At 74.5% G+C, this 56,295-nt stretch carries 55 protein-coding genes (1 of these 55 only partly in view); 34 read left to right on the top strand and 21 right to left on the bottom strand.

Annotation, left to right across the window (positions count from 1 at the left end):
* The 9 genes in view from AB0B76_RS32355 to AB0B76_RS32315 are tightly spaced (at most 40 nt apart) and all read right to left on the bottom strand, a layout consistent with a single transcriptional unit that may run on beyond the window.
* Positions 1-1,002, bottom strand: partial view of a glycosyltransferase gene (locus tag AB0B76_RS32355; protein WP_360382533.1) — the 5' portion only. Its footprint begins 36 nt before the window's first position; only the first 1,002 of its 1,038 coding nucleotides appear in the window; it begins with the start codon at positions 1,000-1,002; its stop codon lies beyond the left edge, outside the window.
* Positions 1,003-1,042: 40 nt separating this feature from the next.
* Positions 1,043-2,185, bottom strand: coding sequence for an iron-containing alcohol dehydrogenase (locus AB0B76_RS32350; protein WP_360382532.1), 1,143 nt, complete (start codon positions 2,183-2,185; stop codon positions 1,043-1,045).
* A complete protein-coding gene (locus AB0B76_RS32345) occupies positions 2,169-3,401 on the bottom strand; it encodes an AMP-binding protein (RefSeq protein ID WP_360382530.1) in 1,233 nt (410 codons plus the stop codon). The genes AB0B76_RS32350 and AB0B76_RS32345 overlap by 17 nt, the downstream gene beginning before the upstream one ends.
* Positions 3,398-6,388 (bottom strand): condensation domain-containing protein, encoded by a 2,991-nt coding sequence (locus AB0B76_RS32340; RefSeq protein ID WP_360382529.1) that lies wholly within the window; start codon positions 6,386-6,388, stop codon positions 3,398-3,400. Before AB0B76_RS32340 ends, AB0B76_RS32345 begins: the two co-directional genes overlap by 4 nt.
* A complete protein-coding gene (locus AB0B76_RS32335) occupies positions 6,385-6,603 on the bottom strand; it encodes an acyl carrier protein (protein ID WP_360382528.1) in 219 nt (72 codons plus the stop codon). Before AB0B76_RS32335 ends, AB0B76_RS32340 begins: the two co-directional genes overlap by 4 nt.
* Complete coding sequence (locus tag AB0B76_RS32330) at positions 6,600-7,106, bottom strand: phosphopantetheine-binding protein (RefSeq protein WP_360382527.1); 507 nt, start codon at positions 7,104-7,106, stop codon at positions 6,600-6,602. Before AB0B76_RS32330 ends, AB0B76_RS32335 begins: the two co-directional genes overlap by 4 nt.
* Positions 7,103-8,761: an AMP-binding protein gene (locus AB0B76_RS32325; RefSeq protein WP_360382525.1), complete on the bottom strand. Its 1,659-nt coding sequence runs from the start codon at positions 8,759-8,761 to the stop codon at positions 7,103-7,105. The genes AB0B76_RS32330 and AB0B76_RS32325 overlap by 4 nt, the downstream gene beginning before the upstream one ends.
* The gene (locus AB0B76_RS32320; protein WP_360382523.1) at positions 8,758-11,727 is read right to left on the bottom strand and encodes an amino acid adenylation domain-containing protein; all 2,970 of its coding nucleotides are present in this window, start codon (positions 11,725-11,727) and stop codon (positions 8,758-8,760) included. Before AB0B76_RS32320 ends, AB0B76_RS32325 begins: the two co-directional genes overlap by 4 nt.
* Positions 11,724-12,425, bottom strand: coding sequence for a hypothetical protein (locus AB0B76_RS32315; protein ID WP_360382521.1), 702 nt, complete (start codon positions 12,423-12,425; stop codon positions 11,724-11,726). Before AB0B76_RS32315 ends, AB0B76_RS32320 begins: the two co-directional genes overlap by 4 nt.
* Positions 12,426-12,550: 125 nt before the next feature.
* Between AB0B76_RS32315 and AB0B76_RS32310 the strand changes: the two genes are divergently transcribed.
* From AB0B76_RS32310 to AB0B76_RS32300, 3 genes are all read left to right on the top strand, one after another.
* Entirely contained in the window at positions 12,551-13,909 is a 1,359-nt protein-coding gene (locus AB0B76_RS32310) for a condensation domain-containing protein (protein WP_360382520.1), read from the top strand.
* 165 nt (positions 13,910-14,074) lie between these two features.
* On the top strand, positions 14,075-14,659 hold the full coding sequence (locus tag AB0B76_RS32305; protein WP_360382518.1) for a hypothetical protein: 585 nt from the start codon (positions 14,075-14,077) through the stop codon (positions 14,657-14,659).
* 169 nt (positions 14,660-14,828) lie between these two features.
* Positions 14,829-16,346, top strand: coding sequence for an ankyrin repeat domain-containing protein (locus AB0B76_RS32300; RefSeq protein ID WP_360382517.1), 1,518 nt, complete (start codon positions 14,829-14,831; stop codon positions 16,344-16,346).
* Here the strand turns inward: AB0B76_RS32300 and AB0B76_RS32295 are convergent.
* Together AB0B76_RS32295 and AB0B76_RS32290 are read right to left on the bottom strand one after the other, a co-directional pair.
* The gene (locus AB0B76_RS32295) at positions 16,298-18,361 is read right to left on the bottom strand and encodes an Hsp70 family protein (protein ID WP_360382515.1); all 2,064 of its coding nucleotides are present in this window, start codon (positions 18,359-18,361) and stop codon (positions 16,298-16,300) included. The genes AB0B76_RS32300 and AB0B76_RS32295 overlap by 49 nt on opposite strands.
* Before the next feature lie 74 nt (positions 18,362-18,435).
* On the bottom strand, positions 18,436-18,747 hold the full coding sequence (locus AB0B76_RS32290; protein ID WP_360382513.1) for a hypothetical protein: 312 nt from the start codon (positions 18,745-18,747) through the stop codon (positions 18,436-18,438).
* A 27-nt stretch (positions 18,748-18,774) separates the two neighbouring features.
* On the opposite strand from AB0B76_RS32290, the gene AB0B76_RS32285 reads away from it, so the two are divergent.
* On the top strand, positions 18,775-19,287 hold the full coding sequence (locus AB0B76_RS32285; protein WP_360382512.1) for a hypothetical protein: 513 nt from the start codon (positions 18,775-18,777) through the stop codon (positions 19,285-19,287).
* Here AB0B76_RS32285 and AB0B76_RS32280 read toward each other — a convergent pair.
* Entirely contained in the window at positions 19,266-19,643 is a 378-nt protein-coding gene (locus tag AB0B76_RS32280; RefSeq protein WP_360382510.1) for a helix-turn-helix domain-containing protein, read from the bottom strand. The genes AB0B76_RS32285 and AB0B76_RS32280 overlap by 22 nt on opposite strands.
* Before the next feature lie 73 nt (positions 19,644-19,716).
* Here AB0B76_RS32280 and AB0B76_RS32275 point away from each other — a divergent pair, with 73 nt between their 5' ends.
* The 6 genes from AB0B76_RS32275 (at position 19,717) to AB0B76_RS32250 (ending at position 23,319) form a co-directional block, all read left to right on the top strand.
* Positions 19,717-20,082 (top strand): DoxX family protein, encoded by a 366-nt coding sequence (locus AB0B76_RS32275; protein ID WP_360382509.1) that lies wholly within the window; start codon positions 19,717-19,719, stop codon positions 20,080-20,082.
* A 6-nt stretch (positions 20,083-20,088) separates the two neighbouring features.
* On the top strand, positions 20,089-20,715 hold the full coding sequence (locus tag AB0B76_RS32270; RefSeq protein ID WP_360382507.1) for an HAD family hydrolase: 627 nt from the start codon (positions 20,089-20,091) through the stop codon (positions 20,713-20,715).
* Complete coding sequence (locus AB0B76_RS32265; protein WP_360382505.1) at positions 20,712-20,966, top strand: hypothetical protein; 255 nt, start codon at positions 20,712-20,714, stop codon at positions 20,964-20,966. The genes AB0B76_RS32270 and AB0B76_RS32265 overlap by 4 nt, the downstream gene beginning before the upstream one ends.
* A gap of 32 nt (positions 20,967-20,998) precedes the next feature.
* Positions 20,999-21,586 (top strand): PadR family transcriptional regulator, encoded by a 588-nt coding sequence (locus tag AB0B76_RS32260; RefSeq protein WP_360382504.1) that lies wholly within the window; start codon positions 20,999-21,001, stop codon positions 21,584-21,586.
* Positions 21,583-21,945, top strand: coding sequence for a hypothetical protein (locus AB0B76_RS32255; RefSeq protein WP_360382502.1), 363 nt, complete (start codon positions 21,583-21,585; stop codon positions 21,943-21,945). The genes AB0B76_RS32260 and AB0B76_RS32255 overlap by 4 nt, the downstream gene beginning before the upstream one ends.
* A gap of 453 nt (positions 21,946-22,398) precedes the next feature.
* On the top strand, positions 22,399-23,319 hold the full coding sequence (locus tag AB0B76_RS32250) for a TerC family protein (protein WP_360382501.1): 921 nt from the start codon (positions 22,399-22,401) through the stop codon (positions 23,317-23,319).
* Here AB0B76_RS32250 and AB0B76_RS32245 read toward each other — a convergent pair whose 3' ends face one another.
* Positions 23,320-24,174, bottom strand: coding sequence for an LLM class flavin-dependent oxidoreductase (locus tag AB0B76_RS32245; protein ID WP_360382499.1), 855 nt, complete (start codon positions 24,172-24,174; stop codon positions 23,320-23,322). It lies immediately after the preceding gene.
* 94 nt (positions 24,175-24,268) lie between these two features.
* On the opposite strand from AB0B76_RS32245, the gene AB0B76_RS32240 reads away from it, so the two are divergent.
* Complete coding sequence (locus AB0B76_RS32240; protein ID WP_360382685.1) at positions 24,269-25,312, top strand: crosslink repair DNA glycosylase YcaQ family protein; 1,044 nt, start codon at positions 24,269-24,271, stop codon at positions 25,310-25,312.
* A 156-nt stretch (positions 25,313-25,468) separates the two neighbouring features.
* Here the strand turns inward: AB0B76_RS32240 and AB0B76_RS32235 are convergent, their stop codons facing one another.
* The gene (locus AB0B76_RS32235; protein WP_360382498.1) at positions 25,469-25,987 is read right to left on the bottom strand and encodes a hypothetical protein; all 519 of its coding nucleotides are present in this window, start codon (positions 25,985-25,987) and stop codon (positions 25,469-25,471) included.
* Positions 25,988-26,183: 196 nt separating this feature from the next.
* Here AB0B76_RS32235 and AB0B76_RS32230 point away from each other — a divergent pair, with 196 nt between their 5' ends.
* From AB0B76_RS32230 to AB0B76_RS32200, 7 genes are all read left to right on the top strand, one after another.
* The gene (locus AB0B76_RS32230) at positions 26,184-27,389 is read left to right on the top strand and encodes a histidine kinase (RefSeq protein ID WP_360382496.1); all 1,206 of its coding nucleotides are present in this window, start codon (positions 26,184-26,186) and stop codon (positions 27,387-27,389) included.
* Positions 27,374-28,027 carry a response regulator transcription factor gene (locus tag AB0B76_RS32225; protein ID WP_360382495.1) on the top strand — a complete coding sequence of 218 codons (654 nt, stop codon included), beginning with the start codon at positions 27,374-27,376 and terminating at the stop codon, positions 28,025-28,027. Before AB0B76_RS32230 ends, AB0B76_RS32225 begins: the two co-directional genes overlap by 16 nt.
* Before the next feature lie 38 nt (positions 28,028-28,065).
* A complete protein-coding gene (locus tag AB0B76_RS32220; RefSeq protein WP_360382683.1) occupies positions 28,066-29,031 on the top strand; it encodes an aldo/keto reductase in 966 nt (321 codons plus the stop codon).
* Between the two features lie 10 nt (positions 29,032-29,041).
* The gene (locus AB0B76_RS32215) at positions 29,042-29,611 is read left to right on the top strand and encodes a TetR/AcrR family transcriptional regulator (protein WP_360382494.1); all 570 of its coding nucleotides are present in this window, start codon (positions 29,042-29,044) and stop codon (positions 29,609-29,611) included.
* Between the two features lie 403 nt (positions 29,612-30,014).
* Positions 30,015-30,596 carry a hypothetical protein gene (locus tag AB0B76_RS32210; RefSeq protein ID WP_360382492.1) on the top strand — a complete coding sequence of 194 codons (582 nt, stop codon included), beginning with the start codon at positions 30,015-30,017 and terminating at the stop codon, positions 30,594-30,596.
* Complete coding sequence (locus AB0B76_RS32205) at positions 30,593-31,684, top strand: type III PLP-dependent enzyme (RefSeq protein ID WP_360382491.1); 1,092 nt, start codon at positions 30,593-30,595, stop codon at positions 31,682-31,684. The genes AB0B76_RS32210 and AB0B76_RS32205 overlap by 4 nt, the downstream gene beginning before the upstream one ends.
* Positions 31,681-34,026, top strand: coding sequence for a bifunctional diguanylate cyclase/phosphodiesterase (locus AB0B76_RS32200; protein WP_360382490.1), 2,346 nt, complete (start codon positions 31,681-31,683; stop codon positions 34,024-34,026). The genes AB0B76_RS32205 and AB0B76_RS32200 overlap by 4 nt, the downstream gene beginning before the upstream one ends.
* Positions 34,027-34,033: 7 nt before the next feature.
* Here the strand turns inward: AB0B76_RS32200 and AB0B76_RS32195 are convergent, their stop codons facing one another.
* The gene (locus AB0B76_RS32195; protein ID WP_360382488.1) at positions 34,034-34,633 is read right to left on the bottom strand and encodes an MBL fold metallo-hydrolase; all 600 of its coding nucleotides are present in this window, start codon (positions 34,631-34,633) and stop codon (positions 34,034-34,036) included.
* A 62-nt stretch (positions 34,634-34,695) separates the two neighbouring features.
* Here AB0B76_RS32195 and AB0B76_RS32190 point away from each other — a divergent pair, with 62 nt between their 5' ends.
* On the top strand, positions 34,696-35,337 hold the full coding sequence (locus tag AB0B76_RS32190; RefSeq protein WP_360382487.1) for a TetR family transcriptional regulator: 642 nt from the start codon (positions 34,696-34,698) through the stop codon (positions 35,335-35,337).
* Here AB0B76_RS32190 and AB0B76_RS32185 read toward each other — a convergent pair.
* The gene (locus AB0B76_RS32185) at positions 35,329-35,691 is read right to left on the bottom strand and encodes a hypothetical protein (RefSeq protein WP_360382486.1); all 363 of its coding nucleotides are present in this window, start codon (positions 35,689-35,691) and stop codon (positions 35,329-35,331) included. The two genes, AB0B76_RS32190 and AB0B76_RS32185, sit on opposite strands and share 9 nt — an antisense overlap.
* Between AB0B76_RS32185 and AB0B76_RS32180 the strand changes: the two genes are divergently transcribed.
* Entirely contained in the window at positions 35,675-36,145 is a 471-nt protein-coding gene (locus AB0B76_RS32180) for a nucleotide disphospho-sugar-binding domain-containing protein (protein ID WP_360382485.1), read from the top strand. The two genes, AB0B76_RS32185 and AB0B76_RS32180, sit on opposite strands and share 17 nt — an antisense overlap.
* 3 nt (positions 36,146-36,148) lie before the next feature.
* On the opposite strand, the gene AB0B76_RS32175 is transcribed toward AB0B76_RS32180, so the two are convergent.
* Positions 36,149-37,042: a GNAT family N-acetyltransferase gene (locus AB0B76_RS32175; protein WP_360382483.1), complete on the bottom strand. Its 894-nt coding sequence runs from the start codon at positions 37,040-37,042 to the stop codon at positions 36,149-36,151.
* Positions 37,043-37,066: 24 nt separating this feature from the next.
* On the opposite strand from AB0B76_RS32175, the gene AB0B76_RS32170 reads away from it, so the two are divergent.
* On the top strand, positions 37,067-37,945 hold the full coding sequence (locus AB0B76_RS32170; protein WP_360382481.1) for a fructosamine kinase family protein: 879 nt from the start codon (positions 37,067-37,069) through the stop codon (positions 37,943-37,945).
* Between the two features lie 46 nt (positions 37,946-37,991).
* On the top strand, positions 37,992-38,795 hold the full coding sequence (locus AB0B76_RS32165) for a transglutaminase family protein (RefSeq protein WP_360382480.1): 804 nt from the start codon (positions 37,992-37,994) through the stop codon (positions 38,793-38,795).
* On the opposite strand, the gene AB0B76_RS32160 is transcribed toward AB0B76_RS32165, so the two are convergent.
* Positions 38,782-39,513: a TetR/AcrR family transcriptional regulator gene (locus tag AB0B76_RS32160; RefSeq protein ID WP_360382479.1), complete on the bottom strand. Its 732-nt coding sequence runs from the start codon at positions 39,511-39,513 to the stop codon at positions 38,782-38,784. The two genes, AB0B76_RS32165 and AB0B76_RS32160, sit on opposite strands and share 14 nt — an antisense overlap.
* Before the next feature lie 46 nt (positions 39,514-39,559).
* Here AB0B76_RS32160 and AB0B76_RS32155 point away from each other — a divergent pair, with 46 nt between their 5' ends.
* Positions 39,560-40,960 (top strand): FAD-dependent oxidoreductase, encoded by a 1,401-nt coding sequence (locus AB0B76_RS32155; protein ID WP_360382477.1) that lies wholly within the window; start codon positions 39,560-39,562, stop codon positions 40,958-40,960.
* On the opposite strand, the gene AB0B76_RS32150 is transcribed toward AB0B76_RS32155, so the two are convergent.
* Positions 40,957-41,406: a zinc ribbon domain-containing protein gene (locus tag AB0B76_RS32150; RefSeq protein WP_360382682.1), complete on the bottom strand. Its 450-nt coding sequence runs from the start codon at positions 41,404-41,406 to the stop codon at positions 40,957-40,959. The two genes, AB0B76_RS32155 and AB0B76_RS32150, sit on opposite strands and share 4 nt — an antisense overlap.
* 190 nt (positions 41,407-41,596) lie before the next feature.
* Here AB0B76_RS32150 and AB0B76_RS32145 point away from each other — a divergent pair, with 190 nt between their 5' ends.
* From AB0B76_RS32145 to AB0B76_RS32095, 11 genes are all read left to right on the top strand, one after another.
* Positions 41,597-42,442 carry a transposase family protein gene (locus AB0B76_RS32145; protein WP_360382476.1) on the top strand — a complete coding sequence of 282 codons (846 nt, stop codon included), beginning with the start codon at positions 41,597-41,599 and terminating at the stop codon, positions 42,440-42,442.
* 257 nt (positions 42,443-42,699) lie between these two features.
* Positions 42,700-43,227: an RNA polymerase sigma factor gene (locus tag AB0B76_RS32140; protein ID WP_360382681.1), complete on the top strand. Its 528-nt coding sequence runs from the start codon at positions 42,700-42,702 to the stop codon at positions 43,225-43,227.
* On the top strand, positions 43,224-44,072 hold the full coding sequence (locus AB0B76_RS32135) for a hypothetical protein (RefSeq protein WP_360382475.1): 849 nt from the start codon (positions 43,224-43,226) through the stop codon (positions 44,070-44,072). Before AB0B76_RS32140 ends, AB0B76_RS32135 begins: the two co-directional genes overlap by 4 nt.
* Positions 44,069-44,959: an ATP-binding cassette domain-containing protein gene (locus AB0B76_RS32130; RefSeq protein WP_360382473.1), complete on the top strand. Its 891-nt coding sequence runs from the start codon at positions 44,069-44,071 to the stop codon at positions 44,957-44,959. Before AB0B76_RS32135 ends, AB0B76_RS32130 begins: the two co-directional genes overlap by 4 nt.
* On the top strand, positions 44,952-46,553 hold the full coding sequence (locus AB0B76_RS32125; protein ID WP_360382471.1) for a hypothetical protein: 1,602 nt from the start codon (positions 44,952-44,954) through the stop codon (positions 46,551-46,553). Before AB0B76_RS32130 ends, AB0B76_RS32125 begins: the two co-directional genes overlap by 8 nt.
* On the top strand, positions 46,538-47,212 hold the full coding sequence (locus tag AB0B76_RS32120) for a hypothetical protein (RefSeq protein WP_360382470.1): 675 nt from the start codon (positions 46,538-46,540) through the stop codon (positions 47,210-47,212). The genes AB0B76_RS32125 and AB0B76_RS32120 overlap by 16 nt, the downstream gene beginning before the upstream one ends.
* 105 nt (positions 47,213-47,317) lie before the next feature.
* On the top strand, positions 47,318-48,085 hold the full coding sequence (locus tag AB0B76_RS32115) for an IclR family transcriptional regulator (RefSeq protein WP_360382468.1): 768 nt from the start codon (positions 47,318-47,320) through the stop codon (positions 48,083-48,085).
* Between the two features lie 110 nt (positions 48,086-48,195).
* The gene (locus AB0B76_RS32110; RefSeq protein WP_360382467.1) at positions 48,196-49,644 is read left to right on the top strand and encodes an extracellular solute-binding protein; all 1,449 of its coding nucleotides are present in this window, start codon (positions 48,196-48,198) and stop codon (positions 49,642-49,644) included.
* Between the two features lie 125 nt (positions 49,645-49,769).
* Positions 49,770-51,641: an ABC transporter permease subunit gene (locus tag AB0B76_RS32105; protein WP_360382466.1), complete on the top strand. Its 1,872-nt coding sequence runs from the start codon at positions 49,770-49,772 to the stop codon at positions 51,639-51,641.
* 139 nt (positions 51,642-51,780) lie between these two features.
* The gene (locus AB0B76_RS32100) at positions 51,781-53,163 is read left to right on the top strand and encodes a ricin-type beta-trefoil lectin domain protein (protein ID WP_360382464.1); all 1,383 of its coding nucleotides are present in this window, start codon (positions 51,781-51,783) and stop codon (positions 53,161-53,163) included.
* Positions 53,164-53,197: 34 nt separating this feature from the next.
* A complete protein-coding gene (locus tag AB0B76_RS32095) occupies positions 53,198-53,881 on the top strand; it encodes a hypothetical protein (protein WP_360382463.1) in 684 nt (227 codons plus the stop codon).
* Here the strand turns inward: AB0B76_RS32095 and AB0B76_RS32090 are convergent.
* Together AB0B76_RS32090 and AB0B76_RS32085 are read right to left on the bottom strand one after the other, a co-directional pair.
* Positions 53,878-55,128 carry a hypothetical protein gene (locus AB0B76_RS32090; RefSeq protein WP_360382461.1) on the bottom strand — a complete coding sequence of 417 codons (1,251 nt, stop codon included), beginning with the start codon at positions 55,126-55,128 and terminating at the stop codon, positions 53,878-53,880. The two genes, AB0B76_RS32095 and AB0B76_RS32090, sit on opposite strands and share 4 nt — an antisense overlap.
* Before the next feature lie 98 nt (positions 55,129-55,226).
* A partial coding sequence (locus AB0B76_RS32085; RefSeq protein ID WP_360382459.1) for a cellulose binding domain-containing protein occupies positions 55,227-56,295 on the bottom strand: 1,069 nt, incomplete at its 5' end.

Here is a 56,295-nt window from a genome sequence, read left to right as displayed (position 1 = left end):
GACGAACGCCGGGTCGTCGGTCCAGCCGAAGCCGGTGAACAGGCGGTCGGGCCGGCCCAGCTGCCACGCGGCGATGAACTCGCCCAGGTCGAAGCACCAGTCGAGGCCGGCGCAGGCGATCGACTCGGCCAGGGCCCGCACGGTCGGGGCGTCGTCGCCGAGGCGCTCCCGGGTGTCGACGGCGAGCAGGACGGCCGCGACGGCCGGGAGGAGCAGCGGCCCGGCGACGGCGGTCGCGGACAGCGTGCTGACCCGGTTCAGCTTCGGCCGGCCCCGGCGCGCGTGGACGTCGAGGAGCCACTGGCCGGACTGCCCGTACGTGATCAGGCGACGGCACACCGTCCCGAGCGACTCGATGCTGCTCTTGTCGTGCACGACGACGGCCTCGGGGTCGCAGACGATGGCGTGCCCGGCCTCGGTGAGGCGCAGGCCGAGGTCGACGTCCTCGCCGCCGACGACGGTCAGCGGCCGCTCGGCGAAGCCGCCGACGGCCTCGAAGGCCTCGCGCCGCACGGCCAGGTTGCAGGTGGTGGCCCAGCCGACCTGGCGCGCCTGCGCGGGCCACTCGAAGGCGGAGTTGAGCAGCTTGGAGCGGGACATGATGCGGAACATCGCGTTGTCGACGCCCTGCACGAAGGTCGGGCCGGCGACCGCCCCGACGCTTTCGCCGGCGTTGCGCAGGGTCTGCACGTGCCGCTGGAGCAGGTGCTCGGTGGCCAGGCAGTCGGAGTCGATGAACAGGATCAGGTCGTAGGCGGCGGCGCGCACGCCGTCGTTGCGCTTGGCCCCGACGTGCTTCGGTCCGCGCAGGTACCGGGCCTGCAGACTCGCGCAGGTGTCCTGGTGGGCCTCGGCGTCGGCGGGCCCGGAGTCGTCGACGACGATGACCTCGACCGGCTCCGTGCAGGCGTCGACGGCCGGGCGGAGGCTCTCCAGCAGCCGCCGCATCTCCGCCACCCGGCCCTTGACCGGGATCACGACCGACAGGCCTTTGTCGCTCATCGGGACTCCCGTGCGGTCCGGTGACGAAAGAGTCGAGCGCTCATACCGCCTCCAGGGCGTTCATGGCTACGGTCTCGAAGGCGTCCATGACGGCCTCGATGGGGACGGGGACGAGCGGCGGGCCGCCGGCGGGGCCGGGCACGGTGCGGCCGACCGAGTCGAGCAGCACCATGAGGACCTCGCCGGGAGCGCACGGGCCGTAGCCGCGCTTGTTGTCGGCCGCGAGCGCCGCGCGGATCGCGTCGCGGCCGAGGCCGTCGAGGCGGGTGGCCGCGTCGGGCAGGTCGAGCCGGGACACGAGCCGGTGGTGGGCGGCGACGTCGTCGGCGGCGAGGCCGTGGCGGCGGCGGGCGACCTCGGCGGCGACGAGCATGCCCCAGGCGACCGCCTCGCCGTGGCGGATCGCGCCGCCGCTGACGAACTCGACGGCGTGGCCGGCGGTGTGGCCGTACTCGAAGATGAGCGCCCCGCCCCGCTCGCGCGGGTCGGCGGCCACGTACGGCGCCTTGGCCTCGACGCCGATCTCCAGCAGCGCCCGCAGGGCCAGGCGCGGCTCCTCGAGCGCCCGCACCAGCTTCGGCTCCAGGCCGGGCGCGGCCACGAGCACGTTCTTGACCATCTCGGCGAGGCCGGTGAGCATGTCGTGGCGGGGCACGGTGGACAGCCAGGCCAGGTCGCAGGCGATGAGCGCGGGTACGAAGTAGGTGCCGGCGAGGTTCTTGCCGGCGCTGAGGTTCACGCCCTGCTTGAGCGAGACGGTCGCGTCGAACGCCGCGACCGGGGTGGTCGGCAGGTGTACCAGGCGGGTACCGCGGAACAGCAGCGCCGCGGCCAGCCCGGCGAGGTTGCCGACGGTGCCGCCGCCCATCGCGACGACCGCGGACCGGCGGGTCAGTCCCCGGGCCACCGCCGTCTCCAGCAGGTGCTGCACGGTCGGCAGGGTCTTGTGCCGCTCGGCCGCCTCGACCGCCACCGGCTCCACCCGCACCCGGCGGGCGAGCTCGGCGGCGACCGCGTCGGCGTGCCCGCGCACCCCGTCGTCGAGGACGAGCAGGATCGCGTCGACGTCGCCGAGCCGGTCGAGGACCGCGGCGGCGAGGGCGGGCGTGCAGTCCGTGCCGTAGAGGTACGGCACCATGGCGTCGCCGAAGGCGAGCCCCAGCTCCTCATACGGGGAGCGCATCGTAGTTCACCTTCCCGTTGGCCCGGCGCGGCAGCCGGTCGATCGCGGTCACGCGCACCGCGGTGCGGTGGATGCCGAGCTCGCGGCCGACGAGCGCGGCCACCTCGTGCGCCCGGGCGGCGGGCAGGCCCTCGCACCAGACGAGGACCCGGTCGTCGCCGGCGAGGGCCGCGGCGGGCGCGAGGGCCCCGGCGGCGTGCTCGACGGCGTCGAGGTCGACGCGCACGCCGTACGCCTTGCCGATACGGTTCAGCCGCCCGGACAGCCACAGGTGCCCGTCGGCGTCGAGGCGGCCGCGGTCGCCGGTGCGCAGCACGCCGCCGCAGTCGTCGCCGCGGGCCAGGTCCCCGGCGGTGTCGGCGTAGCCCATCATCACCGTCGCCGAGCGGCACACCACCTCCCCGTCGGCGGCGATGGCCAGGCGCATCCCGTCGACGGGCGGCCCGACGCAGCCGGCCTTGGCCGGCAGGTGCCCCGGCGGCAGGACGCAGATGCGGGAGCCGGCCTCCGTCTGGCCGTACATCGAGTAGAACGCCCCGCCGGCCCCGGCCATCGCGCCGGCGAAGCGGGTGACGAGCGCGTCGCGCAGCCGCCCGCCGGACACCGCGAGGCTGCGCACCCGCGGGCTGCGCGCCGGGTCCCACGGCAGCCGGACGAGCAGCTCGAACGTGTGCGGGACCCCGGTGATCGCGGTGACCCGGTGCCGCTCGACGCTGCCCCAGAAGCCGGCGTCGAGCACGCCGCGGGGCTCGAGCACGACGGTGGCGCCCGCGAGCAGGTGGCTGTGCAGCACGCTGAGGCCGAGCGTGTGGAACAGCGGCAGGCTGGTGACCGCGGTGTCGTCGGCGCCGATGTGCAGCGCCTTGACGATCGCGGTGGCGGCCGCGGCGACCGCGGCGCCGGAGTGCCGCACGAGCCGGGGGCGGCCGGTCGAGCCCGACGTGGCGAGCATGAGCGCGAGGTCGGGGTGCAGGTCCACGGCCGGCCCGAAGCGCTGCGTCAGCCCGGCGGCCGCGGCCGGGTCGCACACGAGCGCGGCCCGGCCGGCGGCCCGGGCGCCGAGGTAGCGCAGGACGGACGGGGCATCGGCGCGCATCGGGCACACCACCACGCCGGTCGGAGGCAGCGGCTCGGCGGCGATCGCGGTGATGAGCCGGTCGCCGGCGTACTCGTCGCCGGTGACCGCGTCGATGATCCGGGCCCCGGGGCCGATCATCGCGCGTCCCCGGCGAGGAGCCGCCGGACCTCGTCGTCGTCGAGCGCCGCGATCTCGGCCAGGAGCAGCTCCTCGACCGCGGCCGCGAGGGCGGCGACGGTCGTGTGGCGGAAGATCGTCCGCAGCGGTACCTCGACCCCGGCGCTCGCCCGCAGCCGCGCGGCGACCCGCGTGGCGAGCAGCGAGTGCCCGCCGAGGTCGAAGAAGTCGTCGTCGGCCCGGACCTGGGGCACCCCGAGGACCTCCGCCCAGACCTCGGCGACGAGCCGCTCCCCGTCGCCCTCGGGCGCGCGGCCCTCCCCCGCGGCCACGGCCACGGGCGGGAGCGCGGCCCGGTCGACCTTGCCGTTGCGGGTCATCGGCAGCCGGTCGAGGGTCGCGTAGGCGCGCGGGTGCAGGTACGGCGGCAGGAGCTCGCCCAGGTGGGCCCGCAGCGCGCCGGGGCCGGGGACCGACGCGCCGGGCGCGGGCACCAGGTGGGCGACGAGCCGCCCGTCGCCGCCGGCGGAGACGACCGCGTGCCCGATCGCCGGGTGGGTCAGCAGGGCGGCCTCGACCTCGCCGGGCTCGATGCGGTACCCGCGGACCTTGAGCTGCTCGTCGGCCCGGCCGAGGAACTCGTAGGCGCCGTCGGGGCGGCGGCGGGCCCGGTCGCCGGTGCGGTAGTGCCGGACGCCGCCGAGGTCGGCGAACCGCTCGGCGGTGAGCTCCGGGCGGCCGAGGTAGCCGTCGGCGACGCCGGGGCCGCCGATGACCAGCTCGCCGGCGACGCCGTCGGGCACCGGGGCGCCGCCCAGGCCGGTGATGTGCACGCAGGTGTCGCCGATGGGGTGGCCGATCGGCGGGCGGCCGGCGGTGTCGGCCGGGGTGAGCCGGGCCGTGGTGGCGATGATGGTGGCCTCGGTCGGGCCGTACGTGTTCACGACCTCGACCCGCTCGCCGAGGTGGGCGAACCAGCGTTCGAGGGCGTCGGGGCGGACCTGCTCGCCGCCGAGGATGAGCAGCCGCAGCCCGGGCGGCCAGGCGACGGCGGCCGGGTCGGCGCACAGCTCGTGCCAGTAGGAGGTGGGCAGGTCCAGCACCGTGACCGACTGCCCTTGCGGGGTGGCGAGGAAGTCCGGGAGCTCGGCGCGGGCGCCGGTGGGGACGACGAGGGTGGCGCCGGCGGCGAGGCACGGGTACACCTCCTCGGCGAACGTGTCGAAGGACGGCGACGCGAACTGCAGGACCCGGTCAGCCGGGGTGAGCGCGTAGCGCTCGCGCATCCAGGCGACCCGGGCGGCGAGGGCCCCCGGGGGGACGGTGACGGCCTTCGGGCGGCCGGTGGAGCCGGAGGTGTAGATGGCGTAGGCCATCGGCTCGGCCGTCGTGCGGCCACCGGTCGCGCGAACGCCGTCCGGCGTGACGACGACCCCCGCCCCGCTGTCGGCGAGCTGCTCCTCGACGCGCCGCGGCGGGGCGTCGGGGTCGAGCGGCAGGTAGCCGGCTCCGGCCCGCCACGCGCCCAGCATGGTGGCGACCAGGTCGATGCCCGGCGGGAGCTGGACGGCGACCAGGCCGCCGTGCTCCCCCAGCTCCGGTGTGCGGGCGCCGAGCTCCACATAGGACACCTGGGCGTCGCCGTGGACGATCGCCGGGGCGCCGGAGCCGAAGTCGATGAGGTCGAGCGTCCGCCGGTCCACTGTGGATCGGGCGCAGGCCCAGGGGCCCTGCTCGGCCTCGGTCATCGCGGCGTAGATCTCCGACAGGCGCGCGTCCGGGTTCTGCGCGGCCCGCCGCAGCAGCTCGCCGTAGCGGCGCACCAGGGCGGCCACGCTCGCCGGGTCGAAGAGGTCGCGGCGGGACTGCGCGACGACCTTCAGCTCGCCGCCGCCGGCGAAGCACTCGAAGGTGAGGTCGAACTTCACCGCGCGGTGGCCCGGGTCGACGTACTCGGCCGTGATGCCGGGCAGCGCGAGCCCGTGGTCCTCGGCCCCGCCGTGCACGACGAACATGGTGTCGAAGAGCGGGGTGCGGGCCGGGTCGCGCCGCACGTCCAGGCGCGCGATGAGGTCCTCGAACGGCACGTCGCGGTGCTGGTACGCCTCCAGCGCCGTCGTCTTCACCCGGCCCAGCAGCTCCCGGAAGGTCGGGTCGCCGGCCAGGTCGCCGCGCAGCACGACGGTGTCGAGGAAGTACCCGATGAGCGGCTCGGCGTCGGTCCGGTCGCGGCCGCTGACCGGGGTGCCGACGCTGATGTCGTCCTGGCCGGTGGCGAGGCCGAGCAGGGCGAGGTACGCGGCGAACAGGGTCATGAACGGTGTCGTGCGGCCGGCCCGGCCCAGGGTGCGCAGGTCGGCGGCGCGGCCGGGGCCGAGCTCGAAGCCGTCGAACGCGCCCGCGGTGCCGCGCCGGGGCGGGCGGGGCCGGTCGGTCGGCAGGTCCAGCACCGGGGCGCCCGCGAGCTGCTCCGCCCAGTAGGCGAGGGTCTCGGTGCCGTCCGGGCGCGGGGCGCGGGCGAGGTCGGCGTACTGGGTCGCGAGGCCGGGCAGGCCGGCTCCGGTGTACGCCTTCGCCAGCTCGTCGCGCAGGACGCCGATCGACCAGGCGTCGGCCAGGATGTGGTGCAGGACGAGGACCAGGATGTGCTCGTCCTCGGCCAGGCGCAGGATCGCGGCGCGCATCGGCGGGGCGGCGGTGAGGTCGAACGGGGTGTTCGCGAGCGCGGCGACCGCCGGGCCGGCCGCGGCGGCGGTCGTGGTGCGGATGGGGACGTCCGGCCGCCAGCCGTCGAGGACCTCCTGGACCGGGCCGGCGCCGTCGAGCGGGAACCGGGTGCGCAGGGCGCCGTGGCGGGCCACGACGTCGCCGAGCGCGACGGCCAGGGCGGGGGCGTCGAGGGGGCCGCGGAGCCGGTAGGCGAGCGGGATGTGCCAGTCGAGCGCGTCGGGGTCGACCTGGGCCAGGAACCACAGGCGCTGCTGGGCCGGGGTGACCGGGGCCCTCACGCGCGCGCCGCCACGGCCGCCGCGAGCTCGGCGACGGTGCCCGCGTTGAAGTATTCGGCCAGGGGCAGGTCGACACCCAGCCGCTCCCGGACCCGGGCCGCGGTGCGGGCGATGAGCAGCGAGTCGAACCCCAGGTCGTACAGGTCGTCGTCGGGGCGCGCGGGGCGCTCGAGGACCTCGCCGACGATGGCGTACACGGCCTCGGTCGTGGTCATGAGGACGCGCGGGCGCGGTCGACGAGCGCGGCGACCGCGGCGAGGGACGGCGCCGACAGCAGGTCGCCGAGGGTCAGGTCGGTCTCGAGCCGTTCGTTGGTGAGGTCCAGCAGCAGCGCCGCGGTCATCGAGTCGCCGCCCAGGTCGAGGAAGTTGTCGTCGGCGGCGACCCGGGTCCGGCCCAGGGTCTCGGCCCAGATCTCGGCGAGGTCCTCCTCGGTCGGGGTGGACGGCCGGCGGAACGTGTGGCTGCCCGGGCCCTCGGTGTCCAGCGCGGCGGCGTCGGCGGGCAGGGCGTCGACGACGACGAGCACGTCGGGCAGCTCGGCCGGGTCGACGGCGTCCCACAGCTGGTCGCGCAGGTCGACCGGGGCGGTGGCGAGGCCGGGCACGACGGCGAGGATGCGGCGCCCGTCCGGCCCGCGCAGCGGCGCGACAGCGGTCACGCCGGGGTGCTCGCGCAGCACCTTCGCCGCGGTGTCCAGATCCACAGGTGCGCTCATCGGGCTTCCCTTTCCAGGATGTACCGGGCCAGCTCGGCGACGGTCGGCGCCTCCAGCACGGCGATGGTGTCCACGTCGACACCGAGGCGTTCGCGGGCGGTCGCGGCGATCCGGGTGGCGGCGAGCGAGTCGCCGCCGATCTCGAAGAAGTTGTCGGTCGTACCGACGGCGGCGGCGCCCAGCACCTCGGCCCAGACGGCGGCCAGGTCCCGCTCCAGGCCGGTCCCCGGCTCGGCGAACTCCACCGGCACGGCCGGCAGCTCCCGCTTCACGACCTTGCCCGCCTCGTTGCGGGGCAGGTCGTCGACGATCCGGACGACGGCGGGCACCTCGGGCCGGGTCAGGTGCTCGACCGCGAACCGGCGCAGGTCCGCGGCGGTGGTGGCGTCCGCCCGGCCGGGCCGCAGGACCACGAAGGCGGCGACGATCTCGCCCAGCACCGGGTGCCCGGTGCCGCGGACGGCCGCCTCGGCCACGTCCGGGTGGCGGGTGAGGATCTGCTCGACGCGGCCGGTGGAGACGTTGAACCCGCCGACGATGACGACGTCGGAGGCGCGGCCGGTGAGGTACAGCGTGCCGTCGCCGTCGACGTAGCCGAGGTCGCCGGTGCGCGTCCAGCCGTCGGCGATCTCGACCGGCCCCGCGTCCAGCAGCTCCCGCGGCGGTGCTCCCCCGGCCCGCAGCCACACCTCGCCGGCCTCCCCCGGCGGCAGTTCGGCGCCGCCGGGGCCGGTGACGCGCACGGCGCTGGAGCCGACCGGCCGGCCCACCGCCTCGGGGCGGGCCGGGTCGAAGCGGGTGGCGATGCGGGCCGGGTACGTCTCGGTGGACGTGTAGAAGTTGTGGAACGCGGCCGTCGGGAACACGGTGGCGAGGTCGGCCATGATGGGTACCGGCAAAGGCGCCCCGGAGAAGCTGACCCCTTTCACCGACGGCATCGGGGTCGCCTCGCCCGGCGCGGCCCGCACCAGCCAGTGCCCCATGGCGGGCACCAGGCAGACGGTGACCGCCCGCTCCCGGGCGACCATGGCCGTGAACCCCGGCACGGTGAAGGCGGCCTGGGCGAGCAGCGTGTGCTGGCCGCCGACGCAGTTGAGCAGCACGGCCTGGGCGGCGACCGAGCCGACCGGCAGGGCGTGCGCGCACGGCTGGTTGGCGCGCACCGCGCTCGGCCAGACGACCTGGGCGCGCAGCAGGTTGGCGTGGGTGGCCACGACGCCCCGGGGCCGGTCGGTGGTGCCGGAGGTGAACACGACCTCGGCCGCGTCGCCGGGCGCGACGGCCGCGACGAGCGGGCCGGCGGGCTGCCCGGCGCCGAGGTCGTCGCCGGGCCGCACGACGTGCGCCACCCGGTAGCCGGCGACGATCCGGTCCAGCTCGTCCTCGCCGAAGCGGGCGCCGGTGAGCAGGGCGACGGCGCCGAGCTTGAGGGTGGCGAAGTAGGCGGTCGCGTACCGGGGCCAGGCCGCCCCGCCGAGCGCGAGAGCGACCCGGTCGCCGTGGCCGACGCCGCGCTCGCGCAGGCCGCGGGCGAACGCGTTGGAGCGGGCGTCGAGCTCGGCGAAGGTGAGCGTCTCGCCGCCGTCGAGGACGATCGCCGGCCGGTCCGGCACGAGCCGGGCCGACTGCCGCAACAGGTCGGGCACGGTTCTCATTCGGCCTCCTCCAGGCGGGCCGCCAGCTCGGCCGGCGTCGGCGCGTCGAACACGTCCAGCAGCGACACGCCCCGGCCGATGCGGGCGGCCAGAATGGCGGCCAGCAGCGAGTGGCCGCCGCTGGTGAAGAAGTTGCTGTGGGGGCCGATGTCGGCGCGGCCGAGGATCTCCCGGAAGAGCTCGACGAGCGGCCCGGCGGCCGCGGACGGCTCGGCGCGGACCGGCTCGGCCGGGGCGGGCGGCTCGGGCAGCGCCCGGTGGTCGACCTTGCCGTTGGCGTTGCGCGGCAGGGCGTCCAGCGCGACGAGACCGGCGGGGACGAGGTAGTACGGCAGGTGCTCGCGCGCGTGCCGGCGCACGTCCTCGACGTCGACGGTCGCGGGCTGCACGTAGCCGACGAGGCGCCCGTCGCCCTGCGGGTCGCCGGCCAGGACGACGGCGGCGGCGGTGACGGCCGGGTGGCGCTCCAGGGCCGCCTCGACCTCGCCGGGCTCGATCCGCCGGCCGCGCAGCTTGACCTGCCGGTCGGCCCGGCCGAGCAGGGTCACGGTGCCGTCGTCGCGCCAGGTGGCGAGGTCGCCGGTGCGGTACAGCCGGCCGCGGACCGGGTCGTCGGGGAAGCGCCGCGCGGTCAGGCCGGGCGCGCCGGCGTAGCCGCGGGCCAGGCCGGTGCCGCCGATGCAGAGCTCGCCGACGAGGCCGGGCGGGGCGTCCTGGCCGTGCTCGTCGACGACGTGGAAGGAGGTCTCGGCGATCGGGGCGCCGATGCCCACCGGGTCGGCGACGCCGGCGGCGATCGGGGCGCTCGCGGACCAGATGGTGGTCTCGGTCGGGCCGTAGACGTTGTACAGCCGGCCGCCGGTCTGCAGCAGCCGCTCGGCGAGCGCGGCGCTGAGCGGCTCCCCGCCGCACAGCAGCCGCCGGCCGCGCAGCTCGTCGCGGACCGATCCGGCGGCCAGCCGCCAGATGGTCGGGGTGGCCTGCACGACGGCGACGTCGTGCTCGGCGACGAGCCGCAGCATGAGCGGCGGGCGGGTCTGGGCCTCGTCGGGCGCGACGACGGCGCCGCCGCCGTACGCGAGCGGCAGGAACAGTTCCAGCGCGGAGATGTCGAAGCCGAAGGTGGTGAGCCACAGCACCCGGTCGGACTCGGCGACGGCCAGCTCGGCGGCGAAGTGGCGCACGAGGTTGGCCAGGGCCCGGTGCGGGATCTCGACGCCCTTGGGCCGCCCGGTCGAGCCGGAGGTGAAGATGACGTAGGCGAGGTCGTCCGGGGCGACGGCGGCGAGCCCGGCGTCGAGCCCGGCGGTGTCGTCGCTCGTGGCGCTGCCGGCGGCGTCGATCGTGTACCTCGCTCCGGCCCGCTCCAGCTGCTCGGCGAGGCGACCGGCGGGCTGGCCCGGGTCGGCCGGCAGGTATGCGGCGCCGAGCGACCACACGGCCAGGACGGCGGCGGCGAGGCCGGCGCCGCGGGGCAGCGACACGGCGACGACGTCCCCGCGGCCGATCCCCTGGGCGGCGAGCCGGTCCCGGACGGCGGCGGCCCGGCCCGCGAGGGACCGCCGGGTGTGGACGGTGCCGTCGGGGTCGACGAGCGCGGGCCCGTCGGGGTCCTGCGCGTGCCGGGCGGCGATCCGGGCGGCGACGGTCGGCGCCGGTACCGGCCGCCCGGCGCCCGCGTTGGCCCGCGCGACGAGGGCACGCTCCGCGTCCGTCCACATCGGAAGCTCCGCGAGGGGCCGCCCCGGTTCGGCCGCGGCCGCCGCCAGCAGCAGCTCGAAGCGCCCGGCGAGCGCGCGGACGGTCGCCTCGTCGTGGACCTCGGTGCTGTACACGGCCTGCAGCGTCACCCGCCCGGCCGCGGGCACCACCACGAACTGCAGGTCGTGGCGGCTGGCGCCGGGGTCGACCGGCATCCACTCGGCGTCGGGCAGCTCGCCGGGCGGGGCGTTCTGGGCCGGGGGCAGGAAGTTGAACATGTGCCGGAACAGCGGCGCGCGCCAGCTGCCGTTCGGCAGGTCGCCGAGCAGGTGCTCGAAGGACACCCCCGCGTGGTCGAGCGCCTCGGCCATGCGGTCGCGGACCTGCGCGGCGAGCGCGTCGAAGCCGCGGCCCAGGTCGACGGTGAGGCGGACCGGCAGGGTGTTGACGTGGTAGCCGACCGCGTCGCGGGTGCCCTGGCGGCGCAGGTTCACCGGGACGCCGACGACGAGGTCGGGTCCGGCGCCGTGGCGGGCGAGCAGGGTGGCGAACACGGCCAGCAGCGCCATGTTGTCGGTGACCCGCAGCCGGGCGCGCAGCCGCGCGAGCGGGGCCGGGGGCAGGTCGCGCTCGAGCTGGGCGCCGGCGAAGGTGGGCCGGGCGGGCTCGGGGCGGGCCGACGGGAGCGCGAGGCGGGCGGGGTCGACGCCGGCGAGACGGCTCAGCCAGTACCGCACGCTGTCCGGCGCGGGCGGCGGCTCGTCGAGCCGCGTCCCGGCCGCGGGCGGCGGCGGGGCCTGGCCGTTCGCGATCCGGTGGTAGGTGGTGGCGAGGTCGGGCATGACCAGCCCGCCCGACGCCCCGTCGAAGACGATGTGGTGCGACACGAGGCAGAGCACGCTGCCGCCCTCGTCCAGGGCGATGCCGTACACCCGCAGGGGCAGCTCGGCGGCGAGGTCGAAGGGGCGCAGGGCCAGCTCGGTGAGCACGGCGCCGAGCTTGGCCGCGGGCGCGGTGAGCACGGCGACGGGCACGGTCGCGCGGTCCGGGTCGGCGGGCTCGCGGTAGGGCACGCCGTCGCGCTGCGGGAAGCGGGTGCGCAGGGCCGGGTACCGCCGCAGGATCTCAGCGGCCGTGGACTCCAGGGCGGCCGGGTCGAGCGGCGCGGAGGTGCGGATCGCGAGCGGCTGGTTGTCGACGGTGACGCCGGGGGCGAGGCGCTGGAACAGCCATAACGCCTCCTCCTTGCGGCTCAGCGCGCTCATGCCCCCACCGCCGCGCGGGCCGCGGCCGGGTCGGCGAGCAGGTTCTCCTGCGGCACGTCGAGACGCAGCTGCGGCCGGCCCTGCAGGACGGGCGGCAGCTCGTGGTCGCGGGACAGCACGACGAGGTCCGGCGCGAGTCCGCCGAGGCCGGCGGCCCGGCCCATCGCCAGGTACCGCAGGTTGGCCGCGACCCGCGCGCACAGGTCGGCCGCGATCGAGTCCGGCACGCCCTGCTCGCCGAGGGTCTTGCGGGCCACGACGGCGTAGCGCTCGGCGAGGTCGTCCGCGTCGGCGCCCGGCTCGGCCCCGGGCTCGGCCCCCATGCGGCGCACGGCCGCGGCGTAATGCCCGGCGATCGTGCGGGCGTCCACGTCCACCGGGTCGAACAGCACCAGCCGCCGGTCCGGCCCGGCCAGGGCCCCGGCGAGCGCGGCGCCCGCGCAGAATCCGAGCACGGCGTGAAAGTTACCCAGCGCGGCGGTCCGGGCTCGCCACCCGGCGAGGTGCGTGGCGGGGTCGCCGGGCGCCGCCGGCCAGCCCGTCTCGTCGCTGCCCCAGACCGCCCAGTCGCCCGGCAGGTGCGGGGCCAGATCGCCGAAGTTGGCCTGGGCCCGGACCTTTGCCAGGGTGAAGTCGACCGCCACGACGGTCCGCGCATTTGCCGCACTGCGGAGCAGGCGCCATCCCCCGATAGCCACGCCGAAGACGGTAATTCACCCTTCCGTGATCGTCGAGCCTCTCCCGGAGGTCGAGTTTTTTCGAAAACGTCAATGCCTCGGCGGCCCTTGACAAGACCGACGGCGCGCCGCAAAGCTCAGAGACCATGAGTCGGGGGGCGTCTCGGCTGGCGCGTAGTCAGGAGGCGCTGTGGGAGTTCGTGTCCTGCTTCGCACCGTCGGACCCAGGCGTGCTGGGATACAACGTTTTCGAAACAGCAACGTGGAACGAGTCGATTGACGTCAATTCTTTTCGGTCGGCCGTGGGCGATGTGTGTGCCCGCCACGACGCGTTGAGAATCGTATTTGATTCGGTCGGCATCGATCCGCTGATACGTATTCCGGATCGCATCGAGCCGCCGCTCGCGTTCACCGACCTGACCGCCGGGCCGGCATCGCGGCGCGACCTGCTGCGCGGGAGCATCCTCGGCTACGAGCGCGGCCGCGCCTTCGACCTGCGTGGCGGTCCACTGTGGAGCGTCGTACTGCTGCGGACCGCACCCGACCGGCACATCGTCGCCGTCACGCTGTTCCACCTCATCGCCGACGGCTGGTCGACCGGCGTGCTGCTGCGCGACCTGCGGGCCGCGTACCGGGCGCGCACCGGCGCCGGCCCGGCGCTGCCCCCGCTGAAGCTGTCGTACGCGGCGGCGACGGCGGACCCGGACCTCGGCCCGGCGGATCGGCGCCGTCGGGACGAGTTCTGGCGGCGCACCCTCACCCCGCTGCCGGACGAGTGGCCGTTCGAGCGTTCGCCGCAGCAGCCGGACGTGACCGCGGAGGCGACTCTCGGCCGGCCGATCGAGGCCGGGCTCATCGGGCGGCTGCACGCGTTCGCCCGGTCGCAGCGCATCACGCCGTTCCTGCTGTACCTCGCCGCCTACCGGATCCTGCTGGGCGCCCGCACCGGCCGGCCGCGGCTGGTCCTGGGCACCGCCACCGCCGGCCGCGACGAGCCCGGCGCCGAGGACCTCGTCGGGCAGTTCACGAACAACGTGTACGTCGCCACGACCATGGGCCCGGAAACCACCCTCGTCGAGGGGATCGGCCTCGTGCGCGCGGCGATGTACGAGGCGGTCCGGCACACCGCGTCGTTCACCGAGATCGCCCGCGCGGTGAACCCCGGCTTCGACGCGATGCGCCCGTGGCCGTTCCTGCTGCTGTACCACTCCTGGTTCCAGTCCGCCGCGCCGACGAACGACCCCCCGCCCGACCGCCGCGAGCACCGCTCCCGCGCGCGCAAACCGGCCGGCACGACGCTGGACGAGCACACCACCCGGCTGTGGGCCAAGCGCGGCGAGCCGGGCCTGGTCGTGCGCCACGACCGCCGCGGCGCGTCGATGAACTACAACCCGACGATCTACCCCCGCGCGGCGATGCTGGAGACCCTGGACGGCTACACTGCCGTGCTGAGCGCCCTGCTCGACGACCCCGACCAGCGCATCGGAGACCTCAAGCTCCCGTGAGCACCACCCAGCCGGAGCAGATCCTGCGCACCGCCGCGACCGTGCTCGTCCTCGACGGAGACGCGGCCCCGCTCACGGTCCGGCCACGAGATCGCCGAGCTGGCCCGCCGGCTCGAGCTCACCGACCGGCCCCTGGGGCACTGCCTGTGCCTGGGCTGGGGCACGGTGTCCGTCCACGACGCGGCCGGGGCCGAGGTGGCCCGCTGGACGCTGCACCACGAGGTCAACCTGCGCGGGCTCGACGGCGGCGAACGGGAGCTGCGTGACGGCCCCGGCCTCGTCGACTGGCTGGCCGAGCGCGGGCTTCCGGGCCGGCTCCGGGTCCGCGAGCACATGGCCCGCTACTCCGCCGCCCTGGAGCGCCGCCGCCTCGGCTGGGTGGCCTGCGCCCCGCCGGCCCTGACCCGCGCCGCGGACGCCGCGACCCACTCGCCGGACCGGCACCAGGAGCGCCTCGCCATCGCGATCCTGCGCTGGTACCCGGACCCGGCCGAACGCATCCGCATGCTCCTCGAGTGGGCCCGGTACCGGGCCGAGCCCGACGAGGGCGCCGACGAATCCGTCATCGTCGCGTACAGCGGCACCTACTTCTACGAGTCCACCCTGCACCGGTTGCTGCTCGAGGAGCCCTGGGACGCCCTGGTCGCCGCGCCGCGCACCCCCGCTCAGCGCGATGGGCTCGCCAAGCTCGCGGACAGCCACGAGTGGATGCGCGCCGGGTATCCGAAGCTGCCCGGTGCCGCCGGCTGATACCACCTGTGGACCGGCGGCTCCCTGGAAGCCCGCTAGAATATGGGTCGGCTTCCAGGGAGCCGCCGGTCCGCGGGAATGGGCTCAGCCCACCTGGCGCGCACCACGCGTCACCATCGTTCTCCTTTCGGCCTGACGAGCGGGCACAGGCACACGAGAGGAGTCCGCCGTGCCGACCCGAGGCATGCCCGAACGACCCGACCTGCAGCAGTTCCGCCGCCAGGCCCGCGCCCTGCAACGGGCGGTGCGCGCCGGTGAGGCCGACGCCGTCGCGCGGATCGCCCGGCTCCACCCCGCGCCGCCCGCCGAGGCCGCCGCCCTGCCGCTCAGCGCGGCCCAGCTCGTCGTCGCCCGCGAGTACGGGTTCGCCAGCTGGCCCCGCCTCACCCGCTACGTGCGGACCGTCGCCGAGCACGGCTGGGACACCGGGCTCGGGGCGGTACCGGCGCAACATCCCGCCGACGAGTTCTGCCGGCTCGCCTGCCTGACCTACGGCCGGGAGGACGGGCCGGAGCGCTGGGCGGCGGCGCGCGAGTTGCTCGGGCGGCACCCCGGCCTGACCGCCGGCAGCATCTGGGCCGCGGCCGCCGCCGCCCGCCCCGACGACGTCGGACGGCTGCTCGCCGCGCGGCCCGGCCTGGTGTCGCAGCCGGGCCCGCTGGGCTGGCGGCCGCTGTTCGGCCTGGTGTACTCCCGGCACGACCCCGGCATCGCGGCCGAACCGGTGCTCAGGACCGCCCGGCTCCTTCTCGACGCCGGGGCCGACGCCAACGACGGGTACCTCTTCGACGGCCTGCCCACGCCGTTCACGCTGCTGACGGGGGTCTTCGGCGCCGGGGAGCTGGGCCGGGCCCACCAGCCGCCGCACCCGCACTGGCGCGCGCTGGGCCGGCTCCTGCTGGACGCGGGCGCGGACCCCAACGACGGGCAGGCCCTGTACAACCGGATGTTCGAGCCCGACGACTCGCACCTGGAGCTGCTGTTCGAGTACGGGCTCGGCACCGGCGACGGCGGACCGTGGAAGGCCCGCATCGACACCCTGCCGACGCCGGCCCAGCTGCTGCGCGTGCAGCTGCGGTGGGCCGTCACGCACCATCAGGCGGCCCGGGTACGGCTGCTGGACCGGCACGGCGTGGACATCGCCGCGCCGTTCACCGACGACGGGCCGCCGTGGGCCCCGGCCGACGGCCGCACGCCGCTCGAGCTGGCCGAGCTCTACGGCGACGCCACCATCGCCGGGTACCTCCTGGAGCGTGGGGTGCCCCGCCCCGGGCCCGACCCGGCGCACGACCTCGTCGCCGCCGCGTTCCGGGGCGACCCGGGGGCGGTGGCCCGCGTCGCCGCGGAGCACCCCGGCGCCGCGGCCGAGGCCCGGCGCCGCCACCCGGGGCTGCTCGTGTGGGCCGCGGCCCGGGCCTCGGCCGAGACGGTGGCGCTGCTGGCCGGGCTCGGGTTCGACGTCAACGCCTACGGCCGCGGCGACGCCCCCGCCGAGGGCGCCTGGGAGACCGCCCTGCACCACGCGGCGGGCAACGGCGACACCGCGCTCGCCCGCCGGCTGCTCGACCTGGGCGCCGACCCGGACCGGCGCGACAAGCGCTTCGGCGCCACTGCCCTGGGCTGGGCCCGGCACTTCGATCAGCGCTCGACGGCGGAGCTGCTCGAGCCGCTCACCGCCCCGGACTGACGGGCGCGGGCGGACCGGACCAGCGACGGTACGACGACGGCGGTCACCGCGGCGACGGCGAGCAGGAGCCAGACCCACGGGAGGCCGTCGTCGTCGACCCGGACGAAGGTGGACCAGTACCACTGGTGGGTCACCTCCGCCATGGGGTCCTCGGACCGTTGCCAGGCCACGTCGAGCAGCAGCAGCGCGCCGCACTGGGCGACCAGCACGGCCCCGATCCTCTGGTGTACCTCGGCGGCGCTTTGGTGCACCTCGACTGTGCGCCCGATCGCCTGGCGCAGGGCCGCGCCGAGGGACAGGGCCGCGGCGAGCATCAGGGCCACGCCGAAGAGGTACCCGCCGAACCAGGTGGGGTCGCCGTCGTACGCGATGACCCCGCTCAGCGGCTGCACGTTTGCCATGTGGTCGCCGTTGAACGCGACGTACGGCATCCGGACCGGGCCGCTGCCGGCCAGCACCAGCACGACGCCGGCCGCGGCCCACAGCCCGATCCGTACCCGCCGCGCCGGGCGGGCGACGGCGTAGAGGCCGCCGATGAGGATGGCGACCGCGGACCCCGCGAGCACCCAGACCCACACCTCGACGGCGTCGCGGAGCGGCCACAGGACGAGCAGCCCGAGCACGGTACCGGCGGCGGCGACCACGGCCGGGCCGAGCGCCCGGTGCGCGGGGGCGGGCGGGCCGCCGATCACCATGGCGACGACCATCGCCAGGAGGACGAGCACGGAGCCGGGCAGGAGCGGGGTGAGCAGGCCGGCCAGCAACGGCGGGGCCACGTCGCCGTAGGAGTCGCGGGCGAGCAGTGAGATGCCGCCGACGGCGGCGACGGCGGCGAAGGCGGCCGTCCCCCACGGCCGTCGGCGCTTCTCGACGACCGGCGGCGGCTCCGGCGTCGGCTCCGGCTTCTTCGCCGGCGCGGGCTTCGGCTCGGGCTTCTTCACCGGGACCGGCTCCGCGGCCAGCAGGCTTCCCTGGGCCACGACCAGCTCCGGCTGCTCCAGAATCACCGGCGCGATGCCGAGGGCCTGGTGCAGGAGGGTGGCCACGAGCGGCACCCGGCTCCCGCCCCCCACCAGGAACACGCCCGCGAGCCGGCCGGCGGTGACGTCGCTGGCGAACAGGGTCGCCGTGGTGAGCGCCACCGTCCGGTCCAGCCAGGGCCGGGCGAGCGCCTCGAACTCGGGGCGCGTCAGGTACAGGTCGACGTCCAGCAGCGGTACCGTCAGCCCGGCCGTCGTCGCCCGGCTCAGCAGCTCCTTGGTCGACCGGGCGTCCTCCCACAGCGCGCGGCGGTGGCGGCGGTCGGCGACGGTCCCCGGCCGTTCGAGGCGATGCCACAGCTCCGGCCCGCGCGCGGCGACCGCCACGCGGATCCGCTCGACCACCGCGGCGTCGAGGTCGATGCCGCCGACGTCGTCGAGCCCGGCCGCGGCGGCGACGTGCCAGCCGTCGCCGGTGCGGCGCAGGACGCTGACGTCGAAGGTGCCGCCGCCGAAGTCGTACACGACGACGGCGTGGCCCTCGGGCACCCGGTGGCCGAGGGCGCCGGTGAAGTACATCGCCGCCGCGACCGGCTCGGCGACCAGGCTCACCGCGGGCAGCCCGGCGGCCGCGGCGGCGTCGCTCAGCAGCGCCCGCCGGGTCGCGCCCCAGCCCGCGGGGTGGGTGAGCACGGTGGCGCCCGGCGGCCCGCCCAGCACGCGGACCGCCTCGTCGGCGACCCGGCGCAGGATGGCCTCGATCAGCCGCGGTACCGGCACCTCCCGCTCGTTGAGCAGGACGCTGCCCTCGTCGATGCGCCGCTTCGGATGCGGCTCGTAGGCGCTGGGCTCGATGCGGGCGCTGCGCTCGGCGTCGCGGCCGACGAGCATCGTGCCGTCGCCGCCGAGGTACACGGCCGACGGCAGCAGGGGCGAGGCCTCGAACAGCAGCGCGTCGACGCGCCCGCCGGGGCGGGCCAGCACCGCGACGGTGTGCGAGGTGCCGAAGTCGATCCCGAGCCGTACGGTCTGCATGGTGCGCGACCTCCAAGTCGACGTCTGTGACCTGACGGATCGACGGGGAGCGCGTTTGATACATCCCGGTGCCGCTACGGCGCCAGCGCCTCCCACCGCGGGCGGAACGGCAGCTCGGCCAGGGCGGCGACGGCCCGCGGGGGGAAGTCGGGCCAGGTGTCGCGCCGGATGTCGTGCCGGCGGTTGCAGTACCACCAGCCGCGCTGCTGCTCCGGGAAGACGACGGGCTGGTTGATCTGGAACCCGGTGTCGAGCAGGACGAAGCTGCGCTGCTCGCGGGCCGCGCCCTCCCAGGTGAAGCCCCAGTCGTAGACGATCGCGGCGCCGTGGCGGTGGCCGGCGGCCCGGACGGCCCCGTCGCGGATGACGGTCACGGGGGTGAACATCGAGCGATGATGCCATCGTAGGGGCCCATGGAGACGGCGCTGCGGGACTGGGTCCGGGAGCGGTTCACGCCCCGGATGCTCGACGAGATGGCTCAGCTCGACTACGGCATGCACGCCGAGGAGAACCGGACGGCGCTCGAGGACGTGCTGCGCGACGCGCACCTGCCGACCCAGCTCGGCTGGCCGCCGCGCGAGGTGCTCGAGCTCGCCTCGCACGGCGGGGCGCCCCTGCCGCGGCTGTTCGCGTGCACGGTGCTCGTCCGCGCCGGTGCCGGGGTGCCGTCCAAGGTCGTCGCCGGGCTTGTCGAGTCGGCGCTCGAGGTCGGCGCGGGCGGCCTCGCGGCCGACTACGTCGCGTGGTGCCGCGCCGCCCCCGACACCGATGAGGAGACCCGGCCGTTCCTGGCGCTGGCGCTCATGCTGCTGACCCCGGAGCGCGCCGCCGAGCTGATGCCGGAGATCGCGGACGTGCCCGCGCGGGAGCTGCGGCCCTGGCGCCGCCTGAACGGGAAGCTGGGTCAGCCGGTCCGGCTCCCGTAGGCGGCCCGGCTGGCCTCGATGTGCGGGACATGCTCCATCGCCCAGCCGGCCAGCGCCAGGGCCGGCGGCAGGAGGCTCTGCCCCATGTCGGTCAGGTTGTACTCCACCCGGGGCGGCACCTCGGCATGCACCGTGCGGGCCACCAGCCCGTCGCGCTCCAGGTTGCGCAGGGTCAGCGTCAGCATCCGCTGGGAGATGCCCGGGATCTGCTGCTGCAGCTCGGTGAAGCGCACGGTGCCCTGATCGAGGGTCGCCACGATGAGCAGCGTCCACTTGTTGCAGATCTGGTCGAGGATGGCCCGGATCGTGCGGCCGCCGTCGCCCCGGATCATGCATGCGTGCTCGAACTGCTCCACGACATCTCCCTGTGCCTCACGCACACGCGTGTGCCTTTTGTACGCCCTCCGATAGTGCCGCATCATGGCCGCCATGGAGATCGCGTACTGGATCGTCGGCGGGCTGCTCGCACTGTTCTACGTGTACGCCGGGGGCAAGAAGGTGGCCCAGAGCCAGGAGGCGCTGCGGCCGATGATGGGCTGGGTCGACACGGTACCGATGCCGCTGGTGCGCACCATCGGCGCGCTGGAGCTGCTCGGCGCGGCCGGGCTCATCCTGCCGCCGCTGACCGGGATCGCGCCCGGGCTCGCGATCGCGGCGGCGGCCGGCCTCCTGCTGATCCAGGTCGGCGGCATCGTCACGCACGTGTCGCGGGGCGAGGCCCGGATGATCGGCCTCAACATCGGGCTGCTGGTCGCGGCGGGCGTCGCCGTCTGGCTCGCCACCGTGTGGGTCTAGCCTCCCGTGACCGGCCTGGTGCTGTTCGACCTCGACGACACCTTGGTCGACCGGTCCGCGGCGTTCCGGCGGTGGGCCGCGGAGCTCTGCGCCGACCGTTCCCTGCCGGCCGGGGCGTTCGAGTGGCTCCTGGCCGCGGACCGTTCGGAGGGCTTCTTCGCGGCGGTGCGGGCGCGCTTCGGGCTGGTCGATGATGTCTGGGCGCAGTACCGCCGCCGGATGCCCGAGCTCGTCACCTGCCGGCCCGGGGTGCTGGGCCTGCTCACCGGCCTGCGGGCCGCGGGCCAGCGGGTCGGGATCGTCACGAACGGCCGCGCCGACAACCAGCTCGGCAAGATCCGCCGGACCGGCCTGGACCGGGCCGTCGACGGCTGGGCCGTCTCCGGCGAGCTGGGCGCGCGCAAGCCGGAACGGGCCCTGTTCGCCGCCGCGGCCGCCGCGTGCGGGGCCGACCTCGCCGGCGGCGGTTGGATGGTCGGCGACAACCCGGCCGACGACATCGCGGGCGGGCGAGCGGCCGGCCTGGCGACAATCTGGGTCGCCGGCGGCCGGCCCTGGCCCCGCGACTTGCTCCCACCTGATCACACCTGTGACACCGTCGAGGCCGCCGCCGGGTGGATACTCCCCGCATGAAGCTGTCGGTGCAGTCGATCACGCTGATGATCGCGGGCGGCGTGCTGATCCTCATCGGCCTGGGCGCGTCGGTCGGCCTGCTGAAGTCGCGCTTCAGCATGGTCGTCGCGATGACCGTCGGCCTGATCCTGCTCGCCGTCGGCCTGGGCCTGGCGATCCGCCCCCGGGTCCAGCAACACACCCAGCCGGCGCCGGCGGTCAGCGCCGCCGCCGGGTTGCCCACCCATCCCTACTATGGCAAACTGCAATAGTGCGAGCTGCCATAGCAAAAGCCGACCGGGACATGGCGTCGCTGACCGTGCTCGCCCTCCTGCTCACGGGGGCGCGGCACACCTACGAGATGCACCTGATGATCGAGCGGACGCACAAGACGTTCGTGACGGGCCTGCCCCGCAGCCTGTACCACGCGGTGGAGAAGCTCCTCACCGCCGGGCACGTGCGCGTCGTCGACACCACGCGGGACGGGCCACGGCCGGAGCGGACCGTCTACGAGCTGACCAAAGAGGGCCGCATCCGGCTCCAGGAATGGGTGCACCTGTTACTCAGCGAGCCCGACACCGACTCGTCGCTGTTCGGGCCCGCGCTCACCTACTGCGGATGCCTGCCGCCGATCGAGGTCGCCGACGCTCTGCGGCACCGGCGCAACCAGCTGCACGAGCGGGCCCTCACGGCGCGCGCGGCCCTGGACGAGACCCGCGACCATCTGCCGCGGATTCTCATGGTCGAGGTGGAGTACGAGGCGGCCCGGCTGGAGGCCGAGCGCGCCTTCATCGACGGTCTCCTGGCCGACCTGAAGACCGGCCGCCTCACCTGGTCGACCGACCCGAACGACCTGCCCGACATCGACGAGCTGCTGCGGGAGGCGGAGTGAAGCTCCTGTTCACGGCGACGGCCCCGATCGCGGCCCCGCTCGCTTCGGTCCTGCCGCTGATCGACGGCGGGTGGGTGCTCGAGTCGATGCTGACGCCGGAGAGCCGCGCCTACGTCGACGTCGACCACCGGCCGGGCGTGGTGGGGATGCAGGGCCACTGGTGGTACCGCGGGGAGATCGCGGCCGACCCGGGCCCGGCGGGGGCCGCACTGACCTACCGCGTGTTCAACATCGCGCAGCGGAGCGCTTGGGCGGTGCCGCTGGCCAACAAACTGTTCATCGGCTACGGCAAGCTGGTACAGCAGACGGCCGGCAAGCTCGCCGCCGCCATCGAGGAGAAGCTGCGCGCGGCCCGCTGATCCCGGGTTGGCCCTTCCCCGGGAGCGCACGCCCGCCCGGGGGGCTGGGCCTGGGCATCGCCGCCTCGTCGCGCTCCGGGCCGGTCGCGTAAGGCAGGCGGTTCGCCGGCGACACGCCGGGAACGACCCCCGGCAACGCCGCACGCCCGGCCGGTCGCACGACCCGCTTCGCTCCCGGGCTGCGGGCCAGGACCAACCGCCGCATCACCGCATGCCCGCCCGGCACGTCACCCCGGCCGCCCACCGGCGACGCGCCGCGAACGACCTCGGCATGCCCACGCGCCCCGGCCGGGCGCCTCACCGAAACTGCCGGCCGGCCCGGCCATGCGACCGCGGCGCTGCTGCTCGTCGCCCCTGGCGACACATCGATCTGTCCTCATTGCGATGTGTGAAACCGTGTCCGGCGTTGCCGCGGGCCGGTCACCCTCGCCGCGCCGGGTAAGGTGGTGCGTCGTGACCGTCACCGCCTTGGTCTGGGCCGCGACGCTGGCCGGCGTGGGCGTCATGCTCCTGGTCGACCTGGCCATCGTCGCGCGCCGGCCGCACGAGCCGTCGGTGCGGGAGTCGGCGATCTGGGTCAGTGTCTACATCGCGCTCGCGCTGTTGTTCGGGCTGTTCGTGCTGGCCATGTGGGGGCGCGACGCGGCCGGGGCCTTCTACGCGGGCTGGCTGACGGAGTACAGCCTGTCCGCCGACAACCTCATCGTCTTCGTGATCATTCTGGGGCGGTTCCGGGTGCCCCGGGCTCAGCAGCAGCGCGTGCTCATGGTCGGGATCGTGCTCGCGCTCGTGCTGCGCGGCGGGTTCATCGCCGCCGGGGCCGCGGCGATCAGCCGGTTCTCGTGGGTGTTCTACATCTTCAGCCTGTTCCTGGTGTACACGGCGGTGAAGCTGGCGACCCAGGGCGAGCCCGACGGCGACGAGTTCAAGGAGAACCCGCTCGTGCGCTGGTCGCGCCGGATCCTCACGCCGACCGTCGTGGTCCTCGTCGCCATCGGCACGACCGACCTGATCTTCGCGCTGGACTCGATCCCGGCCGTGTTCGGGCTCACCGCCGAGCCCTACCTGGTCTTCGCCGTCAACGTGTTCGCCCTGATGGGGCTCCGGCAGCTGTACTTCCTCATCGGCGGCCTGCTCGACCGCCTCGTGTACCTGTCGCTGGGCCTGGCGGTGGTCCTCGGCTTCATCGGCGTGAAGCTGTTCCTCGAGGCCCTCGCCGACAACTCCCTGCCGTTCGTCAACGGCGGCGACCCGGTCGGCTGGGCCCCGCACATCGGCATCCCGCTCTCCCTCGGCGTCATCATCGGCACCCTGACCATCACGACCGTCGCGTCCCTGCTCAAGTCCCGTCGCGACGCCCGCACCGGCCCCTGATCAGCCGGCGATGAGCTCGTCGGCCACCCATCGGGCGACGCCGGTCGGGTACGGTGCCGGCACGCTGAGGATGACGTGCCCGAAGCCGGCCGCGACCGCGGCGCCGATCGCCTCCCTCGTGGGCTCCGGCCGCTCGTAGGACTCGACCGGCAGGTGGATCGAGCGGGTGATCCCGGCCGGGTCGCGGCCGATCTCGGCGCAGTACCGGTCGAGCAGCGCGCTGCGCGCCACGCAGTCGTCGAGGTCTCCGCCGGGGATGTTCCAGATGTCGGCGTGCCGGGCCACGAGCCGCAGTGTCGCCGCCGAGCGGCCGCCGATGAGCACCGGCGGGTGCGGGCGCTGCACGGGCCTGGGGTTGCCGAACGCGCCCGTCAGCCGGATCTGCCGGCCCTCGAAGTCGAACGGCTCGCCGGAGGTCCACAGCCGCTTGATGACGGTGCACGCCTCGTCGAGCCGCTCGACGGCGTCGGCGGTGTCGAGGTACGGCAGCCCGTTCCCGTCGTACTCGCGCCGCGCGAGCGGATGGCCCGGCCGCGACCCGACCCCGATGCCGAAGTCGAGCCGCCCGCCGGACACGACGTCCACGGTGGCCGCGATCTTCGCGAGCACCGCCGGCGGACGGAACCGGTTGCTGGTCACGAGCAGCCCGAGCCGCAGCCGCCGCGTCTGCGCCGCGAGCGCCGACAGCAGTGTCCAGCCCTCGAAGATCGGCCCGGCGGGGTCGCCCCCGATGGGCATGAGGTGGTCGAGCAGCCAGGCGTGCTCGAGCTCCGGCACGTCGTCGGCCTCGCGCCACACGCGCACGATGTCGGCGTACTCGACCTGCATGGGCGCGGTCATGATCCCGAAGCTCACCACGGGAACCCCTCTCACCGGATACGGAACCTGGTTCCGTTAACCGTAGCGGAACCATGTTCCACTTGCCAAGTTCTACCCTCGGCCGGTGGTCATGCACTCGTTGTCCCGCGCCGACGCGCGGCGGCTCGCGGTACGCGCGCAGCTGCTCTCGGCCGAGCGCCCGGCCGGGCTGTTCGAGACCGTGCGCGGGCTGTGGGAGCTGCAGAACGACCCGACGGCGTACGTGGCCCGCAGCGCCGACCTCGTGCTGTGGGGCCGGCTCGGCGAGAAGTACGACCCGCAGGAGCTGCGCGACGCGCTCGACGAGCAGGCACTGCTGGAGCTGCAGGGCCTGATCCTGGTACCGCCGGACATCGCGCTTTACCGCGCGGAGATGGACGCCTGGCCGGTGCACGAGTGGCAGGAGGGCCTCGGCGTCTGGGTCGAGGCCAACACCGGCTGCCGGCTCGACATCCTCGCGCGGCTGCGGGCCGACGGGCCGCTGACGGTGCGCGAGCTGCCCGACACGTGCGTGGTGTCGTGGCGCTCCTCGGGCTGGTCGAACAACCGCAACGTCGGCCGGATGCTCGACGCGATGGTCCAGCGGGGCGAGGTCGCGGCGGCCGGGCGGCGCGGGGCCGAGCGCCTGTGGGACCTCGCCGAGCGCGTCTACCCCGACGACGTCGTCCCGCTGGAGGAGGCCCGCCGCGCCCGCGACGAGCGCCGCCTGCGCTCCCTGGGCATCGCCCGCGGCGGCGACGCGGGTGAGCCGGCCGTCGTCGAGGGCGTCCGGGGCGAGTGGCGCGTGGACCCGGAGCGGCTCGGGGGCGGTTTCTCCGGCCGTACCGTCCTGCTCTCGCCCCTGGACCGCCTGGTCTACGACCGCAAGCGGATGACCGAGCTGTTCGAGTTCGACTACCAGCTGGAGATGTACAAGCCGGCCGCGAAGCGCCGCTGGGGCTACTGGGCGCTGCCGGTCCTGCACGGCGACCGCCTCATCGGCAAGCTCGACGCGGCCGCCGACCACCGCGCGGGCGTGCTGCGGGTGGACGCGGTGCACGAGGACGTACCGTTCACGAAGGCGCAGACGGCCGCGGTCCGCCGCGAGATCGGGAGCCTGGCGGCCTGGCTCCGCCTCGAGGTCGCGGCGCCGTGAGCGGCAACGCCGCCTGCTACGGCACCGCGCAGGCGTCCGGCCTGGTGCTCGTCGACTGCTGGGCCGCCACCTGTACCTAGGCCGGCAGCGCCGCCTTGCCGAGGCCGTTCAGGCTCGCGTGGACCTTGCGCTGGTACGGCACCACCGCGAGCAGTCTCAGGCTCCCGCCGCCGTCGGGTCTTGAACGGATCGCTCGGCCGGCAGCAGGTCGAACAGGTAGGTGCCGCCCGGGCCGGCCGCGGCCAGCGTGGCCCCGGGCGGAACCCAGGCACAGGCCGTCAGCCGCAGCTCGACGCGCATCGCGGCGACGCAGCGCCCGTCGCGCGCCCAGACGCGCAGCATCCGGTCCTCGCCCGCGGTGGCGATCCACGTGCCGGTGTCGTCGACCGCGATGCCCGCCACGGGGCCGTCGTGGCCGGCGAGCGCGCCCAGCGGCCGGGCCGAGCCGCCCCGCCACAGCAGGACCGGCCCGTCCCGGTGGCCGGTGGCGTACCAGGAGCCGTCCGGCGCCACGGCGACGGACCACACCGCCGGGGTGCGCCGGTGCTCGACCGCCCCGGCGCCCCGGTCCCGGATCAGCACCGCGTCGTACGTGCCGAGCACGAGCCAGGTGCCGTCGGGCGCGACCGCGGCCACGGCGGCGAACGCGAGCCGCGGATCGTCGGGCCGGCGCACAGCACGCGGCGCACGCCCGGGAGGAGGCCGGCCGGCCGGGCGATCGCGGCGCCGAGGCGAGCTTGGCCGGCGACGGGGCGTCGAGCGGGGGTGGGGAGCTGGGAACGGGACGGCCGGGCCGTAGTGCGGCTGGGCGTACGTCTCAGTGGGTCCAGCCCCACTCGTGCCCGCGCCGGCCGGCGTGCACAGTGGTGGCATGAACATGATCGTCGGGTTCTGGCGGGCCTGCGCCCTGGCCGCCGTCACGCTCCTCGTCCCGGCCGTCTGGGCCGGGGCGGTGGTGGTGGCGTACCTGTGGCGCGGCAGCCCGTGGTCGTGGTTCGCGCCGGCGTCGTGGGCGGTCGCGGGCACCCTGCTGCTGGTGCGGCCGGTCTGCCACCTGGTCCGCGCCCTCGTCGCCCGCTGGACCGGCACCGTCATCCCGGCCGGGTACCGCGAGCCCGGCCCGGTGACGCGGTTGTCGACCGGCTACTGGTGGAACGGCTACTCGTACGAGAGCAGCCGCCGGCGCGCCGAGCAGGACCAGCGGATACGGAACCGGATGACCGACCCCGCGCTGCGCCGCGACCTGCGGTTCGTGCTCGTCGCCCCGTTCGCGGCCGGCATCGTGGCCGCCGTGCCGCCGGTCGCGCTGGGCCTCGCCGTCCTCGGGGGGTGGTGGCTGCTCGGCGTGCCCGTGGCCCTCGCGGCGGCCCCGTTCGCCTGGCGGGTCGGCGCGCCGGTGGCCGTGCGGTTCATGCGCCCCTCCCCCGCGATGCGCCTGGCCGAGCGGGTCGAGGAGCTGACCGCCCAGCGCGCCGACACCACCGTCGCGCAGGCGGCCGAGATCCGCCGCATCGAGCGCGACCTGCACGACGGGGCCCAGGCCCGCCTGGTCGCCCTCGGCCTGTCCCTGGCCACCGCCGAGAAGCTGATGGCCACCGATCCGGACAGAGCCGCGGCGGTACTGCGGGAAGCCCGCGCCGGCGCCGCCACCTCCCTCAGCGAGCTGCGGGAGCTGGTGCGGGGCATCAGCCCGCCGGTGCTCAACGAGCGCGGCCTGATCGACGCGGTGCGCGCGTTCGCGATGGACAGCCCGCTCGAGACGACCGTCGAGACCGACCTGCGCCTGCGGCTGGACCCGCCGATCGAGTCGGCGCTGTACTTCGGCGTCGCCGAGCTGCTCACCAACGCCGTCAAGCACGCCCGGGCGAGCCGCGCCCGCATCGCCATCGGGCGGGACGGCACGCACCTGGTGGTCGACGTCTGCGACGACGGCCGCGGCGGGGCCACTGTGCCGGCCGAGGGCGGGCTCGCCGGGCTGCGCCGCCGGCTCGCCGCGTTCGACGGCACGCTCGAGCTCACCAGCCCGGACGGCGGCCCGACCCGGGCGCGGATGGCGGTGCCGTGCGAGTCGTCGTAGCCGAGGACCTGTACCTGCTGCGCGACGGCATGGTGCGGCTCATCGAGGCGTTCGGGCACGAGGTGGTCGCGACCGCGGCCGACGGCGGGGCGACCCTCGCGGCGCTGCTGACCCACCGGCCCGACGTCGCCGTGGTCGACGTGCGGATGCCTCCGGGGCAGTCCGACGAGGGCCTGCGGGCCGCGCTGGCCGCCCGCCGCGAGGTGCCCGGCCTGCCGATCCTCATCCTGTCCCAGCACGTCGAGCAGCTCTACGCCCGCGAGCTGCTGGCCGACGGGGCGGGCGGCATCGGGTACTTCCTCAAGGAGAGCGTCTTCGACGCCGACCAGTTCATCGACGCCCTCGAGCGCGTCGCCGCGGGCGGGACCGCGATGGACCCGGCGGTCATCGCCAAGCTGCTGGCCAGCGGCTCGTCGACGCGGCGCCTGGCGGCGCTCACCGAGCGGGAGCACTCTGTGCTGAGCCTGATGGCCGAGGGCCTGTCCAACCAGGCGATCGGGCAGCGGCTCTTCCTGAGCGAGAGCGCGATCAGCAAGTACACCACCTCGCTCTTCGGCAAGCTGGGCCTGGCCGACGACGACACCACGAACCGGAGGGTCCTGGCGGTGCTCGCCTTCCTGTCAGATTACAAAATTTGAAATCTGTAACCTGTGGGGGTACCGTCGCCGCCGTGGAGATGCGACGACTCGGCCCGGCCGGCCCGCAGGTGCCCGCGATCGGCCTCGGCTGCGGCCCGATGTCCGCGGGCACCCCCGACGACGACACGAGCGTGGCCACCATCCGCGCCGCGGTCGACGCCGGCATCGCCCTCGTCGACACCGCCGACTTCTACGGCAACGGCCACAACGAGGAGCTGCTGCGCCGCGCCCTGCGCCCCGGCGACCGCGAGAAGGTCGTCATCAGCGACAAGTTCGGCGGCCTGCGCGACCCGGCGGGCCGGTTCATCGGCCTCGACGGGCGCCCGGTGCACGTCAAGAGCGCGCTGGGGTACTCGCTGCAGCGCCTCGGCACCGACCACGTCGACATCTACCGCCCCGCCCGCCTCGACCCCGCGGTGCCGATCGAGGACACCGTCGGCGCGATCGCCGAGATGGTGCAGGCGGGCTGGGTGCGCCACATCGGGCTGTCCGAGGTCGGCGCCGGTACCATCCGCCGCGCGCACGCAGTGCACCCGATCGCCGACGTCCAGCTGGAGTACTCGCTGTTCGCCCGCGGCATCGAGCGCTCCATCCTGGACACCTGCCACGAGCTCGGCATCGGCGTCACCGCCTACGGCGTGCTCGCCCACGGCCTGCTCACCGGCGCCTACGAGGGCGGCGGCGAGGTCGGCCACCTGCCGTGGTTCAACGCCGGCAACCTCCCGGCCAACCTGGCCCTCGTGGACCGGCTCCGCCCGATCGCCGCCGGCCTCGGCGTGACCGTCGCCCAGCTGGCGATCGCGTGGGTACTGTCGCGCGGCCCCGCCATCGTTGCCCTCGTCGGCGCCAGCCGCCCGGCGCGCGTCGCCTCCGCCGTGGACGCGTCCGCGATCGTGCTGAGCGCCGCCGACCTCGCCGCCGTCGAGGCCGCGGTGCCGCCCGGGTCCGTCGCCGGCACCCGGTACGCGAAGCCGCTCATGGCCCTGCTCGACAGCGAGCGCTAGGGTCGCCCGCGTGCTCGACGCCGAGACCATCCTGGTCGCCACCGAGGACGTCCTGCGGCGGCACGGCCCGTCCAAGGCGACGGTCGTGGACGTGGCGCGGGCGCTGGGCGTCAGCCACGCCGCGGTGTACCGGCACTTCGCGTCGAAGGCGGCCCTGCGCGAGGCGGTGACGCGCCGCTTCGTGGGCCGCACGCTGCCGGCGCTGGAAGCGATCGCCGCCGACGCCGCCCTGGCGCCCCCACAGCGCCTGCGGGCCTGGATCTCGGCGATGTTCGCGGCCAAGCGCGCGGCCGCCGGCGGCGACCCGGAGCTGTTCGCGACCTACCGCGCGCTGGCCGGGGAGAGCAGCACCGTCGCCGCGGAGCACGTCGCCGCACTGCTGAGCCAGCTCGAGCGCATGGTCGCCGACGGCATCGCCACGGGCGACTTCGCGGCCACCGACGCCGCGGCCGCCGCGCGCGCGATCTTCTGGGCGACGGCCGCCTTCCACGACCCGGCCCACGCGGGCGAATGGGACCGCCCGGGCCGCGAAGCGGTGCTGGCCGACGTGTGCACGCTCGTCGTCAACGGCCTGCGTTAAATCGCGCTTAACGATACGCGTCTACTTCTGTTCCGGAATCCGACCGCCGTCCGGATGGTTCGTCCCGGCCAAACGTACGACTTGCGTCGCGTTTACCAGCATCAATGCCAAGGAACGCGAATTCGATTCGTTCACCCCGAAATCGGCTACGGCGCGTAATGTGCGGCAGCGTTTTGTCGACATCGACGGCACGTGATAGCTTTCCCGGCGCAGTGAGGCGTGAATTCTTTCTCACCCGGCACAGCGTCAGGTGCGGGGTCGGCTCGAACGGGGCGAGCAGAGAGTGTCTATTGGGCTGCGCCCGCGATGGCGCGATAAATGCTGGCAGTGGGCCCGCCGATACGTCCCCGCGGAAATTGCCGGCACCGCCAGTGCATTTATTGCGACCGCTGCGATATATGCCTTGTTCTCTGATCGGGTGCTCGCCGCACTGGCCGGCACCGCGGGCGAGATCGTGGGCTTCTACGGCCTCATCGCGACCGTCGAGTGGCGCCGGGAGCGGGCCCGCGGGTACAACCTGCGCCGCACCACCACCTCGACCGCGCGCCTGCTGCTGGCCGAGTTCGGACTGATCGAGGTGCTCGACTCGACCACCCTGCGCCCCCTGTTCATGTACCTCGGCCCGGACATCACCGGCGGCATCGGCACCGGCACGCTGCTGGGTAAGCTGATGGCCGACGTCGCCTTCTACGGCGTGGCAATCGTCAGCTACGAGCTGATCCGCCGCCGCCGGCGCGAGACCGTCCCGGCCGGCGCCGGCGAGGACACCGTCGAGCTCACCGGCGGCGAGGTCACCCAGCCCCTGGCCGTGATCGGCGACGCGGTCACGCAGCCGCCGGCCGTCCTCGACCCCGAGGCCACGCAGCCGATCGTCATGCGACAGGCGCGGCCCGTCCGGGTCTCCGCCAAGCGGCCGGCGCCACGGTCCGCCGCCCGTCAGGCCGTCGCCGGCCGGACCCCGGCCGCGCGCCGGAGATCCGCGTGACCGCCCGGCTCGTGATGGACCTGGCCCGGGTCGGCGCCGCCTACCGGGACCTGCGCGCCGCCCTGCCGGACGTGGCCGTGCACTACGCGATGAAGTGCAACCCGCACCCGCGGGTCGTCGGGCACCTGGCCGGGCTCGGCTGCGGCTTCGAGATCGCCTCGGCGGCCGAGCTGGAGCAGCTGCTCGCGCTCGGGGTGCCGGCGGGCGAGGTGCTGTTCAGCAACCCGGTCAAGCCGGAGGCGCACATCGAGCGGGCCTACGCCGCGGGGGTGCGCCGGTTCGCCTTCGACTCGGCCGACGAGCTGGCCAAGCTCGGGCGGGCCGCGCCGGGGGCGTCGGTGTACGTCCGGCTCGCCGTGCCCGACCTGCACAGCGAGGTACCGAGCGAGGGCAAGTTCGGCGTCGACCTGGACGCCGCCGCGCAGCTGCTGCTCGCCGCCCGCGACCGCGGGCTCGACCCGTACGGGGTCACCTTCCACGTCGGCTCGCAGATGATGCACCCGCGGGCGTGGGCCCAGCCGCTGGAGATGGTCGGCGAGCTGATGGACAAGCTCGCCGCCGAGGACGTCCGGCTGCGGCTGGTGAACCTCGGCGGCGGCTTTCCGGCGCGGTACGACGGCGACCCCCCTCCACTGGCGGACTACGCCGCGGTCATCCACGCCGGCCTGGCCGCCCTGCGCCATCCGGTGCACGCCGTCGTCGAGCCCGGCCGCGCCCTCGTCGCCGAGGCCGGCACGCTCGTGGCGACCGTCATCGGGGTCGCCGACCGCATGGGCCGGCGCTGGGTACACCTGGACGTCGGCGCCTTCAACGGGCTCATGGAGAGCCTCGAGACCGCCAACCAGCTCCGCTTCCCGGTCGGCGACGAGCTGAACAGCCCGCGCCGGCGGCGCTGCCAGCTGACCGGGCCCACCTGCGACAGCCAGGACACGATCCTCTTCGACGTCGAGCTGTCACACGAACTGGCCACCGGCGACCGGGTCCACCTCGGCAGCGCCGGCGCCTACACCACCGTCTACGCCTCGAACTTCAACGGCTTCGAGCCGCCGGTCGTGGACATCCAAGAGCATTCGGGGGAACGCCAGTGACACGAAGCCACGCCGCCGCCACGGCCCCGCCCGAGGCGGACGCCGACCTCGCCGTACTCGGCTCGCCCCTCTACCGGGGCATCAAGACGGTCGTCGCCGGCCTGGGCGTGGTCTACGCCCTCAGCACCCTGCTGCCGATGGGCGGGCAGCGCCCGGCGCTGCTGGACACCTGGTTCTACTCGGTCGTGCTGATCGCCACGTCCCTGCTGGCGCTGGCCCGGCCGATCCTGGTCCGCCGCAACCGGCTCGCCTGGGCCTTCGTCGGCGGCGGCGTGGCCTCCTGGGCCGCCGGTGACATCTACTGGCAGGCGAGCTTCGCCGACGCGGAGACCATCCCGGTGCCGTCGCTCGCCGACGTGTTCTACGTCGGCCTGTACCCCCTGGCCTACATCGGCTTCATCCTGCTGGCCCGCGCGACCGTGCGGCGGCTGCCCGCGTCGGTCTGGCTCGACGGCGTCGTCACCTCGCTCGCGGCCGGCGCGATGTTCTCCGCGTTCACGCTCAACGACCTCCTCAACGCCGACACCGGCAAGGCGTTCGCGGCGACCGTGACCAATTTGTCGTACCCGATCGGCGACCTCGTCCTCATGGTCGTCGCGGTCGCGGCGCTGGCGATGGTGCGCTGGCGCAACGACCCGGTCTGGTGGATGGCCGGCCTCGGCGCCGCCGCCTTCACCGTGGCCGACACCGCCTACCTCTTCGGCCTGGCGAACAACACGTACACCGACGGCAGCTGGATCGACGGCACGTGGATGATCGGGCTCACCCTGATGGCGCTGGCCGGTTCGGTGCACCGCCGCCGGGCCGCCGACGAGGTGCGCGGCTTCGCCGCCCTGCTCGTGCCGATCCTGTTCTCGCTGTGCGCGCTGGTCGTGCTCATCGTCGGCACCTTCGTGCACCTGCACCCGGTCACCATCATCATGGCCAGCGGCTGCCTGCTCGCCGCCGGCGCCCGCACCGCGCTCACCTTCGAGCAGACCCGCGAGCTGAACCGGACCCGCCGCCAGGCCGCCACCGACGAGATCAGCGGCCTGGGCAACCGCCGGGTGCTGGACTCGGCCCTGCCGGGCATGCTGGAGGGCCTCCCCCAGGGCGCGATCCTCCCGCTGACCATCGTCAGCGTCGACCACCTGCACGAGATGAACCGGATCCTCGGCTACACCGCCGGCGACATGATCCTCAACACCGTCGGCAACCGGCTGCTGCGGGCCCTGCCGCCGGAGGCGGTCGCGGTGCGCCTCGGCGGCGCCGAGATCGCCATCCTCCGCACGGTTTCCGCGGGTGCCGCCGACAGCATCTCCCGGGACACCGAGCTGCTGCTGCACAGCCTGGCCGCGCCGATTCCGGCCGGCCCGGTGCCGGTGCAGATCGAGCTCAGCGCCGGCCTGGCCCTCGCACCGATGCACGCCACCAACTCGGCCGAGCTGATCCGCTGCGCCGCCGACGCCCTGCACGAGGCCAAGTCGAGCCGGTCGGAGGTGGAGGTGTACGACCCCGGCCACCGCGGCGACGTCGGCTCGCACCTGCTGCCCGACCTGCTGCGGGCGGTCGAGCACGAGCAGTTCTTCGTGTACTACCAGCCGAAGGTCGACCTGGGCACCCGCCGCCCGGTGGCCCTGGAGGCGCTGCTGCGCTGGCGGCACCCCGTGCACGGCTGGATCGAGCCGGAGGTGCTGCAGCGCCTGGCCGTGCAGGTCGGCCTGACCCGCCAGCTGACCCGCTTCCTGCTGCGCAGCGCCCTGGAGAGCTGCGCGGCCTGGCGCCGGCAGGGCTTCGAGCTCGGCGTCGCCGCGGACGTGTCCGCCGCCGACGTGCTCGACTCCCGGCTGCCGTACGACGTGGCGAAGATGGTGAACAAGCTCGGCGTACCGCCGTCGGCCTTCACCCTGGAGATCGCCGAGGAGGTCATGCTCATCGACGCCCGCCGCACCGAGACGGCGCTGGGCCAGTTCCGCCACTTCGGCGTCCGCCTGGCCCTGGACCACTACGGCCGCTCGGCCCCGTCGCTGGCCCGCCTGCGCAGCATGCCCGTCGACGAGCTGAAGCTGGACCCGGCCTTCGCCGCGCCGATGGTGAGCAGCCCGCAGGACGCGGTGGTCATCCGCTCGACGGTGGAGCTGGCGCACTCGCTCGGCATCACCGTGGTCGCCGAGGGCGTCGACACGCGCGAGATGGTCGACGCGGTGACCCTGTCGGGCTGCGCCGGCGTGCAGGGCACGCTGCCGGGCGAGCCGCTGAGCGTGGACGCCCTGCAGGCCTGGCTGGCCGCCCAGCGCCCGCCCGCGGAGCAGCACACCGGAAGCCGGCGGCGCCCGGAGCAGTCCACGTACAGCACCCGGTAGCCGCCCCTCAGCCGAGGAGCTGCTCCAGCGCGAGCCGATCGGACGGTTCGCCGTGGGAGGGGTACAGGCGGGCGAAGTCGAGCCGGCGCACCTTGTGCAGCGAGCGCTCGGCCTCGGCGGCGTCCGCGGTGAACGCCTGCGGGGCCCGGGTGAGCCCGTCGCCCGGGTTGCCGGCGAGGTCGCCGACGAGCAGCGCGCCGTCCTCGACGGCCAGGACGCTCAGGTGGCCGGCGGTGTGCCCGGGCGTGGCGACGACGCGCAGCCCGCGGATCGTCGCGCCGTCCGCGGCGGCCTCGACCGCGACCGGGAACGTGTCGTGCGCACCGGCCCGGACGGTCGCGCCGGGCGCCAGCGCGACGACCTCGGCCAGGCCGCCGGTGTGGTCGGGGTGGTGGTGCGTGAGGACCACGTCCGTCACGTCGCTCCAGGCCGCCCCGATCTCGGCGAGCTTCGCCGCGATCAGCGGCACGGAACGGTCGAGCCCCGTGTCGACGAGCGTCACCCCGGAGGCGTGCGGGACGAGGAAGCAGCGGACGTCGAAGTCCATGGGGTCCGGGCCGGCGAGGCCGGCCGGAATGTGCACCGGGCTGACGATCGAATAGATCATGGTAGGCTCGCTCCGTATTGGGTACACTGCGAGTGTATTGGTTACACCGAAGGTAGCGCGAAATGACCGACCCGGGCAAGCGTCCCTACCACTCCGACCTGCGAGCGACCCAGGCCCGCCGGACCCGTGCGCAGATCGTGGCGGCGGCGGCGGAGCTGTTCGTCGCGAACGGGTACGCGGCCACGACCGTCGAGGCGGTCGCGGCGGCGGCCGGGGTCAGCCGCAAGACCGTGTTCAGCTCGGCCGGCAGCAAGGCCGCCCTGATCCGCCTGGCGTACGACCAGGCGACCGCCGGCGACGACGAACCGGTGCCGCTGCAGCGGCGGCCGGCCATCCAGGCCCTGGAGGCGGAGCCCGACCCGGCCCGGATGCTGGCCGGCTTCGCCGATCTCCTCACCGGCATCCACGGACGCATCGCCCGGCTGCACGTCGCGCTGACCGTCGCCGCCGGCTCGGACGCCGAGGCCCGGACCCAGTGCGAGGAGCTGGAGCGGCAACGGGCGGCGGCCATGCGACGGCCCGCCACCCTGATCTCACGCCGCGGCGCCCTCCGGCGCGGGCTGACCATCGCGACCGCGGCCGACATCCTGTGGCTGCACAGCGATCCCGTCCTCTACCACCAGCTGGTGCACAAGCGGCAGTGGACACCGGCGCAGTTCCGGGACTGGCTCACCCTCGCCCTGCAGCGTCAGCTCCTACGATGAGCCGTGCGCATCGTGTTCGTCGCCGCGCCGTTGCAAGGGCACCTGCTGCCGCTGGTGCCGCTCGCGGCGGCCTGCCGGGACGCCGGGCATGACGTGGTCGTCGCCAGCGGCGGGTTTCCGGGCGACATGCTCGGGCTGCGCACCGCCGACATCGGGGCCTCCTTCAGCCTGCCCCGCAGCGCGATCCGCGTGGCCCTGCGCCATCCCGGCATCGCCCGCGCCGAGCTGCGCGGGACCGCCGGGCACGCCATGGCCGGCGAGCTCTTCGGCCGGGCCAACCTGGCCCGCGTCGGGCCGCTGCTCGAGCTGGCCGCGCGGGAGCGGCCGGCCCCGCGTCGTGGTCAGCCGGAGCACCCTCGCGGGCCCCGACACCGGCGACCCCGGCCCGGCGGTCATCGCCGCGGCCGCACGCGTGGACGCCGAGGTCGTGCTCGTCCGCCCGGCGAAGGCCCGCAACCTCCCGGCCAACGTGCGCGCCGTCGGCCGCGTGCCGCTCGACCAGGTGCTGCCGCACGCCGCCGCGTTCGTGCACCACTCCGGGGCCGGCAGCGTGCTGGGCGGGCTGGCCGCGGGGGCGCCCCAGCCGGCCACGACCGGGGCGGGCGACCGCAGGCACAACGCCGAACTGCTGGCCCGGCGGGGCGCCGGCCTGGCCCCCGCCGCGAAGGCCATCGGCGCGGCCGAGCTGACCCGGCTGCTCACCGACGGCGCGCTGCGGGCCGCGGCGCAGGAGGTCGCGGCGGAGATCGCCGCGATGCCGGCGCCGGCCGCCGTGGTACCCGCGCTGGAGCGGCTCGCCGGCGGCTGAGGCTCAGAGGATGTCGGCGTGCGGCAGGTACGGCGCGAGCGGGCCGGTGTCGCCCTGCCGGCACAGCGGGCCCATCGGGGTGAGGCCGAGCCCGGCGCGGTGCACCACGTCGAACGCCCACTGCTGGTCGGCCCGCAGGATCTCCACCGCGACAGAATGGTCGCCGCACTCGGCCAGGGCCGCCCACAGCAGTCGCACCGCCGCCGGGGTGCTCGTCGCGGCGAGCATTCTGGGTGTACCGGCGTCAAGCACGACGTATCCGCGCTCCCGCCCGTCGTCGAGGACCAGCAGCCGCGCACCGGCCCCGAGCAGCGCCTCGAGGTCGGGGCCGTGGGCCGCGCCGCGGACGCCGCGGTCGACCTCGGCGGCGAGGTCCAAGTCGGCGGCGGACCCGGCGCGCGCCCCGAGCCCGGCCGGCAGGGCGGCCCGGCGCACCACGCCGACCGCCTGCAGGGCCGGTTCGAGCGCGAAGCCGGCCCGCTGGTAGCACCGCATCGCCTGCGGGTCCAGCGACGAGTGCAGCAGCCGGCCCCGCGCGCCGGCGCCGTGGCCCAGCGCCGCCGCGAGCAGCCGACGGCCGACGCCGCGGCCCTGCCGGCCGGGCCGGACGTGCAGGTGGGCCAGGTACCACAGCCCCTCGCGCAGCCCCGCCAGCGCCGCGCCGCACACCTGGCCGTCCGCCGTGGCGACCCAGGCGCCGGCGCCGTCGAGCTCGAGGAGCCGGCCCACGATCGCCGCGCCGCTGCCCGACACGGGCGGGGCCGGCCCGTCGCCGGGCGGCGGCGGGGGCGGTGTCCCGAGCCGCCGCTGCAGGTCGTCGAGCGCGGCCCGCGTCGACTCGCGCATTGCCGGTCGGTCCGCGGCCGTCATCGGCCGGATGCTGACGTCGTCGTCCACGGAGTACACCCTAAGATGATCGTGATGTCCTCGATGTTGCTGATGGAGCGCCTACACCGGGCCGGGCTGGATGACGTCGTCGCCGTGGAGCCCGTGAGCGGTGGTCTCGCGGCGCTCGCCGGGATCGCCACCCGCCGCGACGCGCCGCCGGTGTTCGTCAAGGCGTTCGCCGAGGCGCCGGACGACGGCGTGTTCGCGGCCGAGGCCGAGGGGCTGGCCGCCCTGCGCGAGCTCGGCGGCCTGGCGACGCCCGACGTGATCCACGCCGACCGGGAGTTGCTGGTGCTGTCGGTCCTGCGGCCGCGGCCGGAGGGCGCGGCCTTCTGGGAGCGGTTCGCGCAGGCGCTCGCCCGGCTGCACCTGGGTACGACCCACCCGCGCTTCGGCTGGCAGCGCGACAACTGGCTCGGCCGCCGCCGGCAGGTCAACACCTGGGCCGAGGACGGGTTCGCGTTCTTCGCGCAGCACCGGCTGCTGCGGTGGCTCGGGGAGCCCCGCGTCGACGCCGCCCTCGGGCCCGCGGACCGGGCCGCACTGGAACGACTCTGCGACCGGCTGCCCGAGCTGCTGCCCGACCGGCCGGCCTGCCTGACCCACGGCGACCTGTGGGCCCAGAACGTCCTGGCCACCCCGGACGGGCGGCCCGCCCTCATCGACCCGGCCGTGTCCTACATGTGGGCCGAGGTCGACCTGGCCCACGTGTGGACGACCGCGCCCCCGCCCGATGCGCAGCGCTGCTTCGACGTCTACGCGGAGCTGACCTCGCTCGACGCCGGCTGGCGGGACCGCATGCCGATCATCCAGCTGCGCCAGCACCTCGCCGTGGTGGCCCAGTTCGACGACGACTGGGGCGCGGCCGGCCTGATCCGGGACACGCTCGCCCCGTTCCGCGTCCGCACCTGATCGTACGAGGTACGAATCGGAAACGTTGCGCGGTGACAATTGCCGCATGTGGACCCCGGGCGTCGCGGCGACGCTGACCTACGACATCGCCGCGCCGGCGGTGATCGCGCTGCAGATCGCGGCGGCCGACCGGCGCGACGACGAGATGCTCACGGCGACGCTCGACGGCACGGCGGTCGGCATCACCGAGGTCGCCGGCTCCGGCGGGCCGCTGGGCGGCCGGACGCACCTGGTGACCGGCGGCCCCGGGCGGCTGGTCGTCGCCTACTCCGGCAACGGCGCGGGCCGCCCGGCGCCGGCGCTCCCGCTCACCGACCTGGACCGGATCGTGGCGACGCGGCCCAGCCGGTACTGCCCGTCGGACCGGCTCGGCGGGTACGCCGCCCGCTACCGGCGCGCCGACGAACTCGCCACGGTGCGGGCGATCGTGGCCGGCGTCCACGAGTCGCTGGTGTACGACACGGCGGCGTCCGGCCCGACGACCGACGCGATCGACACCCTGCTGGCCGCGCGGGGGGTGTGCCGCGACTACGCCCACCTGACCGTGGCGCTGTGCCGCGCGCTCGACGTGCCGGCCCGGGTCGCCGCCGTGTACGCGCCCGGCCTGGACCCGATGGACTTCCACCTGGTCGCGGAGACCGCGGTCGGCGGCGAGTGGCTGGTGTGGGACGCCACCCGGCTCGCGCCGCGGCCGTCCCTGGTGCGCATCGCGACCGGGCGCGACGCGGCCGACGTGGCGTTCGGGACGGTGCTGGCGGGGACGGTCGAGCTGGTCGACCTGAGCATCACCGCGGTCGCCGACGGCGACCTCCCGGCGGACCGCCACGAGGGGCTGGTCAGGCTCCCGTAGGCCGCGCGGGGCCGGCCAGGGACTCCACCCGGTCCAGGAGGGCCTGGACGATGCCCTCCAGGACCATGTCGTCGTCGATCTCGGCGAGGTACGGCGCGGCCGCGGCGATGTGCGGGTAGCGCTGGGGCGGCAGCGAGCGGTACTCGTGCGACCACGCGGCCTCGTCGCCCTGCCGGCTCGACTCGTCGAGGGCGGCGTAGGCGCTGCACATCGCGGCGTACGAGAAGATCGTCTCGGAGTAGACCAGGTGCTGGAAGGCGGCCTGCTCCTCGGTCAGGCCCGCCTCGCGCAGCGCCCCCAGCACCGCTTCCACGGTGCGGAACTCCCCCGGGCGGCGGGTCGTGCGCAGGGCCACGATCGGGGCGATCGCCGGGTGGGCGACGAAGGTGCGCACCGTCTGCCGGGCCAGCCACTCCAGCCGCGGGCGCCACGCGAGGCCGGCCGGCAGCGCCTCCACGGTCGCGGCGACCAGCCGGTCGGCGACCTCCAGGATGATCTCGTCCTTGTCCCGGAAGTGGCGGTAGATGGCCGTCGGGTCCGCCCCCAGCTCCTTGCCCAGGCGCCGGACGGTGAGCGCGTCGGCGCCGGCCGTGGCAGCGAGGCGGCTCGCCGCGTCGATGATCAGCTCGGGCGTGAGCGCGGCGCGGGTTCGCAATCGGGTCTCCTGTCCGAAATCGGCGTCGTCCCGCCAATCGTAGGGCCGCGTCGGGAAGCTCACGCTCAACACTGTTGTCAACGGCGTTGACAACGACGATGATTGGGCCATGTCCACCGCTGTCCATGCCTCGCTCGCCGATGTCCGGCTCACCCCGTACTGGCTCGACGACCCCGGCCGGCCCGCCGCCCGGGCGCCGCTCACCGGCGAGCTCGAGTGCGACCTGGCCGTCGTCGGCGGCGGGTACAGCGGGCTGTGGACCGCGCTCATCGCCAAGGAGCGCGACCCCGGCCTCGACGTGGTGCTCGTCGAGGGCGACCGGATCGGGCACGCCGCCTCCGGGCGCAACGGCGGGTTCTGCCAGGCGAGCCTCACCCACGGGATCGGCAACGGCCTGCGGCGCTGGCCGGACGAGCTGGGCGAGCTGGAGCGCCTCGGCGCCGAGAACCTGGCGGCGATCGAGGCGGCGCTCATGCGGTACGACATCCGCTGTGACTTCGAGCGGACCGGCGCGCTGGATGTGGCCACCGCGCCCCACCACGTCGAGCTGCTGCGCGGGCACGCCGAGGCGGCCCGCGCGCTCGGGGCCGCGGTGGACTTCCTCGACGCCGGGGCGCTGCGCGAGGAGATCGACTCGCCGGCCTTCCTCGCGGGCATCTGGGATCGCGACGGTACCGCCCTGCTGCACCCGGCCCGCCTCGCGTGGGGCCTGGCCGAGGCGTGTGAGCGACTCGGCGTGCGGGTCTTCGAGGGCACCCCGGTCACCCGCCTGACCCGCGACCGCGGCGGGATCGCGCTGCACACCGGGCGCGGCCGGCTGCGGGCCGGGAAGGTGGCGCTGGGCACCAACGTGTTCCCGTCGCTGCTGCGGCGCACCCGGCCGTACGTTGTGCCGGTGTACGACTACGCGCTGGTGACCGAGCCGCTCACGGCCCGGCAGCGCGCCGCGATCGGCTGGCGGCGCCGGCAGGGCATGTCGGACTGCGGCAACCAGTTCCACTACTTCCGTCAGACCCGCGACCACCGGATCCTGTGGGGCGGCTACGACGCCGTGTACCACTTCGGCGGTCAGGTCCGCCCCGCCTACGAGCACCGGCCGGCCACCTACGACAAGCTCGCCGCGCAGTTCTTCACGGCGTTCCCGCAGCTGGAGGGGGTGCGGTTCACGCACGCCTGGGGCGGGGCGATCGACACGTGCACGCGCTTCTCGGCGTTCTTCGGCACCGGGCACCGCGGGCGGGTCGCGTACGCGGCCGGGTTCACCGGGCTCGGGGTCGGCGCGACCCGGTTCGGCGCCGAGGTGATGCTCGACCTGCTCGCCGGGGCCGACACCGCGCGCACCCGCACCCGGATGGTCCGCTCGCGGCCGCTGCCGTTCCCGCCCGAGCCGGTGCGCTGGGCCGGGGTGCAGCTGACGCGGCAGGCGATGATCAGCGCCGACGCGCACGGCGGGCGGCGCAACCTCTGGCTGCGGGCGATGGACCGGATCGGGTTCGGCTTCGACAGCTAAGAGTTGAGTCGAAACTCGTGGTCTGGCCCCGGGCGGGGCCTGTCCGGGCTGGTGGCGTGGTCCGCGCGTGGTCCCGGCAGCGGGCTGCCGTCGCTCATCGGGGGTTGCGCCGCCAGTGGTGTGACCGTTTCGCCGGCAGAGGCTACACCTTTGGTGGGTGTGGCTGCCGCCCCTACCGCCGTCCCAGCGGACGCTGGGGTGGAAGCGGGTGCGGTTGACCGGCGCAGGGCCTCTTGCTGCCCTGTAAGACGTTGCCGCAGCGCGGCTCGCAAGGTCGCATCGATGAACGCTGACCCGGGCACGTTCGGGTCGGTGAGGCGGACGCAGGCAGCCATCGCCGCCGCGACGAGGTCGCGGTCGCCGACCAGCCCGCACTGTGGGCAGTGGTGGGTGCCCTGGGCGAGTGGCTTCTTCGCACGGTGCCCGCACGGGCACTGCTGTGACAGGGCCGTCTGCTGGGTGCCGGCCCTCCGGAGCCGGCCGCCGGCGGCAACCGGCGGATCACGGCGACAGGGGCGTGTTCGTCACGGCGCCAGTTCCTGACCTTGGACTTGCCCCGGGTCCGGCGAACCGGCGCGGACACCAGCACAGGGTCGGGCATGCCGGTCACCTCCCGCTCGCGTCCGAACCGTACGGTTGATCTATCGGCAGGGGTTCATCGTAGAACTCACGTACGAAGGTTCCGTCACCGGCAACCCAGGCATGCAGCCCGTCTCGCGTCGATACTCACGGCTGATCGCACTGACCGGCCTCACCCCGGCTGCGCTCGCCACCCTCACTACTCGGGTCGCCGCGGCCCAGCCCGCCGCCACTGGCGGACCGTGGCGGCTTACGCTGCCCGACCGGGTCCTGCTCATCACCGCGGGGCTACGCACGAACCTCACGACCCAGGCGCTCGCCGCCGTATTCGGCATCAGCCAGTCGATGACCGTGCGCATCCAACGCCATCTGCTCCCGGTCCTGGCCGGCCTACCCCAACCTCGGACCCACCCCAGCCACGGACGGCGCTGCATCTGGGTCCTCGACGGCACCCTCATCCCCGTGCACGACCAGCAACGTGCTGCCGTGTCGAAGAACTACCGGCGCAGCGTCAACGTGCAACTCGTCATCCGCCGCTGCGACCGCGCTGTGATCGCCGCCGGGACCGCGTGGCCCGGCAACCGCAACGACATCGTCGTCGCCCGCGCTCGACACGGCGTCCTGCTCGCCGACCCACCCCGCCAGGTCCTTGTCGATGGTGGCTGTCGCTCGCTGCCCGGCGTGACTGGCCCGACCCGCGATCCGCACGCCAGGATTATCCGGGACGGGGCGTGGCGCCGTCACCGGCGCAGGCGAGCCGCCGTCGAACACGTCATCGCCCGGTTGAAAGACTGGCAGATTCTGCGGCAATGTCGCCGACCGGGCCGTGGCATCGACATCGCCGTTGCCGCCGTGACCGCGATCTACAACCACCGCCTCGACCACTTACGACTCAACTCTTAGGCCGCCGCGAAAGCCGGCTTCGCCGTTGTGGTGAGCCAGTCGTCGAAGGGACCGGTACGGATGGCACGGTGCCGGCCGTTCCAGTCGCGCTCGGGCAGCGGACGGCCGCTCGGCAGCGTACGCACGAGCCGCCGTGCCCATGCCATCATGTCGCCTACATCGGCGGGCCGCCGACCGGTTTGAGACCGCCCGAATTTTTTCCGGCGGGCGTGAACCGAATCGGGCACTCGATCCGATGAGGGGGCGTGAGGGACAGCATGGGCGATCGCGAACTGCTCGACCTGGTGGCCGTGGGCGACCGGGCGGCGTTCGAGGTCTTCTTCCGCCGCCACGGGGTGTGGCTGACGATGCGCCTGCGGTACCGATGCGCCGACCCCGCCGTCGTCGACGACGTGGTGCAGGAGACGTTTCTGGACGTGTGGCGGGGCGCGGCGCGGTACCGCGAGGACGGCGACGTCGCCGGATGGCTGTGGCGGATCGGGGCGCGGCGGCTCGTCGACGCGATGCGCGGGCACGGCTCCCGGGCCCGGCTGACCCGGCTGCTGGCCCGGCTGCGCGGGCGCGACGAGCCGTCCGCGGAGGAGCAGGTGCTCGCCGGGGTCGAGCACGGCGACCTCGCCGGGGCGCTGGCCCGGCTCTCGCCCGAGCTGCGCGCGGTCCTGCAGGCGACCGTGCTCGACGGGCTCACGACCAACGAGGCGGCGGCCTTGCTCGGCATCCCGCCCGGCACGGTCAAGACGCGGGCCTTACGGGCCCGCCGGCAACTTCGGCAGGAGCTGACATGACTCGATCCGCTGCGGGTGCGTGGCACGTGCCCGACGATGACCTGCGGCTCTACGCCGCGGGCCGGTGCGGGCCGCCGCTGCTGTGGTCCGTCGAATCGCACCTCGTCGCCTGCCCGGGCTGCCGCGACCGGCTCACCGCCGCGGCGGCCGCCGCCGAGCCGGCGCTGCTCGACGACGGCTGGGCCGGGCTCGACGCGGCGCTCGACGCGCCCGTGCCCGGTCCGCTGGAACGGCTGGTGCGCCGGGCCGGGGTGCCCGAGCCCACCGCCCGGCTGCTGGCCGCGACCCCGGCGCTGCGGCTGTCCTGGCTCGGCGCGGTCGCGCTCACCCTCGCCCTCACCGCGGTGTTCGCGCACGCCGCCGCGCCGCTGGTGTTCCTGGCCGCGGCGCCGCTGCTGCCGCTGCTGAGCGTCGCCGTGTCGTTCGGGCCGGGCATCGACCCGACCTACGAGCTGGGCCTCGTCGCGCCGATCAGCGCGCTGCGGCTGCTGCTGGTGCGGGTGGTCGCCGTCGTCGCGGTCAACGCGTTGCTGTGCACCCTCGCCAGCCTCACCCTGCCCGACCTGGGCCTCGCCGCGGCCGGGTGGTTCCTGCCGTCGCTGGCGCTGACCGTGCTCACGCTGCTGGTGGCCACCCGGCTGGGCATGGCGGCCGCGGCGGCCGCGGTCGGGGTCGGCTGGGCCGTGCTGGTCGCCCTGACCCTGTCGGCCCCGTTCACCGCGGCCGGGCAGGTGGCCAGCGCGGTCGCCGCGGCGGTCGCGTGCACGCTGTTCTCCCGGCGGGCCCGGGCGTTCGACCCGTCCCGCCTGTTCCCGCGCAGCGCATTCACCAGGAGGCTTCGATGAGCACCGACACCGCCGCACCCGGCACCGATGTCGCGGTCCGGGGCCGTGGGCTCACGTTGCGGTACGGGCGGAAGGTCGCCCTCGACGATGTCTCGATCGGCCTCGGCACCGGGGTGACCGGGCTGCTGGGGCCGAACGGGGCGGGCAAGACGACGCTGCTGCGGATCCTCGCGACCGCGGTGGCGCCCGACGCCGGCGAGCTGCGGGTGCTCGGCCACGACCCGCTGAGCGGGCCCGGGCGGCTCGCGGTGCGGCGGCGGCTCGGCTACCTGCCGCAGGACCCCGGCTTCCACATGACGTTCACGGCGTTCGAGTTCGTCGACTACGTCGCGATCCTCAAGGAGCTCACCGACCGGCGGGCACGCCACGCGGAGGTCCGCCGGGTGCTCGACGCCGTCGGGCTCGACCAGCACCGCCGGGCCCGCATCCGCACCCTTTCCGGCGGCATGCGGCAGCGGGTCGCGCTCGCCGCGGCGCTCGCCGGCGACCCGGCGCTGCTGGTGCTCGACGAGCCGACCGTCGGCCTCGACCCGCAGCAGCGGATGCGCTTCCGGGAGCTGTTCGCCGACCTCGGCGAGCGGCGCGTGGTGCTGCTGTCCACCCACCAGACGGAGGACGTCATGTCGCTGTGCCGGGACGTGGTCGTCATCGACCAGGGCCGGGTCCGGTTCGCCGGGCCGCCCGCCGGCCTGGCCGCGCTCGCCGAGGGGCGGGTCTGGACCAGCGCGGTGCGGGAGCCGGCGGCGCTCGCGTCGTGGCGGACCGGCACCGGCGCGTTCCGGCACGTCGGCGACCCGCCGGCCGGGGCCGAGCTGCTCGCCCCGACGATCGAGGACGGCTACCTCATGCTCGTCGACGGGCGCGCGGGCGGCGACGGCCGTGACTGACCTCATGACCGCGCCGGCCGTCCCCGTCGCCGCCGGTGCGCGGGCCGGCTCCGGGCGGGCGATGCTCGCGCTGGCCCGGGTCGAGTCGGTGCGGCTGCTGCGCCACCCGTTCACGCTCGCCGCGCTCGCCCTGTTCCTCCTGCCCTGGGCCTACGGGCTGCTCACCGGGTCCGCCGGCGACTTCCCGGTGCTGCACGAGGCCACCGTCGACATGCAGCTGCTCGGCCTGTTCGCGCTCGGCAGCGGCGCCCTGATGACCGCCAACCTGGCGATGCTGCGCGGGCAGCGGCACCACACCGAGGAGCTCGACGCGACGCTGGTGCTGCCCCGGCCGTGGCGGGTCGGGGCCGTGCTCCTGGCGCTGCTGCCCTACGCGCTGCTCATCACGCTCGTCCTCGGGGTGCGGCTGGGCGAGCTCGCGCTGCGGCCGGGCGCCGTGGGCCGGCCCGACCCGGCCGAGCTCCTGCTCACGCCGGCCGTCGCGGTCCTGTTCGGCGCGGTCGGGGTGCTGGTCGCCGTGGCGTTGCGCTCGGCGATGTGGGGGCCGCTCATCCTCATGGCGCTGCTGACCGGGGTGCTCGCGGCGTCGATCGCCGGGGCCGAGGGGGCGCTGTGGGTGCTCCGGCTGACGCCGATCACGCCCGACCTCGACGAGTACTCGGTGCCGAGGTCGCTCGTCGACCGCACGCCCGGCTGGCACCTGCTGTACGTGCTCGGCCTGCTCGCCGTCGCGGCCGGCGCCGCGCTGGCCCGGTCCGGCGGGCGGCGCCTGCTCGTGCCGCTGGCCGTCGTGGCCGCGCTCACCGCCGGGGCCGGGGCGGCCCAGTTCCGCGGCGATCCCGCACTGGACCGCCGGCGCGCCGACGTCACCCGCGACCCGGCCGCGGTGGAGACGTGCCGGCAGCTCGGCGCGGTGCAGTACTGCGCGATCGGCGAGTTCGCGCGGTGGATTCCGGCCTGGGACGAGGTGGTCCGGGGCGTGCTGCGCCCGGCGCCGTCGATCGCCGGGCCGCCGCTGGTCGTGCGGCAGCGGATCTGGCTCACCGGCCGCCCCGCCAACGGCGGGGGCGCGTACGCCGGCGACGCGCGGCAGGACGAGGACCGTCTGCGGGTCTGGAGCGCCGCCGACGCCGCGGCCGGGCACGCGGGGGCCGTGCTGGTCGGCTCCGCCTGGCGGTCGGACGCGGACGCGGCCACCCTCGCGGCGAACGTCGCCTTCCGCGTGCTGACCGGCGCCGCGCTGACGACCCAGATGCCGATCTGCGGGTCGCGGGGCGCGCTGCTGGTCTGGCTGGTCGGCCAGGCGACGCCGGGCACCGCGAAGGGCCTGCGCATGCTCGACGAGCAGTCCTCGGGCGCCCTCGCGTTCGCGGACATGAGCCTGCTCACCTCGACCATGGTCCCGGACCGCGAGGCGACGCCGGCCCTGGCGCTGCTGTCCCGGCCGGCGAGCGAGGTCGCCGCGCTCGTACGGCGGAACTGGGGCGAGCTGGCCGACCCGGCCACGTCGCTCGAACGCTTCGGCGACCTGCTCGGCGTGGCCGTCCCGGCGGCGCCCCCGGCCGAGGAGCGCACCGTATGCGGCGGCAACTGACCGCCCGCCGCGGCGTTCTGTCCGCGCTCGTGGGGCCGACCCTGCGGGCGATGCGGCCGGCGCCGGTGGCGGGCGCGCTCGCGGCGGCGCTGCTCGTCGTGGCCGTGCCGGCGGTGCTCGGCCTCGACCTCGAGGCCGACGACCACGCCCGGCTGCTGCGCTTCGCCGCGGTGTGCGCCGCGACCGGCCTGGCGTTCACCTTCGACGACCCGGCGAAGCCGACCACGCTCGCCGTGCCGGTGCCATCCCGGTGGCCGGCCACGATCCGCGGCGCCTTCGGTCTCGCGGCGTTCACGGCCTGGTGGGCGGCGGCGGTCGCGCTCACCTACGCCGGGGCCGACGAACTGCGGCTCCCGGTGCCGGGCCTGACGCTGGAGGCCGTGACCGTCGCCGCTCTGGCCCTGGCCGCCTCCGCGGTGACGTGCCGGTTCAGCGCCCGCGGGGTCGGCGGCCCGATCGCCGCCCCGGCCGCGCTGGGCCTGGCGCTCGCGGTCGCCGTGGCCCCGACCACGCCACCGATGTTCGTGCCGGCCACCGTGCGCGGCGCCGTGTGGACCGCGGTCCACGAACGCTGGGCGGCACTCCTGGCGCTCGTCCTCGCCGCAATCGTCACCGCGGTGGCGGCTCCGGCCCGGCCGACCGCCCGGTCGCGACGCTGACCGCTCCCGACCCCGTCCCGCCGGCGTGGGCCAGGCACTATCCTGCCGAACTACCGTCGCGTCGAAATCCCGGACGCGGTCCGGTATTTCGAAAGGACTCTCCACATGCCCCGCGTGGTACCGGCGGTCATCCGCACCCTCGACATCCTCGAACTGTTCCTGGACCGCCCCCGGCTGTCGGCTCGCGACATCACCGAGCAGCTCGGCCTGCCCCGCACCACCGTCCACGAGCTGCTCGTCACGCTCGTCGCCCGCTCGTACCTGATCGCCGTGCCCGGCCAGCCGGTCCAGTTCCGGCTCGGCATGCCGGTGTTCCAGCTCGGCGCCGCGTTCGCCGGCCAGCTGGATCTCGTCCGCGAGGCGCAGGACGTGGCGCAGGACGTCGCCGCCGCCTGCAACGAGGCCGTGCACGTCGCCGTGCTCAACGGCGCGGACGTGATCTACCTGGTGAAGGTCGACAGCACGCATCCCGTCCGGATGGTGTCCGCGGTCGGCCGGCGGCTGCCCGCGCACTGCACGGCCGTCGGCAAGATGTTGCTGTCGAGCCTTGACCCGGCCGCCCTCGACGCGCTCCGGCCGGGCGGCGACCTGCCCGGCATGACGCCGCACAGCATCACCGACGCGGATCGGCTGCGCGCCGAGCTCGACGGCATCCGCGCCGCAGGCGTGGCGGTCGACGACGGCGAGTCCGACACCGCCGTCCGCTGCGTCGCGGCGCCGATCCGCGACCACACCGGCACGACCGTCGCCGCGATGAGCGTCTCCGCGCCGATCATCCGCTGGACGCCCGCGACCCACGCCGAGTGGACCGGGCTGGTCCGCGAGGGTGCCTCCGCCCTGTCGGCCCGGCTGGGGTACCGGATGCCGGGCTGACCCCGCGGCCCGGCGCCATATCGAAGCTCATTGACACCTCCGCACCGGGTCCTCTACCGTCGCGTCACCCGAATCGATATTTCGAACTCTGTTCGAGATATCGAACCGAAATGGAGGCGATGGCCATGGACGACAAGCCGTTGTGGTCCCGGCGCGGCTTTCTGGGGATGGGAGTGGGCGTGCTCGGCGCGGCCGGTCTGGCCGCGTGCGGGGACGGCCCCTCGAAGTCGACGCCCAAGGTGCAGCCGGAGGTACCGCAGGAACTGCTCGACGCCGCGACTTCGCTGAAGGGCGCCTCGATGGGGGTGCTGTCGCAGAAGCTGTACTCGACGGCGGCGAACGCGGCGCTCGACAGCTCGATCAAGACGTTTGCCGACGCCACGGGGACGAAGATCGAGAACAGTCTGGTCCAGGCCGACGCCGGTGACGTGGTGGCCAAGATCGACGCCGAGGTGAAGGGCGGCGTGGCGCGCGACCTGGCGTTCATGACCGACTCGCGGTTCGTCGCGCAGTTCCATTCACTGGGCGACCTGGAGGACGTGACGGACGTCGTCACGGCGCTGAAGGCCAAGTACGGCGAGCCCTGCGCGGAGGCCAAGAACTTCTGCGTCTTCGACGGCAAGTGGTTCGCCATCCCGTACCACTTCATCGGGATCGGGTCGTTCCTGCGCAAGGACTGGATGCACGACAAGGGCATCACCCCCAAGGATGTCTACAGCTGGGAGGAGCTGCGGGACCTGTGCCTGGCGATCTCCGATCCGGGCCAGCGCCGGTACGGCTGGGGCATGACCGTGAACCGGTCCGGTGACGCCAACGGCATGATCGAGGCCCTGATCAACTCCTACGGCGGGTCGATCGCCGACAACGACGGCAAGAAGGTCACGTTCGAGTCCCCCGAGACGGTGCAGGCGGTGACCTTCCTGGGCGACATCTACACCAACCCCAAGTACAAGGCGATGCTCCCGCCGGGGGTCGCCGCCTGGACCGACTCCAGCAACAACGAGAACTGGCTCGCCGGAATCCTCGGCTACACCCGCAACCAGTTCAGCGTCTACGCGGATTCCAAGACCAAGAAGAACCCCGTCTACGGCAACACCCACGTCTTCCCCGACTGCATCGGGCCGGCGACCGACAAGCCCCTGCTGCTCGGCCAGTCCCAGGGCTTCGTCGTCTTCAAGGGCGCCAAGAACCCTCAGCTCGCCAAGCTCCTGGCGCAGTACCTGGTCAGCGCGAAGGCGCTGCTCGGAGTGGCCCGGGAAGCGCCCGGCCTGGCGTTGCCCGCCTGGGACAAGGTCTGGGATGCCGACCCGTTCTTCACCAGCGGCGACCCGGCGTTCCCCGTCCTACGCAAGATCACTCAGCTGTCGCTGCCGCTGACCACGAAGAACGGCCTGGCCTTCCCGCAGAAGGCCAGCGCGGGCCAGCAGGCCGTCGTCGCGGCCTACGTCCTCACCGACATGATGCAGCAGGTCCTGCAGGGAACGACGCCCGCCAAGGCCGTGAACGCCGCCCACACGAAGATGGTGCAGATCTTCAACCAGCAGGGGCTGCCGCAGTGACAGCGGCCCGGACAGTGCCCTCCCCGGCGGCGAGGACCTCCTCGCCGCCGGGGCGCGGCTCCCTCACGGCGACCCAGCGGAGGCTGGGCCGCGACTGGCGTTTGGCGGCACTGTTTCTGGCCCCCATGGCCGTGCTGGTCGGCGGGCTCGTGCTCGTGCCGATCGCCCGGTCGGTCTTCACCAGCACGACGGAGCGGCACGGGCCGGACACCGTGTCGGTCGGCCTGGACAACTACACCGCCCTGATCGGCGACCAGCAGTTCCACACGGGCGTGGCGAACTCGTTCGTGTTCACCGCGTACGCCGAGGTGTTCAAGGTGGTGCTGGGGCTGTCCGCGGCCCTGCTGCTGCACCATCGGCGGCGCGGGCGGGCCGTGCTGGCCGGGTTGCTGCTGCTGCCGTGGGTGGTGCCGACGGTGGTGACGGCGTTCAGCTGGCGCGCGCTGCTCGACCCGATCTTCGGCAGTGTCAACGCACTGCTCACCGGCTCGGGGATCGGGCCGCTGCTGGCCGGTGCCCACCTGGTCGACGGCTGGCCCGCGGGCTGGCTGTCCGACCCGTCGCTGGCCATGCCGTCGGTGATCCTCGTCAACGTCTGGAAGGGGGTGCCGTTCTTCACCGTCACGTTCCTCGCGGGGTTGAAGGCCATCCCGGCCGACCTGTACGAGGCGGCGACCATCGACGGCGCCTCGTCGTTGCAGCGGTTCGTCCATGTGACCCTGCCCGGACTGCGCCACGTGATCACCGTGACGGTGACCCTGTCGTCGATCTGGACGTTCAACAACTTCGACCTCATCTGGCTGCTGACGCAGGGCGGCCCGGGCGACGCGACCGCGCCGTACGTGCTCGTCGCCTACACGAAGGCGATCCTGCAGCTGCAGTACGGCGCCGGGGCGGCGGTCACGCTCGTCATGCTGCCGGTCATCGGCGGCCTGGTGTACGTCCTGGTCCGGTCGATGCGCCGGGACGCCGGCGCCGCGCCGCGCCGCCCGGCCGGAAAGCTGCGGAAGGCGCGGCCGTGGGTCATCGCCGGGGCCGTCGCCCTGCTGCTGCTCTGGGCCTCGCCGCAGATCTTCTGGAAAGCGGCGGTGGTACTCGGAGCAATCCTGCTGATCGCGGTGGCGGTCGGGCGGGTGGTCTCGGCACTGCCCACCCGGGGCCATCGCCGGGCGTCGTCGCTGGTGTCAAACCTGGGGTCCGGTGTCGCGCTCGCCGGGTTGCTCGCCTTCGGGCTGGGGCCGCTGTACTGGATCGCCGTCACCGCCTTCAAGTCCGAGGACCAGATCGTCATGCACTACAGCGACCTGTGGCCGACGCCCTGGACCCTGCAGCAGTTCGCTGACCTGTTCGCCAACCAGCCCTTCGGCCGCTGGTACGTCAACACCGTGGTGGTGTCCCTGGCGTCCACCACGGTGGCCCTCGTCTGCGCCGCCCTGGCCGGTTACGCGCTGGCCCGGCTGCGGTTCCGCGGGGCGCAGAGTTTCACCGTCACGGTGCTGCTCACCTACGTGATGCCGGGCGCGCTGCTGTTCATCCCGCTGTACCAGCTGCTCATCGGGGTGCGGCTCACCGACTCGCTGTGGTCGCTGGTGCTGACGTACCCGACCTTCACGCTGCCGTTCGCGACCTGGCTGCTGACGGGGTACTTCTCGTCGATCCCGGTCGAGCTGGAGGAGGCCGCACTGGTCGACGGCTGCAGCCGCATCCAGGCGTTCCGCCGGGTGGTGCTGCCCCTGGCCCGGCCGGGGCTGCTGGCGGTCGCGCTGTTCACCCTGACCAACGCCTGGAACGAGTTCCTCTTCGCCTTCGTCTTCATCACCAAGGACGAGTACAAGACGCTCCCCGTCGGGATGCAGTCGATGATCGCCGGGGACGTCGTGCCGCAGGGCCAGCTCGCCGCCGCGTCGCTGCTCGTCAGCATCCCCGTGGTGCTCATGTACGCCTTCGGGCAGCGCTTCCTGACCGACGGGCTCACCGCGGGGGCGGTGAAAGGCTGACCCCCGCCTCGCGCGCGGCGCGATCACCCCCGTTGGTGATGTTGTATTGCCGCCACAATCCGGCAATGTCGCACCGAGCGGCGGTCGTGTTAATGTCCGCATACATCGATCCGCTTCGACGCTTTGGTTTGGGATCGCCATGCAGACGCGCCGCGCGCTCGCCGCGCTTGTCGCCGCCGTCGGACTCGGCGCGGCCGTGACCTCGCCCGCCTGGGCGGCGCCGGTGACGATCACCCCGGCAACGGTGTGGAACGACACCTCCGGCCACGTCATCCAGGCCCACGGCGGGGACATCAGCAAGGTCGGCGGCGTCTACTACTGGCTCGGCGAGGACAAGACCAGCGGCTCACCGTTCCAGAACGTCAAGTGCTACTCGTCGGCCGACCTGAAGAACTGGACGTTCGTCGCGAATGTGCTCACCCGCCAGTCCGGCGGCGATCTCGGCCCCAACCGCATCGTCGAGCGCCCGCACGTCATCTACAACGCCGCCACGGCGACGTACGTGATGTACATGCACATCGACAACAGCAGCTACTCCGAGCGCCGCAGCGGGGTGGCCACCAGCAGCAGCATCTGCGGCACCTATCAGTACCGGGGCAGTTTCAAGCCCGCCGGCCACGACAGCCTGGATGACAACCTGTTCCTGGACGGCGGCACCGGCTACCTCATCAGCGAGGACCGCACCAACGCCAAGCTGCAGATCTACCAGCTCTCGGCCGACTTCCTGAGCGTGTCGGCGCTGGTCAAGACGCTCAACCAGTACGAGTCACCGGCGATGGTCAAGGTCGGCGGCACCTACTACCTGTTCGGCTCGCACCTCACCGGTTGGAACACCAACGACAACCAGTACACGACGGCCGGCTCGATCACCGGGACCTGGAGCGCCTTCCGCAGTTTCGCACCGGCCGGCACCAACACCTGCAACTCCCAGACCACGCAGATCCTGCCGGTGTCGGGCAGCAGCAGCACCGGCTACCTGTTCCTGGGCGATCGCTGGAACCCCGGCAACCTGGCCGACTCCCGCTATGTCTGGCAACCGCTGACCATCGGCGGCACCAGCGCCACGATGACCTGCCAGTCGAGCTGGACCGTCGACACCGCGACCGGCACGGTCGGGCCGGCCGACGGCGGCAACGCCACCGGGGTCCTGCGCGGCGTGGGCTCCAACCGATGCCTTGACGTGCCGAACCAGTCGACCGCCAACGGTACGCAGGTGGCCATCTGGGACTGCAACGGCGGCACCAACCAGCAGTGGACCCTCACCACGGGCAGACAGCTCATGGTGTACGGCACGAAGTGCCTCGAGGTCGCCGGCCAGTCGACGACCGCCGGCGCGGCCGCCCAGATCGCGACGTGCACCGGCGCCGCCAACCAGCAGTGGAACGTCAACGCCAACGGCACCGTCACCGGTGCCCAGTCCGGCCTGTGCCTCGACGTCACCGGCGCCGCGACCGCCAACGGCACCAAGGTCGAGATCTGGACCTGCAACGGCGGCGCCAACCAGTCCTGGACCCGCTCCTGACCATGCCCCCGTGATCCCGGAAAGGCGGACGGAGATGCCACCCGGTGAGCAGGGGCTGCGCCGAAACCTCGCGACGGCCGCCGGGGACGCCGGCCCGCCCGGGCTGACCGCGCCCCGGACGCGCCACCGCCGAGCGGTCCTCAGCGCCGCGGCGGCCGTCGCCTCGGTGCTGGTCGTGACCGCGGCGATCGGTGCCTGGACCACGGGCGGCGGCCCGACGTCGGTGTACATGTGTGGCGAGCGGCTCCGCCTGCCCGACGCCGCCTCGAGCCGGGGCGGCCTGACCATGTCGCTGACCGTCCGCGGGGCCGGGACCGACCGCGGGCCCGACCTCACGGTGACGTTCACCGCGAAGTCCGGCCTGGTCGTCACGGCCAGCCCGCCGGAGCTGTTCCAGGTGCTGTACCTCGAGGACGGCGTCATCGTCGGCGGCGGCCCGATGCTGAACCGGCCGGGCGACACGAGCGCCCAGGGCCTGGACGCGATCGGCCGCCGGTTCACCGTCGGCCCGGGCGCCCCGAGTGAGCAGCGCCTCGGCCCCCGCGACACCCTGTGCCCGGCGCTGACCTGGTCGCGCGTGTGGTCCCACGCGAGCCGGTACGACGTCGTCGTCGTGCAGGGCCCCCTCGAACCGACCGGCCCGGACGAGGCCGCGCTCGGCATCCCGCTCCCGCTGGACGCCGCGCTGCTTGTCGCCCGGGCCCGCCTGGCCGGTTAGGCCACGGGCGCCAGCTGCATCGCGAACTGGCTGTAGATGTACGGCGCCTCGGTCCAGCGGGTCGTACTGCCGCCGCCCCAGCTCACGATGCCCCGCGCCTGCCGGGTGGTGCCGCTCAGGGAGAACACGAGCCCGCCGCTGTCGCCGGGTTGGGACGCGGTCTGCCCGTCCACCTGATGCGCCTCGACGCCCCGGTGCCCCACCCCGTTCGACCCGGTCCAGGTGATGTTGTCGCCGGTGACCCGCAGGCCGCAGACGATCTTCGAGCTGAAGCCGTCCTGACAGGTCATGTCGCCGTTGTACGACCAGCCCGAGCCGCTGACGTTGTAGATGTTGTTCGCCGGTCCGTCCCACTCGCGGCCGCCGGTGATCCCGGTGCTGCTGGTGTCGATGGCGATCGCGTCGTCGAGGTTGTCGCGGTAGGTGGCGGTGCCGATGAAGTTGAACCCACCGCCGGACCAGCCGGTGTAGACCGACGCGTTGTCGTTGAAGCAGTGCGCGGCGCTGATGAGGAACGACCGGTTGTCCGAGATGCGCCGCGAGGGCAGCCCGGAGGTGCAGCTGTACACGGCGGACTCCGACGTGCTGGCCGAGGCGAGCGCCTCGCCGGCGATCCACGGCTGGGTGTCGCGCACCCGCGAACGGTCGGCGCCATCGCTGGCCGGCTCCAGGACGACGGGCACCCCGTTCGGCGCCGCGAGCCCGGCGCCCGACGCCGGCAACGCCCGGGCCGCCCGGCCGGTGTCGCGCACCCGCACGTGCAGGGCCGTCCCGTCGGCCGGCACCACGATGCTCTCCACGGTCAGGTCGGCCGCCTCGGACCCGGCCAGCAGCGCGTCCCGCCCGGCCTCCAGCGCCGCCCGGGTGAGCGGGCTACGGGCGAACCGGGCCGGCCGGGCGTCGAGCCGGGCGTCGGCGGCGCGCATCGCCGCCAGGAACGCCTTCTGCCGGCCGAGGTCGGTGAGGTAGACGGTGACGGCCCCGGCCGTTGCGTCGATCTGCACGCCCGAGAACACGCCGCTCTCCTGCGACCGGCCGACCGTGCTGGCGACGTCCGCAACGGCCCGCAACGGGTCGAGAATCTTCGCCTGCTGCTGCGGCGGCAGGGCGGCGATCTGCGAATAGGTCAGCGGGGCGGGCGCCGCCTGCGCGGTCCCCGCCCCGATGCCGGCGACGACGACGGCCGCCGTCACGATGACGGCAAGGCGCAACGATCGAAGCATGTACTCCCCCTCGTAGATGAGCATCGATTGCTGCCACCATATGGACCGCGCCGGCGCCTCGCCGCCCCGCCGCTACATTCCCGGGCAAAACGATGCACCGTGGCCGCGGAGGCGAGCTGGGCCTACCCGGCGGTACAGGCGGAGCCGTTGAGGGTGAATCCGTCCGGCTTGGCGGCGTTGCCGGTGTGGGTGGCCTGGAAGCCGATGTCGGTCGAGGCGCCGGGCGCGAGGACGGCGTTGTAACCGGCGTCGGTGGCGGTGACGCGGCCGCCGGCCGAGGTGTAGGTGGCGTTCCAGCCGCCGGTGATGGTCTGTCCACTGGGGAGGGTGAAGACCAGCGACCAGTGGTTGATGGTCGTCGTACCCGTGTTGGTGATGGTGATGGCGCTCGTCAGCCCGGTGTTCCAGGCATTGATGGTGTCGGAGACGCGGCACGCGGCCGATCCTGTGGACGGCGACGAGGACGGCGACGACGGCGGGCTGGACGAGGGCGACGAGGAGGGCGACGACGGCGGGCTGGACGAGGGCGCCGGGCTGGACGAGGGCGGCGGGCTGCTCGCGCCGTCGAGGCCGAGGAAGCTGATGGCGTACGCGAGCTGGCCGGTCTGCGGCAGCTGGTGGCCGACGCCGGCGATGCTGATGCCCTCGACGGTGGCCTGGGTGCCGGTGTTGCCGTAGCGGGTGCGGGTCCAGCTCGACTGCGGGTGGTCGGTGAACGTCGCGGTCTGGCTCAGCCCGTTCAGGTTGGTCCACTGCTTGAGCTCCTCGCCGAAGTTCGGATAGGCGAGGGTGGTGTCGGTGGTCCCGTGCCACAGCTGCATCCGCGGATAGGAGCCGGTGTAGCCGGGGTACATGGCCCGGGCCTGGTCGCCCCACTGCTGCGCCGTCTTGATGACCGTGCCGCCGGAGCACTGGCTGTTCCACAGCGACCCGTTCGTGGTCGCGAAGCACCCCGCCGGCACGCCCGAGAACGCCGACGCGGCGGCGAACACGTCCGGGTACTGCGCGGCCAGGACGTTTGTCATCATCGCCCCGGAGGAGAACCCGGACACCACGATCCGGCCCGCGTCGATCGCGTAGTGCGAGCGGGCGTACGCGACCATCGACATGATGCCGGTGGAGTCGCCGCCGCCGTTGCGCTTCAGCGCGGCCGGGGTGGACACGTCGAAGCAGTGCCCGTCGCGGGTCGCC

The sequence above is a fragment of the Dactylosporangium sp. NPDC049140 genome (assembly GCF_040648435.1).
The sequence above is the reverse complement of the archived record's forward strand: the minus strand, read 5'-3'. Positions and strand labels throughout refer to the sequence as shown.

Coding starts and splice junctions, on each gene's coding strand:
- AB0B76_RS32350 (WP_360382532.1), bottom strand. CDS start 2,185: ATGCGCTCCCCGTATGAGGAGCTGGGGCTCGCCTTCGGCGACGCCATG.
- AB0B76_RS32345 (WP_360382530.1), bottom strand. CDS start 3,401: ATGATCGGCCCCGGGGCCCGGATCATCGACGCGGTCACCGGCGACGAG.
- AB0B76_RS32335 (WP_360382528.1), bottom strand. CDS start 6,603: ATGACCACGACCGAGGCCGTGTACGCCATCGTCGGCGAGGTCCTCGAG.
- AB0B76_RS32330 (WP_360382527.1), bottom strand. CDS start 7,106: ATGAGCGCACCTGTGGATCTGGACACCGCGGCGAAGGTGCTGCGCGAG.
- AB0B76_RS32325 (WP_360382525.1), bottom strand. CDS start 8,761: ATGAGAACCGTGCCCGACCTGTTGCGGCAGTCGGCCCGGCTCGTGCCG.
- AB0B76_RS32320 (WP_360382523.1), bottom strand. CDS start 11,727: ATGAGCGCGCTGAGCCGCAAGGAGGAGGCGTTATGGCTGTTCCAGCGC.
- AB0B76_RS32310 (WP_360382520.1), top strand. CDS start 12,551: ATGAGTCGGGGGGCGTCTCGGCTGGCGCGTAGTCAGGAGGCGCTGTGG.
- AB0B76_RS32295 (WP_360382515.1), bottom strand. CDS start 18,361: ATGCAGACCGTACGGCTCGGGATCGACTTCGGCACCTCGCACACCGTC.
- AB0B76_RS32290 (WP_360382513.1), bottom strand. CDS start 18,747: ATGTTCACCCCCGTGACCGTCATCCGCGACGGGGCCGTCCGGGCCGCC.
- AB0B76_RS32285 (WP_360382512.1), top strand. CDS start 18,775: ATGGAGACGGCGCTGCGGGACTGGGTCCGGGAGCGGTTCACGCCCCGG.
- AB0B76_RS32275 (WP_360382509.1), top strand. CDS start 19,717: ATGGAGATCGCGTACTGGATCGTCGGCGGGCTGCTCGCACTGTTCTAC.
- AB0B76_RS32265 (WP_360382505.1), top strand. CDS start 20,712: ATGAAGCTGTCGGTGCAGTCGATCACGCTGATGATCGCGGGCGGCGTG.
- AB0B76_RS32260 (WP_360382504.1), top strand. CDS start 20,999: ATGGCGTCGCTGACCGTGCTCGCCCTCCTGCTCACGGGGGCGCGGCAC.
- AB0B76_RS32240 (WP_360382685.1), top strand. CDS start 24,269: ATGCACTCGTTGTCCCGCGCCGACGCGCGGCGGCTCGCGGTACGCGCG.
- AB0B76_RS32230 (WP_360382496.1), top strand. CDS start 26,184: ATGAACATGATCGTCGGGTTCTGGCGGGCCTGCGCCCTGGCCGCCGTC.
- AB0B76_RS32220 (WP_360382683.1), top strand. CDS start 28,066: ATGCGACGACTCGGCCCGGCCGGCCCGCAGGTGCCCGCGATCGGCCTC.
- AB0B76_RS32195 (WP_360382488.1), bottom strand. CDS start 34,633: ATGATCTATTCGATCGTCAGCCCGGTGCACATTCCGGCCGGCCTCGCC.
- AB0B76_RS32190 (WP_360382487.1), top strand. CDS start 34,696: ATGACCGACCCGGGCAAGCGTCCCTACCACTCCGACCTGCGAGCGACC.
- AB0B76_RS32170 (WP_360382481.1), top strand. CDS start 37,067: ATGTCCTCGATGTTGCTGATGGAGCGCCTACACCGGGCCGGGCTGGAT.
- AB0B76_RS32165 (WP_360382480.1), top strand. CDS start 37,992: ATGTGGACCCCGGGCGTCGCGGCGACGCTGACCTACGACATCGCCGCG.
- AB0B76_RS32155 (WP_360382477.1), top strand. CDS start 39,560: ATGTCCACCGCTGTCCATGCCTCGCTCGCCGATGTCCGGCTCACCCCG.
- AB0B76_RS32140 (WP_360382681.1), top strand. CDS start 42,700: ATGGGCGATCGCGAACTGCTCGACCTGGTGGCCGTGGGCGACCGGGCG.
- AB0B76_RS32135 (WP_360382475.1), top strand. CDS start 43,224: ATGACTCGATCCGCTGCGGGTGCGTGGCACGTGCCCGACGATGACCTG.
- AB0B76_RS32130 (WP_360382473.1), top strand. CDS start 44,069: ATGAGCACCGACACCGCCGCACCCGGCACCGATGTCGCGGTCCGGGGC.
- AB0B76_RS32120 (WP_360382470.1), top strand. CDS start 46,538: ATGCGGCGGCAACTGACCGCCCGCCGCGGCGTTCTGTCCGCGCTCGTG.
- AB0B76_RS32115 (WP_360382468.1), top strand. CDS start 47,318: ATGCCCCGCGTGGTACCGGCGGTCATCCGCACCCTCGACATCCTCGAA.
- AB0B76_RS32110 (WP_360382467.1), top strand. CDS start 48,196: ATGGAGGCGATGGCCATGGACGACAAGCCGTTGTGGTCCCGGCGCGGC.
- AB0B76_RS32105 (WP_360382466.1), top strand. CDS start 49,770: ATGGCCGTGCTGGTCGGCGGGCTCGTGCTCGTGCCGATCGCCCGGTCG.
- AB0B76_RS32100 (WP_360382464.1), top strand. CDS start 51,781: ATGCAGACGCGCCGCGCGCTCGCCGCGCTTGTCGCCGCCGTCGGACTC.
- AB0B76_RS32095 (WP_360382463.1), top strand. CDS start 53,198: ATGCCACCCGGTGAGCAGGGGCTGCGCCGAAACCTCGCGACGGCCGCC.
- AB0B76_RS32090 (WP_360382461.1), bottom strand. CDS start 55,128: ATGCTCATCTACGAGGGGGAGTACATGCTTCGATCGTTGCGCCTTGCC.